Consider the following 57,671-nt stretch of genomic DNA (forward strand, 5'->3'; position numbering starts at 1 on the left):
CATTACCCATTCTTGTTCCTTTGCCGCCTGCTAATATTTGTGCATAAATCATTCAGTTTATCCCCCTAGAATTCAAAATTACGCAAAAAAAGGAGAGTGAATACCCCCAGGTGAAATATATTTTTATACTAATTTCAACAATTAATTACTAAATACGTTTTCTAATCTATATCCTTAGAATAGAGGGCTACTCTACAATACTATAAAAAATAATTTTATTTGCTCTGGAACATGAGAATGTTAAAAAAATAGATAATAATTACGTAGTTACAGTTTAAACATTGTAATGTTGTTACTCTAAACATCCATGTATTTACAATTCAGAACTAATTTATAAATAAAAACAAGGGAGGGAACCTTTAGCTCTCTCCCAAAAATATATTATAATATCACTTTTGCCTTGGCATTATTAAAATGACTTATGACTTCCTCCCATTTATAAAACAAACGAATAAAGTCTTCCTCACTAATGCCCTTTCCAGTTTGTACTTCAACAAATTCTAGTTCTGTAAAAGCTTTAATTCCGTGTTTCTTTCCTGATGGGATGTGGACTATATCTCCAGCTTTTACACGTGTAATATAATCGTCCAATGCTAATTCGCCTTCGCCCCGAACAATTGTCCATACCTCATCACGCAATTTATGGTAATGATAACTTGAATTTTTTCCTTCGTAAATACAAATTCGTTTAGTAACCATTTCATTTCCATCATCATACTTTGCATAGTCAAGCACCCGTGACCACCCCCATATACGTTCTTCATACATTGGAGGTTGAGTAATATTACTAATCAATTCTTTAACTTTAGGACTCATTGCTTTATCAGCAACTAAAATACCGTCAGGACTTGCAGCCACCACTATATCCTTTAAACCAAGTACAGTTACAGGAATATCAAGTTCGTTTATCAGATGAGAGTTCACCGTATCTTCACTGACTATCCCTTTTCCTATTAAAGATGTGGCCATCTCTTCTGTTAAGGTATTCCATGTTCCAAGATCCTTCCAGTAACCATTATAAGGAAGTGTTACAATGTAACTTGCATTCTCTACTACTTCATAATCAAAACTAATCTTTGGAAGAGTATCATATTGAGATACTAATTTATCATATTGAGTTTCTAGTCCTTTTTTATTCAAAATATCAATCAAATACTTTAATTTAAACGCAAATACTCCACAATTCCAAAGAGCATTCATATCTATTAAAGATTGAGCCTTTACTTCATTTGGCTTCTCTATAAAATGATCTACTCTAAAGTATGAATCTCCTTCAGCGTTTTCTTTAGGCACAATATAACCATATTTAGATGAAGGATATGTTGGTCTTACACCAACTAGTGCCAAATCTGCACCAGAATCTAGTAATATACTTTCTAAATGCTTTACTTTCTCAAAAAAACCGTCCTCAACATAAGGATCAACCGGTAATATAACAACAACTTCATCCTCTGAAATATTCTGACTAGAATAAAGATAGGAAGCAGCTAATGCAATTGCAGGAAAAGTATCACGTCGTTCCGGTTCAATAATAATAGGTACATCCATACTAATTTGACTATGAATCATATCTCTTTGCATCTTAGAAGTAGCTATTATGGAATCTTTAGATAATCCAACTCTTGTCAATTGGCTCCAAACACGCTGAACCATTGATTCCAAGTTTCCATTTTTATTTTCTAATACTTTTAGGAATTGTTTTGAGCGTGTATCATTCGAAAGCGGCCATAACCTTTTCCCTGAGCCACCTGATAATAGTACTAGTTTCAATTTATGCCCTCCCTACTTACTTTATAATCAACTACTGTTAGATACATTTCATTTTTTATTATTAGAAATCGTATAATTCTTATTTTTTTTATAAGTTTGTAAAAATCTATAAACATAAACTGGGTTATTGTAAGCATACCTTTTCCATAGCCTTTTCGGTTCAGAAATTAATCTAAATAACCATTCCAATCCTAATTTTTGAAAAATAATAGGTGGTCTTTTAATATTTCCTATAATAAATTCAAATGCAGCTCCAACACCTAGCATAATCCCATTAATACTATTTCTATGTTTATACATCCAAGTTTCCTGTTTAGGACATCCTAAACTGACAAAAACTAAATCAGGGTTTGTAGAATTTATCATGTCAATAATTTCATCATCTTCTTGCTTACTTAACTCCCGGAAAGGTGGTGAATATTTTCCAACAATATTTATACCTTTAAAGCGATTTTTTAAATCTTTTTCTAATTTATTTAAATTATCATTTGTACCACCATACAAATATACTCGATAACCATTTAATAATGCTAATTCACATAGTTTAAGCATTAAATTAGGTCCATCAACACGATCTTGATTTATATATCCATATTTCTTTAATGCCCATACTAAAGGCATGCCATCTGGTGTACATATTCCTGCATTATTTAAAACTTCTTCAAACTCTTCATCTTCATCCGCAGTGACAAGAGAATGAGTATTACAAACACAAACATAGTCATTTTTTTTATTTTTTATCCAACCCTCAATTACATCTATTGTTTGATTAAATGTTAAAGCAGTTATATTAGTCTTTATAATTTTCCCAAATTTATTTTCTTGATAAGATTGCATCTTTATTCTCCTTAATCACATCCATATATATACCTTTAAGTTGCTTATAATTTATCTCTGCAGTATAATTTTCATTAAACTTCTGAAAAACTTTATTACACATTTGGTCATATCTCTCATAACTAAGGGCTTTCTCTATAACCTTCCCCAGTTGAAATGAATTATTATTTTCAAAATGGAACCCAGTTATCCCATCTTCAACAACTTCTTTTAGTGAACCAATGCTACTACATATTACCGGTGTACCAAACGAATATGCTTCAACAATTGTCATTGGAAATCCTTCATACCATATAGAAGGCACAACTAAATATCTAGCATTTTTCATATATTGTAAAACCACTTCTTCATTTTGTTTACCTAAAAATATTACATCCTCCATAGAATATCTACTCGCCAGTTGTTGTTTTTCTGGACCATCTCCAATAATAATTAATTTTATATTTTTTTTGTCTTGAATACTTCTCCAAGCCTCTAAAAGATGATGGACTCCTTTCTCTATAGAAATTCTTCCTACAAATAATATATAATTCTCATCTTTATTTTTTTGCTTTATTTCCTTACGCTGAATAAAGTTAGGTTTTATTACAACTTTATCACTAGAAATACCACTTTCTACAAATTTACTTTTAGCAAAATTAGTTAACGCAATATATCTATTAACTTTACTATTCCATGTTCCGATGAATTTGTTGACTGATATCATTGACGATACAGGAAGTGTTTGGACATTTGAATCATGATAACAACCATGTCTAATTGAATTAACTATTGAACCTGTTAAACATAATTCACAAATTTTATTATCTCTCAAAAATGTGGCGGCCGGACAAATTATTCTATAGTTGTGTAAGGTTTGAACCACAGGTATTTTTAAAGATGTACATGCATAATAAATAGAAGGTGATATGAGTGGAAAGAAATTATGAATATGGACTACATCAGGTTTCATGTCTATTAAAAATCTTTTTATTTTTTTGTATTCAGTAAAGGACCATGTAGTTTCTATTGCTGCTCTCATTTTACCTAAAGGACCTAGTCCTTTAATGCTATCATTGTGAACAGAATATAGATGTACATCAATACCTCTTGATGACAATAAGTTCATTTCTTGTTCTACTACTTTATCTTCACCACCGCTTTGCTGATAATAGTTATGAACAAATAATATTTTAATTTTAATCACCTACTAATTAAATATTGCTACAGATAAATAAAAATATTGACAATTGATATTTTCTAACATATTAATCGCCTTTTTTAGCTATTAAGACTCTTATTTTTTTATTAAAAACTTTAAAGCAAGTATATGACTCTTCCTTATAAAATATAATGATAAATATTATTGAACAAGATAAACCCAGAATAGTAGATAAAATTTTATCTATATCCACAATATTTAAAACTATAAAAAACACAATGTTAAGAATAATATAAGATATTTCTTTAATACTTATTGCTAAGTCACTAAAATGACTTGAAGAATATAAATACCATATTATAAAAGATACTAAAGTTGCAATTGAGATCGAATATACTGTATTAAATATATTAATTACAATTATATTTAATACAATAGAAAAAAATAGCATTATTACTACAGTTATTAAATATAATTTAACTTTTTTCTGTGCTTTATATAAATTTGAATATACTACATTAATAACTCCTAAAAATGGTAAGGTTAAAAATAATATATATAAATAGTTTAATGAAGGAATATAGTCGGGAATATAAATTTCAATAAAAGCTGATATTATATAATAGATATTTATAAATAAAAATGAAAACATTAAAATGTAATTCTTTAATTTATGATTAATATCTTCTATTTCATTTTCTTTTGCCCTAGCTAGAAAAGGATATGCAATATTAGTAAAGGATGCTATTAAATATGAAAATAAACTTAGTAATGATACTGCAAATGAATAATAGGCAAAGTCAGCATTAGTAAATGATATCTTTATTAACCATCTGTCAATAGAAAAAAATACTGTAGAACATAAATTAGCAATCATTACTGTAAATCCTGTAGAAATTATCCCTAGCAAAACTTTATACTCTATTTTATTATTTTTTATTATTGATTTTTCTTTTTTTAACAAATAAAGATTTAGTAGTAATGATACTGCTATAATTCCCACTAATTGCATTACAATTAAATAATTTGCCCCTTTAGATGAAATTATTAAAAATATTAATAAAGGAACAAAATTGAAAACTGACTGAATGCCTTGTAACAATGAATACCTATCAAATTCTCCTATCGCTCTATAGAATAATTTATAAAAATGTATTAAATTAAACGGTAGAATATACAAAGCAAAATATCTTAATATAATATCTTCGATATAAAATGAAATAGCTAACATTACAATAGATATCACTGTAACAAAAATTGCCAATCTATTATAATATCCTCTTATTTCTCTATTATTAACTTCATTTTTATTTTTGCCACCATATCTAATATAAATTCCATCAGAAAATCCTAGATGAAAAACTCCAGAATACGCAATATATAACCCAAAAGTTCTATATATAGAGTATTGTTCTACACTCATAATCTTTGGTAAAAAGAAGATGCTGAATATTCCAGAAAGCAATGAAAATAAATCAACAAAAACTACTTTAATTATTTTATGATAATACATATATTAGAACTCCCATTGTATCATGTTATAAATATTTCAGAACCACCTATTAAATCTACTGTAAGAATATAAATAATTCATTATTTATATTCTTTCCATGTATTCTATTCCAAAAATTAGATACTAAAAAAATCAATACTACTATTTATTAAGAAATTGAAAGTTATTTTTATATTCTCTCTTCAAAGAATAAAGTATTTCCTAATTATATAAGCAAAGAGATTATCACCTAAAATATTTTAATCCGATAAATAAGATTAACCAGTGCTATTCTTAAATATTTCTAAACACTCCTAAATGCACATTTGCAATTTTATTTCAGCGTTTTCTAATAGCTTGTAATCCGAAAAATTCGGATTATTTCTATATAATTGTTTAATTTTATAACATAATTTTCAACAACAAGAATTATAAAAGAAACTAATATTATCCAATTTTAACTTTAACAATTAATGATTACAATTCTTCCTTTTCCAAAATATTTTTTTATAATATTATATCTTTATTTAAAAAATTATTATTAACTATGAAAAGTAATCAACTAAAATTCAAACTAATTATAAATTTTGAAATTCTCTTTTAATAAACTTTGAAATTCTTTCTGTGGCTCTATCATCCGTATATTTATGGAAAAAGTGCTTTGAAGCTTTAAGATCATATTGAGATAAAGATAATTCATTAATTAAAAATAAATCTTTTAATTTCTTAATTTTTGGCCCAGGGGTGTGTAATAAGTTTTCATAATCGATCACAAGACCTCTAAAATTAGAGTATTCTTCCAAATCAGGAACGTGAAAAATAATAGGTTTATTAATTAAAAGATAATCTACAAAAATAGAACTATAATCTGTGATAAGTAAATCAGATAAAAGCATTAAAGGCCGAACATCTTTATATTTATCAAATCCTACATATAATATATTATTAAATTTTTCTATCTCTTTTTGAATATCAGGTGAATAATAATGCGGTCGAAATAAGATTATATAATTCTTCTTTTCTAATTCTTTATCAATTTGATTAAACTGAATTAAAAGCTCATTTAAGAACTCTTTACTTCTTATTTTATCATCCCTGTGAGTTGGTGAATAAAGAAAAATCTTTTTCCCTGTTTTATTAATTTTAAGTTCCTTCTCAATATTTTGAATCAAAGTATTATTATTAATATTTCTTACTAAATAATCATTCCTAGGCGAACCTAATGGAATAAAAGTCGGTTTACTAGAGCTATTTAACTTCTCGTTATTTAGATAATAGGTACTATCAAAAGAACTTAAACAGATAATATACTTTAAATTAGCTAAAGTATTCTCATAATTTTTCATTATATCTGGATTATTTAGTTCGTTTTTACCTGGAGTACTTTTAGTCCCCCAACCATGGTTAAGAAGTATTATGTTATTTGATAGATTTTTTTGATATGCTCCTGAACTACCAGAAATAATAATTGTTTTTTTGGTAATAAAATAACTTATTGTATTTACAATCCCAATTTTTAATATTTTATTGATCTTATCATAAATTCTATACCATTTAGATTTATAGAACTTTGACGGATTAGAATCTAAATAAATTAAATTTCCCTTCAATTCTAAATTCTTCTCAACCATGTAATTATATATTTCCTGTCCATTATTAAGATTTTCAAAAAATATTATAGATTTCCCCATAAACTCACCCTACTAAATAACTTTCTCTTTTTTATTTTTAATACGCAATCCAAATATTACAATTAAGTAAATTTGCAATCATATCATCAAAAACACCGTTAAAAATACTATTAATATTTTTAAAGAAAATACATAAGTTTATATTTCTACTTTATGCAAAGGCTTATTGAAAAAACATATAAAAATAGTAACATTTAAGATATTTCAAGGTCTCAATATTATCAACAATTCCTAAAGAAAGGAAATCAAAAATTATTTTATATATTATTCTTTTTCTGAAAATCTTATTATTAAAGCACTAAACTCCTGTCCTGAGGTAATTTGAATTCTTCTCATTTTGCTTATAGTAGTATTCTTCAATTGTCGAAATAACTTTACATGGATTTCCAGCCGCAACTACATTACTGCCTATATGCCCTTTTACTACGCTCCCTGCACCAATAATTGTATTATCACCTATAACAGTACCCGGTAAGATAATTGTTCCAGCACCTATAAAACAGTTTTTTCCAATTTCAACTTCTTTAACTAAGGATAGTTCATCTTCGACCTCTTCACCACAGGCAATCATTGCTCTAGTAATAGAATAATCATGAATAAGTATTGTTACATTTATACTAATCACTACATTTTCTTGAATTATTATCTTTGACAAATCAGCTGTGTCAAAATTTACATCTCTGGAAATAAAGACAGGTGGTCCCTCTATTTTTAATCCCATAGATTTTAGAAACCTATAAAAAAGCTTTTGAAAGAGATCTCGATTAACTAAATATATTAAGTTCAACAAGTAACGAATTAATTTATAAAAAATATTCTTAATACGTTTTTTACTCATACATACAACCTCCTCCTAATCATTTATAAAAACTAAAATAATAAGCACTAGTTAATATTCTTAATAGACAAGAAACAAATAGTGCTTATAAATATAATTATTAAATCATCCTTAATCAAACATCTTCTTAACTTTATCTTCTTTCTCAACTTTCTTCATATCCGCTTTAACCATAAGGCTCACCAATTCTTCAAATGATGTTTTTGTTGGATTCCAACCTAATAACGTTTTTGACTTAGTAGGATCTCCCAATAACTGATCTACTTCTGTAGGACGAAAGAATTTAGGATCAACTTCTACAATAACTTCACCAGTTGATTTATCGATGCCTTTCTCCTCTACTCCTTGTCCAGTCCATTCAATTTCAACATTGACATGTTTAAATGCAAGCTCAACAAATTCACGAACTGTATGCATCTCTCCAGTCGCAATAACAAAGTCTTCAGGCTGTTCATGTTGAAGGATTAACCACATACACTCAACGTAATCTTTAGCATAACCCCAATCACGTAATGAATCTAAGTTTCCTAATGTAAGTTTCTTTTGCTTTCCTTGAGCAATACGAGCAGCAGCAAGTGAAATCTTCCGAGTAACAAATGTTTCTCCACGGCGTTCTGATTCATGGTTAAACAATATTCCATTAACTGCAAACATACTATAAGATTCACGATAGTTCTTTGTAATCCAGAAACCATATATTTTTGCAACACCGTATGGAGAACGTGGATAAAATGGCGTTGTTTCTTTTTGAGGTACTTCTTGAACTTTTCCATATAGTTCAGATGTAGAAGCTTGGTAGATTCTTGTTTTTTCAGTTAATCCCAAAATTCGTACAGATTCTAAAATATTTAACGTTCCTTTTGCATCAACATCTAATGTATATCCAGGCATGTCAAAAGAAACACGTACATGAGACTGTGCAGCTAGATTATAAATTTCATCCGGCTGTATCTCACCAATTATACGAGTAATATTTAATGCATCCGTTACATCTCCATAATGCAAGTGAAAATTAGAATTACTTAATAATGCATTTGCTTCTTCGTCCGTCAAAAGGTCCTCTAGACGCTCCTGATTATAAGATGAACTGCGTCGAATAATTCCATGAACTTCATAATCTTTTTCTAATAAAAATTCTGCTAAATATGAACCATCTTGTCCTGTTACACCCGTAATTAATGCCTTTTTCATCATAATCCCCCGAAGTTTAAAGTTTATTATTTCTACTTAATTTTGTTACTTCTAGTTCATTTTCTAGAAACCAATTATATGCTTTTTGTAGTCCATCTTCTAAGGATGTTGATGCCTTCCATCCTAAAGAGTTAATTTTCGTTACATCTACTAATTTTCTAGGAGTTCCATCTGGTTTAGTAGTATCAAACTTCAATTCACCTTCAAACCCTGTTACCTTTTTAACTAAATATGCAAGATCTTTAATAGGCAAATCTTCACCAACACCAATATTGACGATTTCATTTCCTTCATAATTATTCATTAAGAATAAGCAAGCATCCGCTAAATCATCAGAATATAAGAATTCTCTTTTTGGCGTTCCAGTTCCCCAAACTTCTACATACTCACTATTATTTACTTTTGCCTCATGAAATTTTCTGATTAAAGCTGGTAACACGTGAGAAGAGTGTAAATCAAAATTATCATTTTCACCATATAAATTAGTTGGCATAGCTGATATATATTTTGTTCCATATTGTCTGTTATAAGATTCACACATTTTAATACCTGCAATTTTAGCAATTGCATATGGCTCATTTGTAGGTTCTAATTTACCTGTAAGTAAATATTCCTCTTTTAATGGCTGGGGTGCCATTTTAGGAAAAATACAGGTACTTCCTAAAAACAATAATTTTTTAACACTTGTTCTGTAAGAAGCATCAATCACATTTGTTTGTATCATTAAATTATCTCGTATAAAATCCGCTGGATATGCATTATTAGCAACAATCCCACCAACTTTAGCCGCAGCTAAAAATACGTATTCAATTTCCTCTTCTTTAAAAAATCTATCTACTTCTAAAGGATTCCTTAAATCTAATTCACTACTAGTTCTATATACTAAATTAGTGTATCCTTCGGATTCTAGTTTTCTTAAAATTGCTGAACCTACTAATCCACGATGTCCGGCAACATATATTTTAGAAGTTTTATTCATGATTATTACTCTCCTTAAAAAGCATTTTTAGAACCAAATAAAACTAAAACAGTTCTTAATATTATCTTCATATCAAAGAAAATAGTTCTTTCTCTAATATATTGAAGGTCTAGCTCTACCATTTCTGAAAAACCTATATTACTTCTTCCGCTAACTTGCCACAGACCAGTACATCCTGGAAGTACTAATAATCTCTGTTTGTCATAATTACTATATTCAGCTACTTCTCTTGGAAGAGGTGGTCTTGGTCCTACTAAGCTCATTTCTCCTTTTAAAACATTAAATAATTGGGGCAATTCATCAATACTTGTTTTCCGTATAAATTTCCCGACTTTAGTTATTCTAGGATCATCCTTCATTTTAAACATAGCACCAGTAACCTCATTTAATGCTAGTAATTCTTTTAGTCTCTCTTCTGCATCAGAAGCCATCGATCGAAATTTATAAATATAAAATTCTTTCCCATCTTTACCTACTCTTAACTGCTTAAAAAATACTTTTCCCCTTGGGTCTTCTATTTTAATTAATACTGCTACAACAAAAAAAACAATGCTGAGTATTACTAACCCAATTAGAGAACAAACCATATCAATACATCTTTTGGTCAACAGGTAACTTTTGGTAGTAGTAACCGAAATCTTATTTCCTTTAGCTAATTTTAGAGATTCTTCTTTCACAAGGTTTGACATTATTTCACCACCTATGTATAAAATTAAATAGTTTTTATTATTCATTAGTAATGATGTTTCAGTATTGAACCCTTGCCTTTCGGATTCTAAAACAAAATTAATACCATAATTCCCTTCAGCAGCCCAACCTTAAAATTGTTATCTTAACTAACTTAGATTCTAATATTGTATTAGAACTAATTAATATATTTATAGTTTTATTTGATCAATAATAATAATTAGTTGAGAGACATTTTCTAAAACGCTATTTACTTTTTATAAAAAATTTTAGAAAATGCCAAATATTAATTCTTACATATATATTTCTTTATTTCTTTCCTATAGCTTTCTCTATAAAAATCCTTTTTTCTACAAATGAAAGATTTCATTTACTCTGTTTTGATTACCTATTAATTTGTTCCATAATAGTAATAATTGTTATGCTTATCTTGTTTCTTATTATTCAAGACAACGCCTAAAATTTTACCGTTAGATGCTGATAACAATTCCTTTGTTTTGATTAAAGAGTCCTTTTCAGTAGAACCACTGCTCACAACTAATACACTGCCTTGACATATATTCGCCAAAATTTGTGCATCTGTTACCGCAAGTACGGGAGGAGTATCAAAAAGGATAACGTCAAATTCTTCAAGTGCTTGCTCCATAAAATGTTTCATTGCCCGTGAACTTAATAGCTCAGACGGATTAGGAGGAACTGGTCCACTCGACAGGATAAATAAATTTTTTTCATCATGTGCCTGAACAGCTTCCATCAATGGCATTTGATTAGTTAACACTGATGTTAAACCTGATGTGTTAAGGGTATTAAACGTATAATGTACAGTAGGTTTTCTTAAATCTGCATCCACTAACAAAACTGATTTACCTTGCTGTGCAAATACTACTGCTAAATTTGCCGTGGTTGTCGATTTCCCTTCACCTGGACCTGATGATGTTACCATGATAGTCCGTATTTCTTCATCAACACTAGAAAATAAAATATTTGTACGAATAGTTCTATATTGCTCAGAAATTGGCGATTTTGGATCATATTTTGTAATAAGTTTTCTTTTACTATCCAACAATCTTTTTTTGCTGATTTTATTACTTGCTGTCAACTAAATCACCTCTATTTGTTCCTTGACGGCCTCTTAATTTAGCCTCTTTACTTTCATCTATTGTTGTAATTGCTCCTAAAACTGGCAATTCTAACAATTTTTCAATATCTTGTTCTGTTTTCACTGTATTATCTAAATACTCTAATAAAAAGGCGAGACCGATACCAACGATTAATCCTACTACTGCTGCAATTACAATATTTAACGGTGGATTTGGACTAACCGGTGATTGATTCTCTTGATCATCTGCTAGTGGAAGAATATTTACATTATCAACTTTCATTAATTTCTTTATTTGCTTTTCAAAAACCTCTGCTGTTTTGTTTGCAATTTCTAATGCTAATGCAGGATCAGGATCAGCAACAGATACTGTCATAATTTGAGAATTTTGGGCACTTTCCACTGAAATTTTATTATTTAATTCTGCTACACTCATATCTAATTTTAAATCGTTGCGTACATTATTTAATATAGCTGCACTTTTAATAATGACACTATACGTATTAATTAGTTGAATATTTGTTTGTACTTCATTTTGGCTATAAATACTTTCGCTATCTTTCGCTTGGTTTACGAGAATTTGTGTTGAAGATTTGTATTCTGGTGTTATTAAGAAGTAACTTACTACTCCACTTATGATCATGGCGATTAATGTAATGGAGACTATTAATGCGATTCTTTTTTTCAATGTTTGAAATAATTCTTTTAAGCTGATTGTTTCTTCCATGATTTCCTCCTAAAAAAAAATAAAAACATGATAATTATATCATATACCATTGCAAAAATTGTCTTTTCTTGTAATACTTTTACTATTAATGTACTTTTGTATCTCCGAAATCTACTTTACCAAGTAATTTACATTTTTAATAGTCCTTTTTTATTTTAGGGAATAATTCCCTAACTATCTATCTACTTTTTATAATTATTAAGTCTTAATTTTCAATCATATTGTTTATGGAGGTTATAATGAAAGCCACTATTATTGCTTTTTTATCTATTTTGCTAGCTGCTGTTCTAGTAGTTGGAAATATTCATTGGGGGAATAGTCAAACTAGTTCACCTAGTAATCTAAAGAATTCCTCTTCTAATTTAGAGAAAAGTATTGATTTAGATTACTATTTAAGCTTTGCTGAAGCATGGCCAGAAGATTCACAAAAACAATTCGAAACGACATTAAGCAATAATGCATCTTATCATATTGTATTATTAGGATCACAATCAATTGGTGACTCAAAAGTTGGTTTATTGCCTAACTTAAAAGAAGCATTAACAAACACTTACGATAAATATGTATCAATAGAAAATATTGTATATGATGAAACTTCAAGCAATTATGTATTGAATGGTGAAACAAAAAATTTAATTAAACAAAAACCAGATATGATTATTTTTGAACCATTTCTTCTTGCAGATAATAATGTTTTAAATATTAATACTACGCTTAAAAATATCTCTACCATTATAAAAGAGACAAAAGAAGAACTGCCTAATGTGACATTTTTCTTACAACCAGCGAATCAAATCTATAATGCTAGTCTTTATCCAACTCAAGTGGCTGCATTAAAGAAATATGCAGCATCAGAAAATATTACATATCTAAATCATTGGGAGAATTGGCCAGAAGGCGATAGTAAAGAAGTCTTAGATTATATTAATCAAGATGGTACTCCTAATGAAAAAGGATATGAAGTCTGGAGCAATTATATAACTGATTTTTTAGTAAATAAATAATACGAGCAAATTTGCTCGTATTATTTATTTGTTCTTTATAAAGTACATTTATCATAGCATCGTCCTTTATTTGCGTAAATAGGGAAACTTGGGTTTTTTTGTCGTTTTCCAATTGTAAACGATACCAGTTTCTTCTATATATATTTTGTTTGTTAAAAAACATTCAACTTTACTTACAAAATATGGTGAATAACTTGAATAAAGGTACATTAGAAATGTTTTAAATATTGACGAAACATATTCTAGAGTGAAATTCATCAATAGAGATTTCGCTAATAGATAATTTAGATGTAAAACAAATCCTTCAGGATTATCATTAAAGTGTCCCTAGAAAATTCTTTCTTTTAATTGACCGTGACATTTCTTTATAAATATTTTGGTCTTTTATTATCTTTTTCTTGCTGGATAGACAATTATGCAATAACGCCTTTTATTTGCATATTATATAATAATTTTTTCTACAATCTTGGCACAGATGAAAACAAAAATTCTACAAACAACTAATTGGTATAATTCAACATTAGACTTTTCTTTTTTGATGGTCTTTTAACGTTTCCCCGTATATTCTTACTTGTGATCTTAGCAGAATGAATAATCGCACCTCTTCTTCTGTAAAACTTTATTTAACTCTGTAATATATCTATCGGTATCGTATTTAGTATTACAGTGATGAGAGGTAGCTTAATAATTATTTTCTTCTACTACCTTTTTTGCTATCTTCTAAACTATTTTCTATTGAACTTAGGCCATCATCAATTCTAGGCAATATATGAAAATGAAATATCTATCAAATTTTCAGCTTCTTTGTTTATTCATCCATCATTATATTTATCTCAAAAAACCTTTTTATAAAAAGGAATAACATTACTCTCATAGTTAATCAGAGACACAATGACATCGTTATATAATTCAAACAAAATCTTCCTCTTTTATTTTTTTAAATTCAACTTTATGATGACAATATAATATAAACATATTATTATAACAATGGTAATTGATATTTTAAGGGGGAATATTTTGATTAACTTTTTATTTTTCTTGAAACCTATATTTGATATGTTATGGCAATATAAAGTACTTGATTTGCTCCTAATATGTTTGCTATTTTTGTTTCTTTTACAGAGAATGCACAATATAAAACTTAATATCACTTCTTTTATTATGCTCACTTTTTCATTATTTATTCTTAGGTCCTTCTTTGCTAAAGTGGATTATTCAACATTGTCAATATTATTAAAAATTGGTTCGGCATTACTAATATTTTTTGCTGCACAGTTTAATAAAACTCCCAATAAAACAACAAAGTTAATAGAAAGTTCATACATTATTCCAGTTATAACAATAATATTATTAGCTTTATTTGGAAAAGGTTATGTTTTATGGGGAAATGCGCTAACATTTGTAGGTCCATACTTTTATAAAACTGATTTAGCAATTGCAATTGTATTATCCATAATCTTTTTTAGAAACACTTTATTTCATGCTCAATCAAAAATTCTAAAATTTCTTGTTGGAATATATATTTTTGGTTTAGCTCCATTTTTAATATTAGAAGCCAATTCTCGAATGTTTTTAATTATTCTAGGTATTTTTTATATCATGATTATTATAGAGCTTACCAAGTACACTAGGAGAAAATTGAATAAAAGTTTAACACGCATATTAATTGGGCTTTCTGTAGTCGGACTTATTTCTGGTTATTCTATTTATGATAACTATTTTAAACCAGATGATGCTCTCGAAATAAAATTATCTACCCAGGATATTTTTTCACTAAGTAATACACAAGGCAGAAGTGGAATCTGGGAAGCTGAGATAACGCATTTTAAGGAGGCCGAGCACCCATTTTTTGTTCTGTTTGGCTTTTATATTGATAAAGATGTAGAATTTAATACTTATTCTGCTAATGGCTTCGATGCCCACAATTCTTATTTAAAAGTCTTAATAAATTTTGGTGTTTTTGGCCTTTGCACATATTTACTTTTCTTAGTTTTAATTTATATACGATTAAGTAAGCTGATTAAGGAAAACGTCTCAGATAAGGAAAAATATAACCATTTAATGACAATTCAAATGGTTTTTATATTTTTCCTTATCTCGGGATTAACACAATCTAATCTTGTTTATACTCAATCTTCTTGGTATGCTTTTTATTTTATGGGATTATTGTTTAATCCATATTTATTTAACTTAAAAAACAAAGTCAATACAATAACAACCAAAAGTGCAGGTTTATAAGAAAAGCCTGCACTTTTTATAATCATTAAAACTAATTATTAATCCTTATAGACTAAAACTGGCATATTTGTTAAATAAATTTCTCCACCTGAGTAAGTATTTATTTCACCTATAGTGGAGAAATAATTTCCTTCTGAAAAACCCGGTGGAAGCTTAATTTTCTTTTCTGATTTTTCCGCCCATGCAATTATTCCTTTTTTTCCATCTTTTAGTTTAATATTAAGTAAATAATACCCTTCTTTATGTGAAAAATTTCTTATCGATGCACCAATTAACCAAGAACTAACATTTCTATAGGCAACTCCAGGTAATTTTATCGATTTTTGATTTAATAAATCAACTAACTGAATTTTTGATGTGGAGTAATCTAGACCATAAAAGTAATTTCTTTCAATCTCCATACCAATCCCAATTAATAATGCTCTTGCTAAATATGAAGATGCTAGTTCATCTGGCATTATAGTCGAATTGTTTATTTCCTTATCCATAGTAAAATTTACCCAAGTAAATTCCGTATTCCAAATTGGCATTTGTTTTGAAGATGTTTCATCAACTACTTGTCTATAATTTTTTATTAAAGGAATCATTTCTTCAGGTGGATATGGATTTACATACAGATGTACAGAGATAGCATCTACAAATTGTATTCCACCCGCTTTTAAATATGCCTCTAAAAAATGTACTCCTTCCATTCCATTAGCCATCCCCGGACTAACTATTATAATATTAGGATCAATTTTTTTTAATATATAATTAGCTTCTTTTGTTAAAGTAACCAACTCTTCAATGGAGCCTGAATAAAACCCTTTTATATTAACCTCATTCCAAATTTCATAAGCAGTAATCTTCCCTTTATAACGTTCCCCTACAGTTTTTACATACTTCCTCCAATCCTCTATATTCGCAGGAGGTATTGAATTATAATTATCTCCATATTCCGAAATAGATTTGTTTCCTGTAGCCCAGCTTGGTGGTTGCCCTAAGGTTAATAAGATTTCCTGATTATTATCTAACGCTGCAGATACTAGCTGATCTAACTTTTTAAAATCGTATTTCCCTTTTTGCGGCTCTAAATTTAACCATTTAGTACCTGTGTCCCAAAAACGTACTGAACCATATCCTAAATTACCCATAGTATTTGAATGCAATGAATAGTTATTAGGGTTTTGTATATGCATACCAAAATAGGTACTGCTAATTTGATGTTGCTTCTTATTTTGGCATCCTGTAGATAAAAGTAAAATCATTAAAAAAATTAGAAATATTTTTTTAAGATAAGAAATTTTAACACTCAAAAGAAGAATTCACCTCCTAACCTTTTCCTTTTTATAAGTATAATTGATATCAGTTTGATTTGTTATCTTATTTAATTATATATTCTAATAACTATCATACTCTAGTTATATTATTTTGAATACATATGTATATGAGTTTTAACTCTTTCAAACTTCCCCTTGAAAAAAGAACTAGCCATTTGTAGCATTTATGTATACCAAAATGAAATTTTAAGCTATATCCCAAATTCGCTTAATACTATGATTATTCATCGGTTGTTCCATCCCCCTTAGACCCGTCTATTTTTTCCAAGTTCTAAGAAATTATTATATCTATCACTATTTGTATTACATAATAAAATTTCTTGATTTTCAAGACGATCTCTTTCATATTTTATTTATTATTTTCAAAGAAAATAATATCCCTAGGATGGAGGAAGCTCAAGACCTATTGATATATTGGATATATTCTATAGAATTTTTTAGTAAACATCACTGTGTTTTTCTAACTAAGAGCGAAAAATTAATTTTATTGTTTCCTTGTATTCTCTCTAATTACAAAAAGCCAAAAGATAACTTCTTAATATACTACCCCTGCTAATTTGCTAACAACTCCCTTACCTTTGCCATGATACAACCATCAGCAACTATCAAATAAAGCTTTGCCACTATATAAAATCATGATTCCTCTTTAATCTCCTATTTATTTCAAATATTCTTGTACTTTCTCTAGAAAATACCTATTTATTTTATTATTGTAGGATTTTGAATAAAATACTACAACGCAAATAAAATCAAAGCTATTTTTGATTTTTCCTATGAGAAAATTCTTACCCCATGTGAAAAAACACAAAAACAGTGATTACGTGCATTTTGCGGGTTTCGTATATTCAAGGGGAAAAGAATAGGCTACTATTAAAACGTGAAAGCGTTAGCAATTAATAAGTATATTATTTTTAGTAGATTAATGAGGAGGTTTTTTAGCGATGATGCAAAAAGTTCAACGTTTTGGCGGGGCCTTATATGTGCCTGTACTGCTTTTTCCTTTTGCTGGGGTGGTTATTGGGTTAACTATTCTTTTTAAAAATCCATTGATTATGGGTTCGCTGGCAGATCCAGAAAGTCTGTGGTATCAATGCTGGTTTATTATTGGTGAAGGTGCATGGGCGGTTTTAAGGCAGATGCCATTGCTGTTTGCGATTGGTATACCGATTGCACTGGCAAAGAAGGCGCATGCGCGAGCTTGTATGGAAGCATTGATCACGTATTTAACGTTTAATTATTTTATTAATGCTATTTTAACTGTATGGGGAGGCCCATTCGGTGTAGACTTTTCGGCAGAGGTTGGATCTGGCACAGGTTTGACTATGATAGCGGGAATTAAAACACTTGATACGAATATTATTGGTGCCATTGTTATTTCTTCTATTGTTGTATTTATTCATAATCGCTATTTTGATAAAAAACTGCCGGAATGGCTGGGCATTTTCCAAGGTACTTCTTATGTTGTTATTATCAGCTTTTTTCTGATGATTCCTTTAGCCATCGCCACTTCCTATTTTTGGCCAATGGTCCAAAATGGCATCTCGTCTTTGCAGGCGTTTTTAGGGGGTGCAGGTGTTGTAGGTGTTTGGTTGTATACATTCTTGGAGCGTATTTTATTGCCTACTGGCTTGCATCATTTTATCTGGACTCCTTTCCTTTATGGACCTGCCATTATTGAAGGTGGCATTAAAATTTACTGGATTGAGCATTTGACACAATTCGCAGCTTCCACCCAATCCTTAAGGGCGCTGTTCCCTGAAGGTGGCTTTGCAATGTATGGAAATGCCAAAATATTCGCAATGCCGGGAATTGCATGGGCACTTTATGCAACAGCAAGACCGGAAAAGAAAAAATTGGTGGCGTCTCTATTAATACCAGCAACGTTAACCGCTGTTGTCGCAGGCATTACAGAGCCTCTTGAATTTACGTTCTTATTTATTTCTCCATTATTATTTGGGGTGCATGCTTTGCTCGCTGCTACTATGTCAGCTACCATGTATGCATTTGGCGTTACTGGATTAATGACAGGCGGATTCATTGAAATGGCAAGCAATAACTGGATACCGTTATTCTCCTCACATGGATCGACTTACCTCATTCAATGGGGAATTGGTTTAACTTTTACTTTTATCTATTTTATGGTTTTCCGAACATTGATTCTAAAATTAAACATCGGTACTCCTGGTCGGGAGCTGGAAAGCGGATCGGAAACAAAATTATATACGAAAAAGGACTTTAAAGAGAAACAAGGAGAGAAAAAAGTTTCTTCTAGCAAAGACTCTGCTTTTTCTGACAAAGCAATGAGCTTTTTAGAGGCTTTAGGCGGATCGGAAAATATTGAGGATGTTATGAATTGTGCAACAAGATTGAGGGTCAGCGTAAAAGATGAAAGCAAACTTCATCCTGATAGTGCGTTTCAGTTGGCTGGTGCACACGGAGTAGTCCGCAATGGAAAAGCGGTGCAGATTATTGTAGGTTTATCTGTTCCTCAAGTAAAAGAACAGTTTGAAATATTGCTTAAACAAGCTAATTAATCGTATATAACAAAGAGGCGGAGAGCAATTGCTTTCCGCCTTTTTGCCTATGGCTGTTTTCGTAAGGTTTGTTGCTTTTTGACATGAAACGAAGTTTAACATCCTGAGTTGATTGGAGCGGAGGACACTTGACTCCTGCGGGAAGTGAGGGAAGTGGGAGACCCCACAGGCAAAGCCGAGGAGGCTCCCATTCCTCCCCGCGGAAAGCAAGTGTCTGTAGCGGAAATCAACGGGCTTCATTCATAAGCAAAAACAACAATCTTTGAGAAAAGAGCCTTGCCTATAGATTTCTTTAAGAATCGAAAGAAAATGCTGCCTGGGAAAAATCTTATGCTATGTGAAAAAGAACAAAAACTGCGATTAGGGGCAAACGCTTCCAAACTCATTGAGGAGGTATAGTTGCTATGTTATAAATGAGGTATCACATAATAGGGAGGAAAAAATAATGAAAAAGTTTTCTGTTGTTATTGCAGGTGGAGGCAGTACATTTACACCGGGGATTGTATTAATGCTGCTGGATAATCTAGATAAATTTCCCCTTAGAACATTAAAGTTTTATGACAATGATAAAGATAGACAGGAAAAGATTGCTGGTGCCTGTGAAATTATCGTAAAGGAAAGAGCACCGGAAATTGAATTTGTGGCAACAGTGGATCCTGAAGAAGCATTTACCGATGTAGACTTTGTTATGGCCCACATTCGAGTTGGAAAATATGCCATGCGTGCTTTGGATGAAAAGATTCCATTAAAATACGGAGTGGTTGGTCAAGAAACATGTGGACCAGGCGGCATGGCATATGGAATGCGTTCTATCGGCGGTGTTTTTGAGATTATCGACTATATGGAAAAATATTCGCCAGACGCATGGATGCTGAATTATTCTAATCCAGCTGCCATTGTGGCAGAAGCATGCAGAAAACTGCGCCCTAACTCTAAAGTGCTGAATATTTGTGATATGCCTGTCAGTATTGAAAGAAGAATGGCAGAAACACTTGGATTAGCCTCTCGCAAAGAATTAGTGGTTCGCTATTATGGATTAAATCATTTTGGCTGGTGGACAGATATTCGGGATAAAGCAGGAAATGACCTTATGCCAAAAATTAAAGAACATGTAGTCAAAAACGGATATGTTGTGACAAGCGGCGACAGACAGCATACAGAAGCAACTTGGAATGACACCTTTACAAAAGCTAGAGATGTATTCGCCCTAGATCCTAACACCTTGCCAAACACCTATTTGCAATATTATCTGTTCCCAGATTATATCGTAGGGCATTCTAACAAAGAATATACTCGCGCCAATGAAGTAATGGATGGAAGAGAAAAATTTGTTTTTGGAGAATGTGAAAAAATCGTTGTCAACCAATCAACAGAAGGCAGTGCACTTCATGTAGATATGCATGCTTCCTATATAGTCGACCTTGCAAGAGCTATTGCCTATAACACACATGAACGAATGCTGTTAATTGTAGAAAACAACGGAGCCATTGAGAATTTTGATCCGACAGGAATGGTTGAAATTCCTTGTATTGTAGGATCAAATGGACCTGAACCTTTATCCATAGGAAAAATCCCTCAATTCCAAAAAGGATTGATGGAACAGCAAGTATCGGTTGAAAAGCTAGTTGTAGAAGCTTGGGAAGAAGGATCTTACCAAAAATTATGGCAAGCGATGACCCTTTCTAAAACCGTTCCAAGTGCTTCTGTAGCTAAGTCTATATTAGACGATTTAATCGAAGCGAATAAAGACTTCTGGCCAACACTAAAAAAAGAACAACAGGAATTAGAACAAGTTTTAAATTAAAAGACTTCTATTCCAATTGATAGGGTCGCCTGAAAAACTTACTATTTTTTATATTTGCAGGCAATGGAAATAAACATTAAAGAAAACCATCTATTGTTTGAGGAGGTGTCCATTCGACTCCTGGGGGATTAGCGAGACAGGCGAGACCCTGCAGGAGCAAAGCGACGAAGCGGCTCGGCGCTCGCCCCCCGGAAAGCGAATGGTAAGCCTCCGAAAATTGACTATTTTATTCATCAAAAGCCATCTTTCAAATAGTCCTATCCATTAATTTAGCTTTTTCAGTACCTTCAAATTCATATAGTAGAATCTAACTTCTCATCTTTAGATGGATGTATGTATATTTACTTTTTCCTCCTTCCATTTTTATATTAAAATAAAGAAATAGACATTGGGGAGGAAAAAGATGTGAAGTTAGAAGAGTTAATTAATAAAAACTACAATCAATTTCATGAAAATGACTTTCATATTTTAAAATACATATTAAATAACCGCAGTACTTGCTATAAGCTCAATATAAATGACCTAGCAAAAAAATGTAATGTTTCACGCTCCTCTGTTCTGCGCTTAGCACAAAAGTTAAATTTTAGCGGCTATAGTGAATTCCGTGTTTTCCTAAAATGGGAGGATGAAGAGGAAGAAGTAAATCAAAGCTATATAGGCACACTATCCAATGATTTAGAAGCCACGTTAAAACATTTGCAGGATAAAAATTTTAATGAAATGTGCGAGTTGATTGATCGTTCAGAAAGAATCTTTGTCTACGGCACTGGATCTGCCCAATTAAATGCGGCTCATGAACTGCAAAGAGCCTTTATTGTGCAGCATCGCTATTTAACGATTATTCACGATGAAACAAAATTCGAAGTTATTCTTCCTGATCTGAAACCTAATGATTTACTGATCATCATTTCTTTATCTGGAGATACTCCTACATTAGTGCCAAAAACACAAAAACTTGTGGCAAAAGGAGTTCCATTTATATCGATTACTAATATGAAAAATAATACATTAGCACAAATGACTCCATATAATTTATATGCCACTACTACTTCCGTACCTACAAGCAGTGGAGTAGATTATACTTCCTTGGCTTCTTTTTTTATTGTAGGAGAAGTATTGGCTAGTCAGTATTTAGAATATAAGGAGCGTAAAAGAAAGGAATAACGAGGTTCCGCTAGCTAAAGCAAGGATACAAATAGCCTTTTACATATACAGGGGATTACTTTATTAAATAGGCAAAATAATAAAGTGAAACTTCAATCAGTGGGGGTTTTCTCCATCCCCACTGATTGTTAGTTGAACCAATCGGGTCTTTACGGACTAGTTTCTACCCACCTAGATTTCTCGTTTCTTCTCATCCTCTTGAGGTGAGGGTTTTACTGCCCGTTAATACCGGATAAATTTAGATAACGTGAAGTTTCGCAGACTTTGTTAATACCTGCTATGAGGAAAAGACAAATCATGATAACCACCTGTCAGAGTTCAAACAAATAGCCATGCATCAATCCAGAATTAGATCGATGCATGGACGTCTTTTTCTCTTGTTTCAATTAGGCATCAATTGGTTTTACCTTGCCTAACAAGAATAAATAGTTGAATATTCCTAAAACAATCAACCCTGCGGAGAATAAAAGGGCAGGAACAAAAGAACCTGTAGCTCCTACGATAAATCCTGTAATAATTGGTCCTACCACTCCACCCATGTTAGAGACAGTATTTTGCATACCTGCTACAACAGAAGTCATATTTTTAGGTGCCACATCAGAAGGAAGCGCCCAGACTTGTGAAGCAGCAACCGTTGTTCCTGATTTAGCTACACATAATAATATAACAGCTAAAACAGCTGACTCTGCGAATGCGGCAAAACCAATGCAAGAAGCCATTAATAATCCAATAATTAAAAATAGCTTTCTAGTTGCTGTCAACGAGAGTTTGCCACTAGAGACAACTTTATCAGATGACCACCCTGCAATCACTTCCACTACCATTGCAACGAGAAGTGGCAAGGATGCAATAAAGCCCATTTCGATTAGGTTCATCCCTCTTTCTTGAACTAAATAGGTCGGCAGCCATGTAATAAAGAAATAAGAATTATAATTAATAAAGAAAAATCCTAAACACATTGCCCAAATATTACGATATTTTAGAAGTTGGTACCATTTCATAGGCTGAACATTGGTAAGGCCATCTTTTCTTGTTTGACCTGAGCGAATATAGTGAAGCTCTTCCTTGTTTACTCCTTTATGATCTTCTGGATTGTCTCTATAAAATAAAAACCACACAATGCCCCAGGCTACCCCTAATAATCCAATAATAGCAAATGTCCATTTCCATCCAAATGCTGCCATCAACCAGACAATCAGCGGCATCGCAATAGCTCCTCCAAATTTGGAACCGCTGTCAAAAATACTTGAAACAGTTGCTCTTTCTTTATCTGGGAACCATTTAGAAGCTATCCCTGCATTACTTGGATAAGCTGCTGCTTCCCCTACTCCTAATGCTACACGAAAACCTAATAATGACTTGAATCCAGTTGCCAGCCCTGTAACTGCTGTGGCCAATGACCACCAGAGAACCGCAATTCCCAAAGCCTTCTTCTGGCCAAATTTATCTGCAAACCATCCTGCAGGTATTTGCAATAATGCATAGGACCAGAAGAAACCGGACATTATAATCCCCATTTGTCCTGCCGATAAGTTAAACTCTTTTGTTATAAAGGGAGCAGCGGCAGAAAGCACTGTACGATCAATATAATTTATGGCGATTGCTAACCACATCAAAAAGACAACTACCCAACGCACTTTCGATCTTTTTCGTACTGGTTTTATTTCTCCATTAATAGCTACCTGTTTATTTTCTATCATGTATTATTCACCTAATTTCTTTCATTATAGTTTAAGCAGTTTTTTTCATACTCAAAAATAGGCCTTTTAGCATTTAATAACATGATTCGGTGTCTTGTTATTTATTAAAACATCGACAATATTCTCTACACACACCATTCCTAGAGTGTTAATAGCGCCACTTGTATATCCAGCTATATGTGGTAGTGCAATAAAATTCGAAAGTTCAAATAATTTATGTTCGTATGCGGGTTCATTTTCAAAAACATCTAATGCAGCTCCTGCAATATCATTATTTTTCAAGGCAGTATATAAAGCATCTTCTGACACAATACCTCCCCGTGAAGCGTTTACAAGAAAAGCCTCTTTTTTCATGTTCGATAATTCTTTTTCATCTATTAAATTTCTTGTTTGCTCCGTTAACGGCATATGTAGTGTAATAAAGTCGCTAAGCTTTAATAGATCCTCTAATTCTACATATTCAATTCCATACTCTTGTGCAAAGGCATCATTTGGATAAGGATCATAAGCGACTATTTGCATATCAAATCCTTTTGCTCTTCTTGCCACTTCTCTTCCTATCATTCCAAGGCCTACAATGCCTAGTGTCTTTCCATATACATCGGAACCAAAGATTCTTGGCCACTCCCCTTTTTTTGTCCGTTCATTCGATTCTGGGATTTTCCTCGCCAAAGAAAGCATTAGGGCAAAGGCGAAATCTGCTACTGCATGCTTATTAGCATTAGGAACATTTGTTACAATAACCCCTCTATCTTGTGCAGCTTTTACATCAATATTATCTACACCCACACCATGCTTGCATACAATCTTTAAATCTGGCAAACTATCTAATACTTTTGCGCTGATTGTATTAAACGCAACAATCGCAGCATCTACCCCTTGCATATGTTGAATAAAGTCTTCTTCCGTTATATCTGCTGGCAAGTATTCAAATTCTATTTGGTGCTTTTTCAGAATTTCTATTGGTTCGTTTGAGTATTTAGCAAACGAAGGTGAAGTAGAAACGACTTTCATCTTCATTCTCCTTTTCCACATTATTAGTAATAAACAATATAAATGAATTTAGTAGTGCAGGGAAAGAGTAAAATCATTTCTTTCTTCCCCTTTTCTCCTGCTTAATTATTCTTGACTTCCTTTGGCGCAAGTTCAGTGGCAGATATTAAAGCGGCAACCATACTTCTTTCATCAGCAATGCCTTTGCCAGCAATATCAAAGGCGGTTCCGTGGTCAACTGACGTTCGGATAATTCCACCATTTAATCCTACTGTAATATTCACTCCTTCTTCTAAACCTAATACTTTTATAGGCACATGTCCTTGGTCATGATAACAAGCAACAACTATATCGAAATCTCCTCTTACTGCACGAAAAAACACAGTATCTGCAGGGTGTGGACCTGTTACATTGATGCCTTGATCCACCGCTTTTTCAATAGCAGGCTGCAACTTTTCTTCTTCTTCTCCCATTCCAAATAAACCGTTTTCTCCTGCATGCGGATTTATCCCGCATACTGCTATTCTTGGATTGGCATAACCAGCATTGCTGAGTGTTAGATGCGCTAATTCTATTACCTTATAAGTTCTTTCAGGGTTTATTAAATCAATAGCTTTTCTAAGGCCCACATGTGTAGTTAAATGTATTACCTTCAGTTTTGGAGAAGATAACATCATAGAATAATCTTTGGTTTCTGTTAGTTCTGCCAAAATCTCCGTATGACCTGGATATTTATACCCACCTTTATGCAAAGCCTCTTTATTTAATGGAGCAGTACAAATGGCATCAATTTCTTTTTCTTTTGCTAAATGAACCGCTTTTTCCAAAAATTTAAAAGCTGCTGCACCAGCTTTTGCAGAAACCTTGCCAAATTCAACTTCTGCATCTAATAAGCCTAAATCAACCAGATCAATGATACCGTGTTGAAAAGATGCTTCTTTAACAGAATTAATTTTATTCAGTATAAAAGATTCTTCTAATATATTCATTGCGCGCTCTATTATAAAAGAATCGCCAATCACTACTGGTCTACACATTTTATATATTTCGGGCTTTGATAAGGCCTTTAGGATAATTTCTGGTCCTACACCAGCTGCATCTCCCATTGTAATCCCTATAACTGGCTTCATTTTAATCTTCCCCTCGATTTATTGCCTCTAATAGACTTGAGGTATTCGTTTTCATTTCTCTACAATCAATTGTTGTGGAATTTTCCCATTTAATCTATTTAAAGCGTTAATCATCGTATATTCACTTCCGAAATTTCCAGCTTTTGTGACTGCTATTATGTCACTGTCGTCTAGTTTTCCAATAGGAATTCCAGCTTCTACTTCATCTATTAAATGAAAATACTTAATGGCAAGCTGCTCCAATACTTGCTGTGCTGTATCTCCTCCTGTAAGGAAAAGACGCTTCACTTTACATTCCTTTATTATATGGACCGCTATTTCACCGATTGTTTGAGAAATAAGATTGCTAATTTCTACGATGGCCAACCCTTTTGATTTGCCTATCTTTTGTGTTTCCTCCACTAAATCAGAGGAAAATAAAACGACATTCTTCTTTTTTCTCACAGCTGCGATTGCTCGATTTTTTACTCCCCTGATTTCATCTTCTGCATTCTTTTCTCCTAAAAACAAGTTAACAGAGTTAAATTCAATTCCCTCTATCATTGGATCTTTTAGTAAATGGCTTAATTGCTTGCGGCCAATCTTGCTGACACTTCCCACTACAAATAATGCTGGGAATTTATGTTGAGGCAATAAAACATGATGATATGCTTCTACTTGTAAACCAAACATTTTTGGAATATGAGAGATTAAGCCTGATGAACCGCACCAGATAATTTTATCCTCCAGCAAATGTAAAGCTTCGACTAAAAGGTCAAAATCTTGCTCCTCTACGGAATCAACAGTAATATACTTAATCCCTTGTCGTTTATACTTGCGAAGAGTTTCACAAATTACATTGGTTCCATGAAGCAATATATCTCTATTTATATGCCCTACGTTTTTATTTGACTGCTTCTCTATTAATAAGGAAATATTTGATTCTTCTACAGGTGTTTTAGGATCTTTTGCTACTTCGGTTTCATGAAGTAATCTTCCATTTAAATAATGCATCCCCTCTAAAACTTTCCTGTCATTTTGAGGATATCCTGGTGCAATGATGATAAAGTCAGGCAGCAAAGCATCATATAGAGCATTCATTTCTGCTCCTATATTTCCACGCATGGTGCTGTCGATTTTTTTATAAATCACATCAAAATCCCCATCTACTAGCAGAGATGAAAGATGATGCACCTTTTTATAAGCGTCTTCTTTAGATAAAGAACGACTATCCGTATTAAAAATAACTGTTTCTTCCCCAATAAATTTTTTTTCGTTATTTTCAACAGAAACCGCCACTTTTAATCCATATTTAATTAGTTGGGCTCCACAATCACTAGCACCTGTTAAATCATCAGAAATCACTGCTAACTTCATGTCTTCAACACCTTTTTCTAACTGAGTAACTTTCGATATATTGTTTCCATTTCACTAATGCTTACTTCTTTTGGATTATTATTTAAAAGTCTTGTTACTTGAGATGCAGATACGGCTAATTCAGCAATATCTTGATCTTTTACACCATATGCTTCTAAGTTTTGTGGGATTTCTAATGTTTTTGTCCATTCAGAAATTTTATCAATTACTTTTTTTGCCTTTTCTTCATCAGATAGTTCACGTACTTCGAGGCCCATTGGTTCTGCGACTAAAGCTAATCTTTCTGTACAAGCATCTAAATTAAATTCCATAACATGCGGCAGCAGCATAGAGTTTGCTACACCATGGGGAATTTTAAATTTGCCGCCAAGAGGATACGCTAAGGCATGTACCGCAGCAGTCCCAGCACTTGTTAATGCCATTCCTCCGTACATCGATCCTATCAACATCTTCTCTCTTGCTTCCACAGATGAACCATTCTCATATGCTTCTACAATACTAGAAGAGATTAAACGAATAGACTCTAATGCAAACATATCGCTCAATGGATTGGCTTTATTGGAAATAAAAGATTCTAAAGAATGTGTAAATGCGTCCATGCCAGTTGCTGCAGTGATTGGTTTTGGCAAGCCTACAGTAAGAAGCGGATCTAATAGAACGATTGCAGGCAATAAATATCTGCTCACTATGCCAACCTTCAGTTCTTCTTCCGGGATTGTTACAATAGCATTTGGCGTTACTTCAGCACCTGTTCCAGATGTAGTAGGAATTAATATGGTTGGCACTCCAGCCTTTTCTACCATATTTGTTCCCAACAGGTCACGGACTTCTTTATCATTTGTCATTAACACGGAAAGAATTTTAGTAGTATCTAATACACTGCCGCCGCCAATTCCGATTAACACATCATATTGTGTTTCTGATGTTTTTTGAAACACTTCTTCAATATTTTCAACAGTTGGTTCTGGTAAGATATCCAAATTCACCGTCACATGGATTTCTTTTTGTTCCAGCTGATTTTTAATTGTTTCAACAAATCCTAATTCGCTAATAGAAGGTTGAGAGATAATTAGAGCGGACTTCACTTCTTGTCCAATTACATATAAATGATCAGTAAGTTTTTGTATAGAATCTTTTCCTGCGATAATTTGTCCTGCTGTTTGAAAGCTATATACATTTTGCATATTCATTTCCTCCTAGCCTATTAAGCTATTAAATATGTAATTTTTTATAATCTAAAACCATTTTTTTCACTATTTCTAGACCTTCTCCTGCCAATTCCTTAACTGGTAGTTTAGGAGGGCCCACATCTATTCCTGAGAGAACCACTGCTTTTTTTAAAGCAGATGGAAGTGTTCCATATTTAAACGTATCTCTTAATGGCTGCAAATGGCTTTGGGCTTTTTCTGCTTCTGCTAATTCTCCATTTTTCCAATGGTTATATATCGATACAACAGTATCTGGCAATAAATTAGCAGTTGCGGCTACCGCTCCTGCACCACCAGCTTTTAACGTTTCTAGTATTAAAGAATCTGTGCCTGCAAATACAGAGAAATCTTTTCCTTTTGTTTGTTCAATATATTGCTGAATATTGTCAAAATTGCCGCTGCTATCTTTAATACCTGCTATATTAGATACATCAGCAAGATCTTTTACTATTTCTGGCTCAATATTCATGCCTGTTCTTGCCGGAATATTATAAAGAAGTACTGGCAAAGATGTGGACTCTGCAATTCTTGTAAAATGCTCCTTTAACTCCTCTTGTGTAGGATTAATAAAGAATGGTGTAATGATGGATAATGCATCAGCACCCAATGATTCCATTATTTGCGACATTTCAATTGATTCTTCTGTACTATTGCCGCCAGTACCTATAATAACTGGCACTCTTCCATTTACTTCTTCGATTATTGTTTTAGCAATCTTTATCTTGTCTTCCTTATTAAATAAATGAAATTCTCCATTGGTACCAAGTGCAAATATTCCATGTACTCCATTATCTATAAGATGATTTACAAATTGGCGTAAAACCTCTTCATTTACTGTTTGATTTTGATGTATAGGCGTTAATATTGCTGGAATAATTCCTTTGATTTCCATTATACCCCTCCTGAATGTTTCTTTTTGAAACATTAACTTTTATATACCGCTTACATTTTTCATTATAGAACTAAAAGTTTAAAAATACAACAGTTATTTGTTGAATTTTTAAACTTTATGAAAATCGTTGCATTTTGAAACACTTTAACCTATTTTAATTTTCTCCAAAGGGTCGTCCTATTGATTCCGAGCCTTTCAGCAGTTCTGGTTTGATTTTTTCCTTCTTCTAGCCAAACCTGCTGGATAATTCTCTTTTCTATTTCTTCTAACGTACCAAAAAGAGGAAAGCTATTCCCAGCATCACTAATAGAATCTTCTTGTTCTATCTCTACGATATCTCCGAGTTCAAGATAATAGCCATCGGCGAGTAAAACACTGCTATTAATCATTTGTTTCAGTTGATTTATATTCCCCGTCCAAGCTCTATTTTCTAAATATTCCTTTACGTCCTTGCGAAGGCCCACTATTTGTTTCCCATATTTCAAATTCATTTCATTGATAAAAATAGATGCTAGCCCTTCTATATCTTCCTTTCGCTCTCTTAATGGAGGCAAGGCAAAACTTGTCTCTGATAAAAGATTGTACAAACTTTCATAAAAATCGCCAGAAAGAATCTGATTATATATATTTGTATTACAAGAAACAATCAGTTGAAAATCTTTTTGACATTCTTCTAAATAAACATATAGCTCCTTTTGAATATCCATTGATAAAAATTCTATATTTTTTATAAAAATGGTGCCTATTTGATCATCTTTATTATTATTTTCCTTCGAAAGTAGACGAAGCAGCCATTCATTCCACATGCTCTTCTCCATTGCTTCACAGTCAAATGTAATAAAAGGAGCTTTGTTGATATTATTTCGATTAACATGAATATAATACGCTAAATGCTCCTTGCCAGTTCCCCGCTCTCCATTTATCCAAATCATCGAATCTTTATCTGGATATTGTTTCACATAATTAAAGATTTTTTGGGTCTTTTCATTTTTAGAAATAAATGTATTGATATTATTTCTATTTGTCACACCAATAGACGAAAAAGCACCATTATCCTTATTCTTATTGAGCTTTTCTATTTTCTCCAATTTAAAAAGAAGGTTTTTAGAATCACCTATACTAATTTCTTCTCCATTTATTTTCCAATCGTATTCCTCTTCTTTTACTATCGATAAACTTTTCTTATTTTTTTTTATTTTAGGCACTAAATTGTCTAAATGTAATTCTAGCGCTTCTGTTACATGATGGATAAAATACTTATTGCTGTAGATACAGTTTTTAGCATCATCATAAATCGTTATCCCTATATGCTCCGCTTCCAATATTTGATGGGGCAAGGAATAGTTATTTTTTATTTTTTTATATAGTTCATATGCTTTCTCGGCATTTCGAAAAGCTCTTATTACACTTTCTTTTCCAGACGTAAGAAGAATTCCGTTTAACCCTAAGCTTTCTGCCTTTTTAACGGTTATAACATCTCCAATGATATTTTGATAGCCATTTAACTTTAAGCTTTCTAATATAGCCTTGATATCTTTTTCTTGATTTACCTTAAAAGAAGACATACTTATATTTAAAATTTCACAAACAGCAGCTGCCCCTTCTGCTATTTGTGCAAATCCTACAATTGCTGTTTTTCCAGGGTATTTTTTTACTAGTGTTAAAACTCGCAGCATATCATAGCCAGATACTTCAATCTCAATAACTGGTATATTCAGCTCTCGTTGTATTAATTCTGCTGTCCCCCCTCTACTAATGATTATGTCTATCCCCTCATTTTTTGCTGCTCTAGCAAGGGTTAGCCCTTTATCCAAATCCCCTATTTCAGTAATAATATCAAGCTTTTCCTTTTTAGCCAGCTGTGTAACTAATTCCTTTAAGCCCTCATATGGGGCAATAGCTAATACTTTCATTCGCTCACCCTCTGTTGCATATTTAAACATATTCATACTATATCAGAAAATATGATTGATGAAAAATGAAACCCTTTTAGAATATACTGCTAATAGAGTCTTTTATTATTTTCCTTACTGTAAGACAGACTTTGACCCCGAAGGAGCAAACCGCAAGCCTCAAAAAACTGATTCATTGATTAATTAAAAGCCAACTTCAAAATAGTCTTATCCACCAATCCAGCTTTTTTTAGTGGCCAATTTTTTCTAGGGGGAATTTAAAGCATTCTTTAAACAGTTTGTTAAAAGAAGACAAGTAACAAAAAAGTCGTTGACCAAGGAAATAATAGAACGAAGATTTTTATCCAAATGAGGCGGTCGTTCGAATAAATAGCAAAGATACTAAATAAAAAAAGCCTCCAGGAATATGATTAAAATATCCCTAGAAACTTCTTTTTCTTTCTAATCGGCTGTGGCATTTCTTTATAAACATTTTTATCTTCTATAAGAAGTTCTGCATTTTCTGTAAATAAGTAGACATAATCGGAACCAAAATTCGCTTCGATTTCATCCAGCGCCTGGCTCATTTTAAATGTGCGAGTTGTGGTATTATGGGCATCTGATGCGATGAAATGAGTTAGGTTTGCTTCGATTAGCTGTTCGGAAAATTGTTTTACCTTTTTGCCAAAGTATCCACAGACACTTGCTCCTGTGACTTGTGTTAGTGCCCCGTTTTGGACAAGTTTGTACATTAAATCAGGCTTTTCTTGCAGTTCTTTATTTCGTTCTGGATGGACAATAATTGGAATGATTCCTTGTGTCTGGATATCATATAATAATCTTTCTGCATATCTCGGTACAGAAGAGGAAGGAAATTCAATAAAAAGATATTTAGTATGATTTAGTGTCAGTATTTCCCCTTTTTCGTAGTCTTCCAACACTTCCCCAAATATGCGCACTTCTTGTCCTGGCAGGATATTAATCGGCATATTTTTTTGTTTTAGCACCTTATTTAAATCTTCCACATGTTGCAGAATATCTTCTTTTTTGTTGGTGAATTGATTGTTTCTGTGATGAGGTGTTGCAATAATTGTTTTAATGCCTTCTTCAGATGCCACTCTTGCCATTTCTAAACTATCTTCAATTGAACTTGCGCCATCATCTATTCCAGGCAGTATATGACAATGAATATCGATCATCGGCTCATCTCCCCTTTTTATTTATTATTCTATTATACTATCTATCTAAAAAAATTTATTATCTATTTATAAAAGTTTGATTTTATATAAGTTTGAGATTTTTCGCTGCATCACTACTGTATCAATTTTTTTTGTGCATGGAAAGTGATTTCTAGTGGATGGAAGAAATTCCTTAAAGGTGGGATATCTTTATATAAAGTAAAGACTGTTTTTATATAGCTTGTTGCTAGTTAACCCGCAGGCTGCATACACTTCGCTTTACGCGGGGCGAGCGTCGAGCCTCCTCGTCGCATACGCTTCTGCGGGGTCTCGCCTGTCTCGCTAATCCCGCAGGAGTCTACGTGTATGCAGCCTGCTCAGTAATTCTAAAATTTTTTTCATCTTATTCAAAAAGCAACAAACTTTTAGAAAAGAGCCAAAGCAAAAAAGGCCAACAATTTGTCAGCCCTTCTAATTTTTTATTATAAATGATTATTTTGATAAGCCGCCACAATGGATTGTGCTTGTTGATATTCTTGTTGTGCTGTTTGAACGTCCTGCTGTTCTTGTTTCAGTGTTTGCTGTGCTTGTTTCACTTGCTGCTGTGCTTGGTATAAATGCTGATTTTCTGTTTGTACAAGCTGCTGTGCTTGCAGGAGTTGTTGATTTTCTAGCTGCAGCTGGTCGTATGCCGTTTGAACATCTTGCTGCAGCTGCTGTAATTGCTGCAATTCTTGAAGATCAGAAGTTTGAATGCTTTGCAGCTGTTGTTGTGCTTGTTGTACTGCTTGTTTTGCCTGCTGCATTGCTTGGTTTGCTTGCTGCATTTGCTGTTGGTTTGATGCTTGCCCTGTTGCCTGTTGTCCTTGCTGGCTTAATGCTTGTTGTACTGCTTGTTGGACTTGCAGTACAGATTGAACAGCTTGTGGCAGTTGCGACGGTTGATTTTGTTGTGTCATAAAACAAAAGCCTCCAATAATTATGATATATTGCTTCAAATAGCTATAATTATTGTGTACTTAATGGCTTTCTTTATACGATAGCTTCACTTGAAATTGGAGCAAATCTCACTTGCTATAATTAAGCTCCCATGTCACTCCATATTTATCGACTACTACCGCATATTTTGAATTCCAAAAGGTATCCTGCAGCTCCATTTTAATATGTCCATTTTCTGCTATCTTTTGATACAAGCTATTTAATTCCTCTTCTGTTTCAGCATCCATCATCAGCCACATATTGTTGCCTTTTTGTGTTTCTCCAAATACATCCGCAAAATAAATAATGCAGGATTCGTTTATATGAAGCTCGGCATGAATATATTTGCCCTCATGTCCTTTAAACATTTCCATTCCATCTGCAAGCTGAACATTTTTAATCTCTCCACCAAAAGTTTGCTGATAATATTCTATTGCTTCTTTACAATTTTCCAAGTAAATATGCGGCAATATTCTTTTCATTTTATTCTTCCCCTTTATTTCTTATCTTTCATCTAGCTTAAGCAAAATATTAATCCTAAACCTTTTGATCCATCATTATACAATGGAATTTACAAATCTTATGGAATATAGCTTTCCAAAAGCAGCTTCGTAGTCTGCGTCATATGAGCAGGAAGGCTGTTTGGAGGAAAATACTGAAACTTGCTGAGTTCCTCATAATCCACTTTGAAATCTTTTTCCAATATTTCTGCTTCAAATAAGGCAATCACACTGTATACTTGATCTCCATTTGGGTATTCATGGTACAATTCTGCCCCAGAGAAAATGCCGCACCATTTGAGACATGGACTAGCTACATGAAGCTCTTCTCTTATTTCCCGCTGCATTGTTTCTTCAAAGGTTTCTCCTAATTCCATATATCCACCGCATAATCCCCAATTATTTGTATCCTTGCGAAAAACTAATAATAGCTCGTCTTTTTTATTCTTTATGATCGCTGCAGATGAATTTAGAATTAGCGGCCTGCTTCCAGTGAGGCTTCTTATTTCTTCAATATAGCCCATATGCATCCCTCTTTTTTGTGTTCGTTATTCTTATCCTTTCCGTTTACTCAAAAATTATGGAGAAATTTGCTGCTGACAAAGGTTCTTATTCCTAGATTAGTGACTGAATGCTTTATCTTATCGTTTTGCAGCATCTATATTTTTTTGCCTTTATATAGGTAATGGATAGAAATTTTTAGAGGCACAATGCAAATCAAGTGACTTTTCAGATAAACATGTCATAATAAAAAACCAAGGACTTTTTTCACATTTTAATGTTTACCCCATTCTAAATATGGGTATTTAGATGTAGAAAAAGTGATTTTTTAACCATATATTTCAAATTCAAGTAGTTTGAATTAAATCTATTTTTTTTACAGTTTCCAAGGAGGAAAAAGGAATGAGTATTAGACAGAAATTTATTGCTGGCTTTGGAGTCATCATTTTATTTATAGCGGCTATTGCTTCACTTGGATTTTATGGAAATGAGTATACCGATCAACAGCTTGAGGGAATGATGGAGGAAGATTATACTTTGGTGTCCCTTGCAACAAAGATGGAGGTTAATGTATCGAAGCGGGTAATTTTGGCTCGCGGTTATGTATTATACGGGGATGATACGTATAAAGAGCGCTTTTTGAAGGAAACGGAAAAGGCAGCCGATTTAACAGAACAGATAAATGAGGTAATGGGGAATTCTAAAGAATATCAAGAAGCTGTCGCCAAAAGCATCAAATGGGAGAATTTAATCATTGATCAAGTTATTCCTGCATATGAAGAGGGCGGTTTTAATGCGGCTATTCCGTTAATGGAACAGTATTGTCAAACATGGTCGGAGGAAGCGATGAATGCTTGGATCGGCATTCAGGAAACAGCTGATAAAGATTTGATACATACTAATAATACCATTCAGGAAGACAATTCCTTTCAGCAGCAGCTTTTTATTGGTCTCGCGATTTTAACAACGATTATTGCGTTGACTGTGGCTTTTTGGATGTCTCGTTCCATTGTGCGTCCAATACTTGCAGTGGCAAAACAGCTGACGCTAATTGGGAAAGGCGATTTATCTGTCGCTCCTCTTCACTTTAAGCGCAAAGATGAGTTCCATACACTTGCTGCCACATTAAATGATATGGTGAAAAATTTAAGTGATATGGTTTCCCGCATTACGATGATTGAAAATAATCTGTATACTACTTCTAGCGATTTGCTTAACAATAGGGAAGGGCTAAAAGATAAAGCGACTGCTGTAAAAGATGCGATTGATGCAGTAGCAACTGGCTCTGCGATACAAATGGAAGGGGCAGTGGAAACGTCTCTTGCAATGGCTGCCGTCTCAACAAGCATGGAGCATATTGCTAATGCTTCTTCTCAAGTCTCTGATTATTCTGTTCGCGTTAATCAGTATGCATCAGAAGGAAATACAATTGTACAAGGAACCATTAAGGAGTTAACGGAACTGGATGTATCTGTTAAAGAAACATCTGATACAATCACCAGTCTCCATGATAAAACCGATCGAATTGGCGAAATCTCGGCACTTATCCATGATATTTCGGAGCAGACAAACTTGCTTTCCCTAAATGCAGCGATTGAAGCAGCTCGTGCCGGCGAACATGGAAGAGGATTTGAAGTGGTTGCCAATGAAGTAAGAAATCTTGCCAGACGCACGAAAGAGTCATCTGGAGAAATTGTTGCTTTAATCACAGCCATAAAAAAAGAGACCAATGGAGCCCTTTCTTCTACGTTAAAAAGCCAAAAAGAAATGGAAGCAAGTCTTCATGCAGCAAACAATGCTGGACTGGCTTTTAAAAATATTGCAAAAGCTGTTCAAACCATATCTGCCCAAATCCAAGAAGTATCGGCATCATCTGAAGAAGTTTCTGCAAGTGTAGAGGAAATTACCGCCTCGGTTGAGCAGTTATCCGGCATTGCCAAAGAAAATGTAGACTATGTTCATCATGTAACTTCTTCTACGGAAAGCCAGATGCAGTCGATGTATAAAGTTGGCGTTTCTATTGAGGAATTAAATAAAATGGCACGTGAACTAAAAGGGATTATGGAGCGTTTTGAGGTGTAGGAAGTTAGTTGGATAAGAGGCTTTCTAATAAGTCCTAAAAATAAAATCAGTTGAAGAAATACAGAGTACTTTTCTTTACTTGATAATTTGTTGATGGAAGCGGAAATCAACAGAACAGTTTAACAGAGTTAAAAAAGGAGGGGGCTGTATCCAAAAGTGATTTTTAATGACTTTTGGGGCAGCTCTTCTTTTTTATAGGCTGTTTTCGTAAACTTTGTTGCTTTTGGTTGATTTCCGTTTCAGGATGCTCGCTTTCCGTGGGGCGGGTGATGAGCATCCTCATGCTGCGCCCTGCGGGGTCTCACCTGTCCCGCTAATCCCACAGGAGTCTCGCACCTTTCACTCCAATCAACCTGTCTTAAAAATGGATTTATTCATGGAAACTATCTGAAAAACAGCAATCTTTTAGAAAACAACCTTTTTATATACAAATATAATTTAATTTCTAATTATATCTGGAAGGAAAAGTGGCTAGAGCGCTGTATTTATAAAGCCTTTTCTAAGAAAAAAAGAAAGATGATTGTGCTAAAATTATTTTTGTTTTTCAATACCCTGTTGACTTATCGGAATAGTTATATTATAACTATTAAATACATAAGAAAAGAATCTACAGGGGGAAATATTTATGCATCATTTTTTAGTACTGATTAATATTGTTATCTTAGCTGCATTTATTGCAGGATTATATATCATGCAGCGTAAGCATGTATCCTTTTCCAAACGAGTATTTACTGCATTAGGATTAGGAATTATCTTTGGTTTTGCGCTTCAATTCATTTATGGACCAACCAATGAGGTTACTTTAAATACATCTGATTGGTTTAGCATTGTCGGAAGCGGTTATGTGAAGTTTCTGCAGATGATTGTGATGCCTCTTGTCTTTATTTCAATCGTTGCATCCTTTACACGATTGAAACTAACGAAAAACATTGGAAAGATCAGCATCTTAACAATTGGTATCTTGCTTGCAACAACGGCGGTTGCGGCGGGAATTGCCATTGTCACAACAACTAGCTTTAATTTAGAGTCTGTGCAAATCAGTCAAGGAGATGCGGAAGCACAGCGAGGAGCATATCTAGAAGATAATTTAACCAATTTAGAGGCAAAAACGATTCCACAGCAAATCGTAGCATTATTTCCAGCAAATCCATTTCTTGATTTAACTGGAGCTCGTTCTACTTCTACAATTGGCGTTGTTATTTTCGCTGCATTTGTCGGGATTGCTTATTTAGGCATAAAACGCAAAAAGCCAGAAGAAGCGGCCTTTTTCTCGAAAATTATTGATACTATTTATGCCATTGTGATGCGTATTGTGACATTAATCCTGCGCTTAACGCCATATGGTATTCTAGCGATTATGACAAAAACAGTGGCAACAAGTGATATGGATGCCATCGTCAAATTAGGAAAGTTCGTAGTTGCTTCTTATGTTGCTTTAATCGCGATGTTTCTTGTTCACTTACTTCTATTATTTATAATGGGTGCAAATCCTATTACTTATGTAAAAAAAGCCTTTCCAGTATTAGCGTTTGCTTTTACTTCTCGCACAAGTGCTGGAGCGCTTCCGTTAAATATTAATACACAGACAAAACAATTAGGTGTGCCAGAAAGTATTGCGAATTTCGCTGGCTCATTCGGTCTTACCATTGGCCAAAATGGCTGTGCAGGCATTTATCCTGCGATGCTTGCGGTTATGATTGCACCAACAGTGGGCATTGATCCATTAACGCCTTCCTTTATCTTTACCTTGATTGCCATTGTTGTCATTAGTTCTTTTGGTGTGGCAGGAGTTGGCGGCGGTGCGACATTTGCGGCAATTCTAGTTTTATCTTCTTTAAATTTACCTGTCGCTTTAGCAGGATTGCTTATTTCTGTAGAACCATTAATTGATATGGGACGCACTGCTTTAAATGTTAGCGGCAGTATGACCGCTGGGGTAGTCACTAGTAAACTGACAAAAGACTTGGATACAAAAGTATACAATACCCCTGCTGTTGCCGATACAGTGGATGCTTAAGTTTTGTACAGATAAATAATTTAACTTAAAATAATGGAAGGCTCCCAGATTGCAGCAATCTAGGAGCCTTTTCGCATATATAAAAAAGCCAACACATAGTTGACTTTCGTTCCTACCATATTTATCCTAAGCATTGCGAAGCGGCTTTAATGCTTTGCTCCAAGCAATTACTTGATCGAGCATAAGATTGACATTATTAAAATGCAAATCAGCTGGTTTGAAGGTGCTGTAATTTTCAAAATCGGTGAATAACGATAATGTTGGATGTGTTCGAACATCTGCAATTTGCAGTTCTCCTAATATTCCTCGCAAATGTTCAGCCGCTCTTGCTCCTCCTGCTGAACCATAACTTACAATGCCAGCAGCTTTATTGTTCCACTCATCTCTTGCTAGATCGAGGGCATTTTTTAAGACTCCTGTAATACTATGATTATATTCTGCCACGATAAACACAAATCCATCTAAACTTGTTAGCTTAGAGGACCAAGCTTTCACCTGTTCTTCCCCTGACGGATCACCTAAAAAGGGCAGTTTAAATTCTGCAATATCTACTATTTCATAATGGGCATCCCCGCGTTTTTCCGCAATTTCCTTTACCCAATTTCCCACTTGCGGGCTCACTCGTCCTGGCCGTGTACTTCCTAAAATAATCCCGATATTTACATTTTCTTTAGTCATTGTTTCCTCCTAGCTATTCCAATAATACGAATCATTTTCATAATGACCAGACAACCTGCTCTTTAAACATCTTAAGTAGCTATAAAAACCTTGCCTTTTTGCACTTATTTCAAGTCCCTAAACATCTTGCCAAAACACAATCAGGCACCCCTTTTAAGTAGGAAGAAACATGAACAAATCACACCTTTCTTATCACCTATAGGAAAGATATGTTTAGAAACTCGTATCTATTCTAAATTTAGAGGATGCTTTTCCCACTTAAAAAGCACTCGATTATTTCGAGTGCTTCTGTTTGCAATATTCTTTTTCCTTTAGAAAGCCTATCCATCATTTATAAGATATGAAACAAACATTTACTTAATAGTTTTTTAATTAGAGATGCTTTTAACGATTTGAGTCAGTCCTTCGCTAATTGGTGTAGCTGGACGGCCAAGAAGTTTTTCGAAGTCGTTGCTCTCTACTTCTAGTGTACCTTCTCGAATGTCTTTTTGAATGCTAACAAGCATAGGAATAAGGAAATCTGGCACGCCAGCACCTTTGATGATATCAGTATAAGCAGCATCATCTACATTGTGTACAGGCACTTCTTTTCCCAACACGGCTCCAAGTTCTTCTGCCAATTCTTTCTGAGTCAATAATTTGCCGGAAAGCTCGTAGATTGTGTTTTCATGCCCGCTTCCAGCTAATACAGCAGCTGCAGCTTCTGCATAATCTTGCTGCAATGCCCAGCCTACTTTTCCATTTTCTGCAGATGTCACCCACGGAGCTCCTGCTAGTACGCCTTGAATGCTTGAGCTTTCATTTTCTAAATACCAATTGTTGCGTAAAAAAGAATAAGGAATGCCTGTTTTTAAAATAGCTTCTTCTGTTGCCTTATGAGTAGGAGCAAGGAAGTTTTTGTTTTCTTGTGCATTAGCTAGACTAGTATAAGCAATAAATTTAACTCCAGCACGCTCTGCCGCAGCTACCGCATCATTATGCTGTCTAATTCTTGTTTCATTGTCGCCATCTGCAGAAATAATTAAAAGTCTGTCAATGCCTGCAAAAGCAGCTTCTAACGTTTCAGGACGGTCAAAATCTCCTTGGCGAACTTCTACTCCAAGATTCTTTAATCCTTCCGCTTTCTCTGGATTGCGCACACTCACAGCCAGTTCATTTGCTGATACAGTTTTTAATAAAGCTTCTACTACTTTTGTTCCCAATTTCCCTGTTGCTCCTGTTACTAACATTTTCATGATTTAAATCCTCCTATACATGTATTATTAAAATTTCCCTCTGAAATATTTTCTGTCCGGTTAGTTGTAACCATCTTTGTTACATGTAATAATAATAGTTACAATTAGTATTTTTGTCAATTCATTTAACTAACATTTTTTTATAATCTCCTTAAATTTAACGTATAATGAAATTGTAATCACTTTGATTACATACTAAGAAAATAAATGGTACAGACATGCAAGGAAGGTGATCAATATGTCCATCAGCAGCCGATTTGCTGTAGGAATTCATATATTATCTCTTATTGAGTTTAATAAAGATGGGGTAAGCTCATCAGAGTATTTAGCAGCAAGTGTAAATACAAATCCTGCTCTTATTAGAAAAATTATCGGGATGCTAAAAAAAGCTGGGTTAGTGGAAGTGCATCCAGGCATTGCCGGAACGAAGCTTGCTAAGGAACTATCTGATATTACATTGCTGGACGTATATAAGGCGGTTAATGTTGTTGGGGACAACGAGTTGTTTAGTGTTCACGAAAACCCAAATCCAAAATGTGTAGTAGGCAGAAACATTCAAGATACTATCATTCCGATATTGGCCACTGCCCAATTAGCATTGGAAAAAGTGTTGGGCAATGTAACGATTGAGGATGTTGTGAAAGGTATTGATGACAAAGAGAATTTAAAATAAAGCGGCTATCCATTGGATGCTTTTTTTCAGGTTCAAGAATGCTTTTATATCAGCATTCTTGAACCTAATTCTAATTACGCTGTCATCTTTGCATGATGGAATGAAGATCTAGTGGAAACCACCAATATACCTCCATTTTTTAAAACAGCTATTTTTTCCCTTGTATTTTTGAACTGCTTGGCGGCAGTTGATGGAGCTTTAGTTATAATAAGGCGCCAACAGCTCTCCTAATCTCCGAATGCCCTCCACCATATCCTGTTCTTCTGCATAACTAAAAGAAAACCGCAGATATTCTATTCCTTCCTTTTGATGCAAGAAAAAGTATTTTCCCGGTACATAGGCAACACCTATCGCAAGTGCTTGTTCTAGTAGTTGTTGGGTATCGATACCCGGAGTTTTCACCCAGATAAAGTATCCGCCTTCTGGAACATTCCATGTGATTGGTGCAGGCAAATATTCCTTAAGCGCCTTCAGCATTGTTTGACATCTAGCTTGATAGACTTCTCTTAGCAAGTGAAGTCTGTCTTCCAATGAATTTCCTTCTAAGTATGCCGCTATAGTTGCATGAGAAAATGGGTGTCCTAAATCCTTTTTAAACCAGTCAAACACAGAGATAAGTTCTTGTGCTCCGACAATCCAGCCAATTCTCATTCCTGGTGCAATCACTTTCGATAAGGACCCAACATATAAGACCCTTCCCTCGTCATCAATTGCTTTGCATGGAGTCACACTTTCGTAAAAAGACAGTTCTCCATACGCATCATCCTCTACAATCAGAAAGTCATATTTGTCAGCAAGTTTCAGCATATGTTTCCGCCGCTTTAAAGGCATAGTCGTTCCTGTAGGATTATGAAAAGTGGGAATCGTATAAAGAAAACGGGGCATGGGCAGACGAGCCTGTTTCCGTTCCTCCAGCATTTCTTCTAATTGATCAGTATTCAAACCATATTCATCGACTGGTATATCAATTATATGATTAGTATAATTTTTGAAAATTTCCAGTGCTTCCATATAAGTAGGAGCTTCTACTGCAATGACCGCCTCTTCATCCAGCAAAGAGCGAGCAATAAGATCAATGCCCTGGCATGCTCCTGATGTAATAAGCAGTTCTTCTTCGCAAACATTTATACCGCGACTTTCCAACCTTTTTTGGATTTGTTGTGGCAAACTTGCCGTATGGGAACTTCCAATATAATGAAAAGGAAGGTCCTGCTCTTCTTTAATAAGAGTACCTACTGCAGCCTTGATTTGTTGTGCAGGCACAAGGTTTGGCGCTGGGTACCCGGAGTTTAATCGAATGCATCCTTCTGGCAGAACAGACATCCATGCCCCAGGTGGATCATTCTGAAGAGCTTTTTTCACATTTTCAGGAAAAAACAATGAATAATTCATAAAGTTTCTATTCCTTTCTGGCCTATAAACAGCAGCATCACAAAAACGAGACTATGCATCGTCTCGTTTTTGCTTATTTATTTCCATTATAAATAATAGTTAAAAAAACTCATACGGCTTTTTTATCCACTTCTCTGCTTTTTATCGATTTCGTGGCTTTTTTTATCGATTTCGCAGCTTTTTTTATCAATTCCCCTGCTTTTTATCGACTTCTCTGCCTTTTTATCAATTTCTCAGCTTTTTTTATCAATTTCTCAGCTTTTTTTATCGATTCCCCTGCTTTTTATCGATTTCTCAGCTTTTTTTATCGATTTCTCAGCTCTTTTTATCAATTTCCCTGCCTTTTTATCGATTTCACTGTTTTTTACAACTCAGCGCTCATTTCATATAAAATAAGACAGCTCGTCTACTTGCAGAGCTGCCTTCTCGCTTTATTTCCTTGGTGACTTTTTGAATTTACTTACTGAAAAACAAGTCTCAAGCGAGTTTTTCACTATTTTGCAGATAAAGAAATAGGTTAACATGTATTGAATATAATAAGATAAATAGGAACACTCGATGCGTCTAAAGAAAGGCGTGGAAGAAACGGAAGAAGTTGGTATGGATAGCTCCACACTCTATAGCAGATTCCCAATACATCGATATACGAAGATAAAAGGTTGTTGGCAAAACCAAAAAAGCCGATCAGCAATATATTCTTTCGATCAATAACAAAGTATAAAAGGACAAGAGGAACAACTAAAATAAGAAGAACCACCCAGAATTGCCATGTACCCATATGTGAATATAGCTGCCAATAATGCAGCCCTGTTTTTGTTATATTATCTTGCAGGGAAGCTAATTTATCCAGTAATTTCTACTGCTGATGACCCAACTTCTTATCTTGCTTTTCCTCTATTTTTGCAAGCGTACAGGATTTATGTCTGAAATCTGAAAAAATGATAAAGCAGCTGCTTCTTCCCTGTGTACCATGTATAATCTGCTTTAAGATGCAGCCTTTGCTTTTAGTCTAATAATCAATTTAGTGAACCAATAAGCAATATAGGCGATCCCTATATCAATAAGAACTAAGTAAAAATGAGTCATGCCTTTTCTTAGAGTTAACAAGCCGATAAATTCTTCTAGTTGTGCAAAAACAAAGGCAAATGCAACGCTTAACAACACACTATATAGATAGAAGTTTTTATTTCTATTTGTACAATATTGATATAAAAGCAAAAATCCTACTGGCAGTACGGAGGCTGTAATATTCATTGCATTCGGAAGAATCGGCAGCAAAAAATACTTATGAACAGCATAACCGCTTCTTCCAAGGGCGATATCGGTATAACTCCAAAGTACATGTACCGTATATCCAAAGAAAAACAGCTCAAAAATTCTTCTTCTATCTACTAAAAAGTATAACAATGCTACTGGTACAACTAAGGAGGCTAACACTACCCAGAACTGCCATGCCCCTATCCCAGTATATTGATTCCAATACGAAGAATACAAAGAATTTAATTGATCATTGTTTTTATATATTTCATTCCAAAATTCATTCCGAGTCATTTTTCCACCTCACTGTAGTAGTGTTTGTAAAAAAATAGCTATTATTCAAAAAAGTCCATACCCTTTCTCTATTTCATATCACTTATTCGAACATCAAAGATAATTAGGAATGATAGGATAATAATAACGGAGAATAGCCAACCTAACAGAGGGTTTTTATGATGGATGGGCAAAATAAAAAAATGATGCCGGTAAATATAACAGACCACCACATATTCCAGCCATTATGGTAGGAAATAAAACCAAATTTACTGTTTATGTATTCAAAGCATAAAAATATACTTGACCATAATAAAAACCATAAAAAGCGTTTTCCCCAGCTATCAGGAAATCTGCCTAAATAGATTAATACCGTTACCGTATAAGAAATAGTCATCGACAAAAGGGTAATCATCGTATGATTAGGCAAAGTGATGTCTTGAAATAGCCACATTGGTTTCTTATAGAGCAGAAAATTATATAAAAGATCTCTCACAATCAAAAAAAGGATGGTAGGATAATATTTTTTCCAATTTTGCCAATCTCCCCATATCATCCCTGCTATTAAATAGAGGGCATTCATCAGAGTATACATATTGTTATCCTCCCAAAAGATTACTACTATAATCCCAAAAAATAAAACAATTATGAGAAGCTAAAGATATATCCTTTTGGCAAATAGCACTTCCACTTTACGAAAAAGTTTTATCGTACTTTAGAGAAGTTTCATTTTTCTATAGCTTGTTGCCATTACTTTTTTAGAATCTGCTTTTTTGGTAATCGACTTGACGAGAGACTCTCTTTTTTGAGGTGAGGTACGTGGTTCGCTTCCAATGAAAATTCATTGGAAGCTACTTTTTTATCAGCATTTTTATCTATATAATTGACTATAGATCTGCAATCTGAGCTTTATGAGAGATAGCATAAAGGAGGGGAATACAATGAGTGTACAGGAGCATAAACAAAAAGCAACTCAAGCTGTTCGCTGTAAAATTATTACGGTTTCAGATACACGAACAAAAGAAACCGATAAAAGCGGGGCATTAATGATTGAACTTCTGAAACAGCATGATATGCAAATTGCCAGTTATGAAATAGTGAAAGATGACCTAGTATTGATTCAACAATCTATCCTTAATGGCTGCGGCCAAAGTGACATAGATATTGTGCTGTTAAATGGAGGAACAGGCATTACTAAACGAGATGTCACCATTGAAGCAGTGCACGCTTTAATACATAAAGAAATTGTTGGATTTGGGGAACTATTCCGCATGCTTAGCTATACAGAAGACATTGGCAGTGCCGCGCTGATGAGCAGAGCCATTGCTGGCACCATTCATAATAAAGCTGTATTTTCTACGCCAGGCTCAAGCGGCGCTGTTCGTTTGGCAATGACTAAGCTTATTTTGCCAGAACTTCGCCATATCGTTTGGGAATTGAATCGTCAAAAGTAAAGACTCTTTTCTAAACGATTTTCAAGAGCATCCATAAAATAAGGAGTCTTCAGCTAAAAAAATGAGGTTGGGACACAACTAATTAGATAATCTGTAAAGACGAATAATCTCTAATTTAGCTTTAAAATAAAGGCTGGTTTCGCAATCTTGGTTACTTGTTAGTCCAGTATAAAAACTAATTTGTTCCATTGCGCTACAGACACTCCCTTTCCGCGGGGAGGAAGCTGAGCCTCCTCGGCACGCCTGCGGGGTCTCAGCCTTTCCTCTACTTCCCGCAGGAGTGGAGTGTCCTCCGCTCCATTCCACTTCGTTTTTAAAGGGTGTTATCTAAAAAAAATAGAAAAAATTAATTTTTTAGAAAAACAGAGCAGCCTGAATACACGTAGACTCCTGTGGGATTAGCGAGACAGCTTAGACCCTGCAGGCAAAGCCGAAGCGGCTCAGCGCGAGCCCCACGGAAAGCGAAGTGTATTCAGGCTGCGGGTAATAACAACAAATTTTACTGAAACCGCCCTTTTAAAAGCTTAAAAAACCCGAACGATTATACAAAAATTACGTATAATCGTTCGGGTTTAACTTCAACTGGAATATCTATATCCTAGCCTTATTTCTTTCACATACTACTTTTCTAATTATAGTTTCAAAGCTTCTTCATTTAATTTCGCAAGTTCTTGAATATAACGAAGCATTTCTTCTCTAATTTCTTCATTTTGCAAGGCAAATTCGACTGTTGTTTTAACAAATCCTAGCTTTTCGCCAACATCGTAGCGTTTGCCTTCGAAGTCGTAGGCAAATACACGTTGAATTTCATTTAACTGCTGGATTGCATCTGTTAATTGAATTTCGCCGCCTGCGCCTACTTGTTGGTTCTCTAGGAAACGAAAAATTTCTGGTGTAAACACATAACGACCCATGATAGCTAAATTAGAAGGTGCTGTACCTAATTTTGGCTTTTCAACAAAATTATTTACTTGGTAGCGTCTTCCTTCTGCCTCTCCTGGATCCACAATTCCGTAGCGGTCTGTTTCATTTTCCGGGACTGTTTGTACACCAATTACAGAAGCATGTGTATCTTCGTATTGATCGATTAATTGTTTTAAACACGGAGTATCGCCTTGGACAATATCGTCTCCCAAAAGAACAGCAAATGGCTCATCGCCAATAAAGCTTTTTGCGCACCATACAGCATGGCCTAATCCTTTTGGTTCTTTTTGGCGAATATAGTGGATATCTGCTAGATTAGAAGAGTATTGAACTTTCTCAAGAAGGTCCATTTTTCCTTTTTCCAACAAGTTATTTTCTAATTCGTGGGCATAATCGAAATGGTCTTCAATTGCTCTTTTCCCTTTTCCTGTTACAATAATAATGTCTTCAATTCCTGATGCAATCGCTTCTTCGACAATATATTGAATAGTTGGTTTATCCACAATTGGCAGCATTTCTTTTGGCATGGCTTTCGTTGCAGGCAAGAATCTCGTTCCAAGTCCTGCTGCTGGTATAATCGCTTTTCTGACTTTCTTCACGTTCCCATATCCCCCTCTGATTATCTTCTTCTATTTTTTCAAATATGTGTAAATCAGTACATTAAAAGTAAAATCATCATAACATTTTTCCTTTTCCTTGAAAATACTTTTTATTATGGGGATTAAAGGAAAATAAACTCTTATTCTATTATTATTTTACTATATATTTTAATTTACGCAAAGGGATACAGGGATTTCACAGGATAATAGTAACGGATTAGAGGAATAAATAGGGAAAAAATTATTTTCTTCCTATACTAAACATCTTTAAGAATTAGCTTATTTTTCACATGCAATCCAATTCCGATGCAGAGGCAAATAGTAATAATAGACAATAAAGTAAATCGGAATACTAAAAAGAAGATTCCAATGGTTTTGTTTCATATAGCCAATAGCAGTGACCGTTCCTTCCACTGTCAAGGACAGCAGTATAAAAAGAAGGACTAGCCCCCATTTTCTATCGTTTTTCAAATAATTTAAATAAATGACAGCTAGAGAAGATGGGATAAATGTATAGGTAATCATCTCTCCTAAACCAGATATTGTACTGTCACCAAAATCCACTAAATCTAAAAAGTCTGCAAAGATGTTATCTGCCACCCAAGTCATAAGCCCTACAACCCCGATAGTGATATATATTTCTCTCCATTTCATTGCTTTTTTCTCCATAAACACTATATACAATAACAGAATGCATGCAATCACGATTGGGAGCCAAATACCTTTTGCTCCTAAATCTAGATTTTTGATGATTTTATCCATGTTTATCACCTACAAAATGATTAGTTTGTTTGTAGTATGGACAAAAACTTATATATTATTCGACAAGTTCCGACGAGAGCTTTCTATTGTGAGCATAAAAAAACACCCCATAAGGATGTTTTTAATGATAACTTCTTTTATCTTCCATCTCTATATTAACACATTGGTCTAATTCTTTATTCCATAACTCTTCTTCAATATCCTCTTCAACAAATAGTGGCTTTTCTGTAAGTTCTGTAAAATAATTGAACAGTTTTTCTAACATCTAAAGCACCCCATTTCATCTTGATATTAATCTATACCCTCATTTTAGAAAAGTATTATTAATATTGTAGGGACTTTTTATGAATAATTTGTTAAGATATTAAATTTTATTTGTAATGAAAACCGCTTTTTATCATTTTGACCACCCAGATATTTAACCAAGACTTTATTGCCAGACCAATAATCGAATGATACCACTTCCAGCCATTTTTCCACTTTATTAATTTTGTATTTTTGGTAGCCCAAATCTCTACTCCAAAAATGCAAAGAATCATGCCTAACACCTTAACAAAAGTCATCCTCTTTCCGTCTTTTTCCGTTATATTATTTAAAAACACGGATACTGTTGGATACAATAAATAATCAAACGCCACATTTTTTTTAAATAGCTTGGGCATAAACCGAATCGGATATTCCAATTTTTTATGATAAACAAGGTATTGGTCCATCCACCCATTTGTTATTGCATTTAATAAAAAAGCAAGGAGTCCATATTTTAAAGAATTTTTTTTAAAAAGAAACGGAAGGAGAATTATTGCAACTAAGGAGACACCTCTTAAAAAATTTTTATCAAATATATTTCTTTTCATATTCATTACCTTCGTTTTATTTTCGACATAATCTTCTTTCTGGCAACAGAAAAAAACTGGATTTTTAATCATTTCTTTTTAAAGTAGTATGTCTCACTGCAAAAAATGTATACACCATGGGGAAATTTGCAGAATATTGTCAAATGAAAATTCTGAAAAAAATAATATTTTCTTGTAAAATATGATTAAAACCTTTATTCTAGGAGGCTTTATGGATAGCCACAATGCTAGCGGAGAACACTTAGATCAAGAATGGATAGAGCTCCTATTAGTCGCCCGTGAAATAGGATTATCTATAAAAGAGATACGGGATTTCCTACAGAAAAAAAGTGCATAGAAAGAATGCCATCCTTTTTTCTATGCAGCTTATATTGAGCTTCTTCCTTGGTTTATAGAAAATCCGCCGTTTTTCGCCGAATAATAGATAAATCGTAAAAAATGAAAATAAATTGGTCCAAAAAATACATAAATAAGCTTAAATAGAAGATACTATTAAAAAAATGAAAATAACCTCAAAAAGAGGAGCATAAATGTTTCTTGATCCCTTCTATTCGTCTCCTTTCATTGATTAAAATTCGTTAATCTTGCATAAAACTCTGTTAGAAAATTGTAAAATAGTTTTTCTGTCGGAAGCAATTCCCGTTGCGTTGGGGAAATAACGCCAACTGTCCGGGTAATTTCCGGTTCGATTAATGGGACTTTCACTGTAGACCTTGGAATAGTATCGACTAAAGTCACTTCTGGCATTAAAGCAACACCGAGTCCTGCTGATACTAATCCCTTTAATGCATCAATATCTTGCCCTTCAAAGGAGATGTCTGGTGAAAATCCTTCTTCTTGGCATGCATGGTCAACAATTTCACGAAAAACAAATCCTTTTGGCAGAACAACAAAGGAATCATTCATCAATTCTCTTAAGCGAATCGATTCTTTTTTTGCAAGTGGATGGTGAATCGGCAGCAATGCAACAATATTTTCCGTAAATAATGTTTTGCGTTTTATTTTTTTCTGTTCATTTGGCATTGGGGCAATCATTGCCAGATTATATTCCCCTTTAATAACACCTTCGATTAAATCCCGATTAAGCGCCTGCACCATCTGAAACTTCACCTCTGGATAAAGTTTGCGAAAGGCAAAGATCACAGATGGCAATGTATGTGCAGCTAAACTTATTTGAAAGGCGATGCGAATCGTCCCCTTTTCCGGCGCCAAATATTCTTTCACTTCTCGTGCAGCTTCGTCAATTAGATTCATGCCATGTTTGATGCGCTCCAAGAATATTTTTCCAATCGGCGTTAATTTTACTCTTCTGCCGTCGCGAATAAATAAATCTACTCCAAGTTCGCTTTCCAAATTAAAAATCTGCCTGCTTACAGATGACTGGGCAACATGCAGAGCGTCCGCTGCTTTTGTCACATGTTCTCTTTGTGCCACTTCCATAAAATAACGAATTTGTCTGATTTCCATCGTACTTATTCTCCTTTCTCTTCATGCATAAAACGCATCAACTATATCGTTTCTTAATATTGAAGCGATTACTACCTAAAGTATAGAATTAAATCAAAACCAAATGAAGTTTTTTAAATTTTAAAAAAACACAGTAAAATAAATACGGATGGAGATTGATGATACATGAAAACATTAAATAAGCAGCTGCCAAAAACACAGTATGTCCATGAATATGTGAATCAAGTGTTTGAAACTGTAAAAAAGCGAAACCCAAATGAAGTGGAATTCCAGCAGGCGGTTAAAGAAGTTTTTTACTCCTTAGTGCCTGTTCTCGAGAACAATCCTCAGTACATTAAACAAGCTATTTTAGAAAGAATCGTGGAGCCAGATCGAATCATTTCCTTTAAAGTGTCATGGGTCGATGATCATGGCAATGTGAAAGTAAACCGTGGATTCCGTGTTCAGTTCAGCAACCATATCGGTCCATATAAAGGCGGCTTGCGTTTCCATCCATCTGTTAATGCAAGTATTATTAAATTTTTAGGATTTGAACAAATTTTCAAAAACTCTTTAACTGGCCAGCCAATCGGCGGAGGAAAAGGTGGTTCTGACTTTGATCCTAAAGGCAAATCAGATGCTGAAATTATGCGCTTTTGCCAAGCTTTTATGACAGAACTTAGCAAATATATCGGTCCAGATGTGGATGTTCCTGCAGGAGATATCGGCGTTGGAGCAAGAGAAATTGGTTATATGTTTGGTCAATATAAAAAACTGCGCGGTGCATACGAAGCTGGCGTCCTGACAGGAAAAGGGATTGGCTATGGAGGAAGTCTTGGCCGCAAAGAAGCAACAGGATATGGCACGGTCTACTTTGTGGAAGAAATGCTCAAAGACGCAGGCGCAAGCTTTAATGGCAGCACTGTTGTTGTATCTGGTTCTGGAAATGTATCCATTTATGCGATGGAAAAAGCTATGCAGCTTGGGGCAAAGGTTGTAGCATGCAGCGACTCCAACGGCTATATTTATGATAAAGATGGCATCAATCTTGCGACAGTTAAACGTTTAAAAGAAGTCGAGCATAAACGAATCAGCGAATATGTAAACGAATATCCTGATGCTATTTATATGGAAGGATATACTGGAATTTGGTCCATTCCTTGTGATATCGCCTTGCCATGTGCGACGCAAAATGAAATTGATGAAAATTCTGCCGCTCTGTTAGTTTCAAATGGCGTGAAAGCAGTTGGGGAAGGCGCTAATATGCCATCTACACTAGAAGCAATCGATATCTTTTTAGACAATAACGTGTTGTTTGCACCAGCGAAAGCAGCAAATGCAGGGGGCGTTGCTGTATCAGCATTAGAAATGGCGCAAAACAGTGCAAGACAGTATTGGACATTAGAAGAAGTGGACGGCAAACTCCACGATATTATGAAAAATATTTACACAAAAAGCAAACAAGCAGCACAAGAGTACGGTGCAGCAGGCAATCTAGTTATTGGCGCAAACATCGCAGGATTTGTTAAAGTTGCCGATGCCATGATTGAGCAAGGAATTTGATTTTTGACTGTCTAATATCGTCGTTTTTTTTCGAATAATCGATAAATCGGGAAAAGTGAAAATAAATTATGCAAAAAAGTAGATAAAACGGCAAAACTGATTAAAAATGGTACAAAAAAGAAGAAAAATTACCTAACTGATTATCAAATGTACCAATAGCAAATATATGCCACAACTTATTTATTAAATGAAGAAAAAAGAATGATTCTCTCACACATTCCTGAGAGAATCGTTCTTTTTTCCATTCACAACACTTTATTTTTATTATAAATATCAAACGCGACGGCAAAAAGGAGCACGAGACCTTTGATTGCTTGCTGCCAGTCAATGCCAAGGCCGATGATGCTCATGCCATTGTTCATCACGCCCATAACGAGTCCGCCGACAATGGCGCCGCCGACTGTACCGATGCCGCCATAAGCACTAGCCCCCCCAATAAAACAAGCAGCAATGGCATCGAGTTCAAAAAGATTGCCGGCTTTTGGAGTGGCAGCATTTAACCTTGCCGCAAAGATCAATCCGGAAAGAGCAGAAAGAACCCCCATATTGACAAATACCCAAAAGGTTACTTTTTTCGTTTTGATTCCTGACAGACTTGCCGCTTTCTCATTGCCCCCAATCGCATATACATGGCGGCCGAGGATGGTTTTTTTCATCACAAAACTGTACAGCAAAATCAGCGCAAATAATATAATTAAGATCGTTGGAATTCCTTCATAGGTCGCGAGGATATACATAAAAACATTCAGCAGAATAACCATTGCGATAAGCTTAACGGCAAATAAACCTTTCGAAGACACGGCGAACTGATAACGAAGCTGAGTTTTGCGCAGGCGCATTTCGCTGATGATATAAATAATCGAAAATAAAATGCCAATTGCAATTGTCATTAGATGAAGTGTGCTCCCCCCAAACAGATCGGGGATAAAGCCGGAGCTCATATCTTGAAAGCTTTTCGGATAGGGTGCAACAGATTGTCCTTTTAAGACAAGCATCGTTAACCCTCGAAACAAAAGCATGCCAGCGAGTGTCACGATAAAAGCGGGAATTTTCACATAAGCAATCCAGAAGCCTTGCCATGCCCCAATTAATCCCCCAAGCAGCAATGACAATAAAATAGCAAAAGGTACGCTCATCCCATGATTAATGATCAGAATTCCTGATATTGCTCCAACAAACGCAGCAACAGAACCGACCGACAAATCAATATGACCCGTAATAATTACAAGCACCATGCCAATCGCAAGAATTAGAATATAACTATTTTGCAAAATTAAGTTGGTGATATTTAAAGGCCTAAGCAGAATTCCTTCTGTTAAAAACTGAAACAGCAGCATAATCAAGACTAACGATGTAAACATGCCATATTGACGAAGATTATGTGTAAGCAAATATAAAATTTGTGCGACTTTACCTTTTGGTTGTTCTTGCAGTGGCAAACCTGGTTTCACCTTCTTCTCCCCCTAATCTCTAGTCATATATTTCATTAGATTTTCTTGCGTTGCCTCGTTCTTGGAAAGTTCGCCAGTGATTTTGCCTTCGCTCATCACATATACTCTATCGCACATGCCTAACAGCTCAGGCAATTCTGATGAAATAAACAAGATTCCTTTTCCTTCCGCAGCTAAAGTATGAATAATCGTATAAATTTCGTATTTGGCGCCAACATCAATGCCTCTTGTTGGCTCATCAAGCATAAGAATATCTGGATCTGTTAATATCCATTTGCTGAGCACAACCTTTTGCTGATTGCCGCCGCTTAAATTGCCTGTTTTCTGCAAGATGCTTGGACTTTTTATATTCATTTTGCTCCGGAAGTTCTCCGCTTCTGCCACTTCCTTCTGCTCATTAATGACAAACCTTTTCGATAATTTTTTTAAGTTGGATAAGGAGATATTTGTTTTAACATCTTCTATTAATATCAATCCGTCATTTTTGCGGTCTTCTGTTACATAAGCGAGCCCTTTGAAAATAGCATCGGCCACGTTTTTTATGGCTAGTTCTTTGCCGTTTTTGTACAGTGCCCCTGTAATTTTTGTTCCAAAGGACCTGCCGAAAATGCTGCGCGCAAGCTCTGTTCTTCCAGAGCCCATTAATCCAGCAATGCCGACAATTTCTCCTTTTTTCACTTGAAGATTAATAGATTTTAAGATTTCTCGTTCCCCTTGGAAAACATGCCAATCCCTTACTTCCAATATCGTGTCTCCAATTGTTGGCACACGGGTAGGATAACGATTCGTCAAATCTCTCCCTACCATTCCTTTAATGATTCGATCTTCTGAGATTCCGCCTTTCACCTCTAATGTTTCGATTGTTTTGCCGTCACGGATAATCGTAATATGATCGGCGACTTTGGCAATCTCATTGAGCTTGTGGGAAATCATAATGCTTGTCATCCCCTGCTTTTTAAACTCAAGAAGCAGATTTAAGAGATTGCTAGAATCCTCTTCATTAAGTGCTGCCGTTGGTTCGTCCAGTATCAACAGCTTCACCTTTTTTGCTAGTGCTTTAGCAATTTCCACCAGCTGCTGTTTGCCGACTCCAATAGAGGAAATCCGTGTATTTGGATCTTCTTCTAACCCCACCAGCTTTAGAAGCTCTCGCGTTTTCAGCACGGTTTCATTCCAGTTGATGACCCCATGCTTTTTAATTTCATTGCCTAAAAAAATATTTTCTGCAATCGACAAGTCAGGAATTAATGCTAATTCTTGATGGATAATCACTATTCCTTTCGATTCGCTGTCTCGGATATCTTTAAACTTGCATTCCTCTTCATTAAAATAAATAGCTCCATTATAAGTACCATGTCCATACACACCACTTAACACTTTCATTAATGTCGATTTTCCTGCACCATTTTCCCCACATAATGCATGGATTTCTCCCTCTTGTACGGATAAATTAACATCATCCAATGCTTTAACACCGGGAAACTCTTTTGTAATATGTTTCATTTCCAATATCGCTGCCATTGTCACCGCCCCTTAAAAATAGAGAAGGGCCTCTGTTTGACAGCTTCATACGAAACCACTTACCAAACAGAAGCTATTTCTTTATTTACTTAACTCTGATTCACTATAATAGCCGCTATCAATGACAATTTCTTGGTAATTGGTTTTATCGACAGAAACCGGCTCTAAAAGATAAGCAGGCACCACTTTTACACCATTGTCATATGTTTTTGTATCATTTACTTCCGCTTCTTCCCCTTGAAGAACAGCTTGTGTCATTTCCACTGCTTTTTTGGCCAGCTCTCTCGTATCTTTAAACACTGTTTGGGTCTGCTCATCGTTCATTATCGATTTCACACTCGCAAGTTCTGCATCTTGCCCTGTTACCACTGGCAGAGGCTTGTCAGTTGTCCCATAGCCTACACCTTTTAGGGAAGACAAAATGCCAATGCTGATGCCATCATATGGAGAAAGAACCGCATCAACGCGATCTTTTGTATAATGTGCGCTTAATAAGTTATCCATGCGCGCTTGTGCAGTGGCTCCGTCCCAACGCAATGTAGCGCCTTGCTTAAACTCTGTCTGTCCGCTTTTTACTATTAATTTGCCAGAATCCATATAAGGCTCTAATACACTGATTGCCCCGTCAAAAAAGAAATAGGCATTGTTATCATCAGGTGAACCGCCAAACAGTTCCATATTAAATGGCCCTTTTCCGTCCTTTAATCCTAATTTATCGACAATATAGCTTCCTTGCAGCACACCCACTTGGAAGTTATCAAATGTAGCATAATAGTCGACATATTCGCTTTTTTTGATTAAGCGGTCATAGGCAATAACTTTAATATCTTGTTTATGGGCTTTGTCTAACACATTTGTCAGCGCCTCCCCGTCAATGGCGGCAATTACGAGTACATCCACACCTTTTGTAATCATATTTTCAATTTGAGACACTTGGTTTTCCACCACATCTTCTGCATATTGAAGATCCACTTTATAGTCTTGCTTTTCAAATTCCTGTTTCATATATTTGCCGTCACTGATCCACCGCTCCGAAGATTTTGTCGGCATGCTGATGCCTACATATCCTTCCTCTTTGCCCCCACTTCCACCACCGCTTGAACAAGCAGCCATGGAAAAAACTAATACAAGTACAAATAGTAATGCGAAAAACTTTTTCATCCTTTCCCCCAACCCTTCTTGTTTAGTTAGCTAAAGTATACGCTTACATTTTTTAAAAAATAAGTTTGTCATGGTGGCAAGCCCCATTATTAACTGTATGTACATCTATTTTTGATTATGCTGAAAATTTGTACGTACAAAATTGATTTTTAGGAATGGAGATGGATTTAGAAGAGTGTTTCGTTTTCTAGTAGATTTGTATGCATTTTGCTTATGAACTTAGTAGAGAGAGGAAGGGGAGGTATTCCTAGAGGATTATTTTTTATAATAGGGGGTAAGAGCTTTCCCTCACTTGATATCGCCTGTTTTCTTGAGGGTGCAGGCGTCAAATCCTGCTGTCAGCAACTCTTCGTTTTGGGGATAGCCTTCTTCACCGAGGTTTTCTTCTGTAATATAGGCTGCTAAGTATTCTGGACTTTCTAGCACTTTATGAAAAGTTTCTTCTCCCTGGATGATGAGCCATCCGCAAAAATAGTCAAAAGTATCGTCAGAACAGCCGTCCATCAATAAATAAGCTGCAGCCCATAAGCGAGATTGGTAGCTTTCCTGTTGGAATGTTTGAAAATAATACTCAAGATCGACAATCTCGGCTACTTCTTTTTGTGCTAATGTTTCAGTCAGCCACTCTATTGGCTCTTCCTGCTTATTTGATTGTTCTATTAGCTGCCAAAATTGTTGTTTATTCATTTATTTTTCCTCCTCGTATGAGTTTGCGGTGAAATTATTGCTGCCTCTATTTTATTTTCCACATTGCTGAAGATTATCCTATAAAAAGCCCCTATTTCCTTTTTGAATGGAGATAGGGGCTGCTTTTTATTAACTTTTCATTTTTTATTATCGACTTTTTAGATTTTTTATCAACTTTTGCTCTTTTTTTATCAACTCACTATGTGAAGCTCTCTTTTTTATTAACTTCTGCTCTCTTTTTATCAACTTTTGCTCTTTTTTTATCGAATTTCCGATTTTTTTATCGACTCACTATGGGGAGCTCTCTTTTTTATTAACTTCTGCTCTTTTTTTATCAACTCACTATGTGAAGCTCCCTTTTTTTATCGGCTAGGGGTCCAACTCTTATAAATAAAGGCAGCTCGTCTACTTGCAGAGCTGCCTTTTCTCTTTATTTTGCTTTTATTTCTTCTTCTGTTACCCACTTGTGATTGGTGACTTTTTTCCCGCCGTTTGTTGGAGTGTAATCCACCATATAGACAGTCGTTTTTTCGGATGATTCTATTTCAGCAGTTGCGCCTTTCATGCCTTCCATATGATCTGCAAGTAAGGTTACTTTTGTTCCAGGGGCCAATGTTTTATGGCCGGCATCTTCCATTTCTTCTTGGATGACCCATTTATGATTATCGACTCTTTTTCCGCCATTTGTTGGAGTATAACTTACAACATACGCGGTTGTATCGAAAGAACTTAAAACTGTTGCTTCTGCTCCCTTCATGCCTTCCATATGATCCGCTTCAATGATGATGCTGCTTCCATC

The 57,671-nt window shown here is 34.4% G+C and carries 49 protein-coding genes (1 of these 49 running past the window's edge); 11 read left to right on the forward strand and 38 right to left on the reverse strand.

Annotated elements, in window-relative coordinates; all coding sequences use genetic code 11:
* Positions 1–381: 381 nt before the first annotated feature.
* From CWS01_RS10190 to CWS01_RS10240, 11 genes are all read right to left on the reverse strand, one after another.
* Entirely contained in the window at positions 382–1,770 is a 1,389-nt protein-coding gene (locus CWS01_RS10190) for a sugar phosphate nucleotidyltransferase (RefSeq protein WP_101177094.1), read from the reverse strand.
* A gap of 48 nt (positions 1,771–1,818) precedes the next feature.
* Positions 1,819–2,607 (reverse strand): WecB/TagA/CpsF family glycosyltransferase, encoded by a 789-nt coding sequence (locus CWS01_RS10195; RefSeq protein WP_101177095.1) that lies wholly within the window; start codon positions 2,605–2,607, stop codon positions 1,819–1,821.
* Positions 2,585–3,793 carry a glycosyltransferase family 4 protein gene (locus CWS01_RS10200; protein WP_235852024.1) on the reverse strand — a complete coding sequence of 403 codons (1,209 nt, stop codon included), beginning with the start codon at positions 3,791–3,793 and terminating at the stop codon, positions 2,585–2,587. The genes CWS01_RS10195 and CWS01_RS10200 overlap by 23 nt, the downstream gene beginning before the upstream one ends.
* 61 nt (positions 3,794–3,854) lie before the next feature.
* Positions 3,855–5,261 carry an MATE family efflux transporter gene (locus CWS01_RS10205; RefSeq protein WP_101177096.1) on the reverse strand — a complete coding sequence of 469 codons (1,407 nt, stop codon included), beginning with the start codon at positions 5,259–5,261 and terminating at the stop codon, positions 3,855–3,857.
* A gap of 557 nt (positions 5,262–5,818) precedes the next feature.
* Positions 5,819–6,931: a CDP-glycerol glycerophosphotransferase family protein gene (locus CWS01_RS10210; protein WP_101177097.1), complete on the reverse strand. Its 1,113-nt coding sequence runs from the start codon at positions 6,929–6,931 to the stop codon at positions 5,819–5,821.
* A 298-nt stretch (positions 6,932–7,229) separates the two neighbouring features.
* Positions 7,230–7,769 (reverse strand): acyltransferase, encoded by a 540-nt coding sequence (locus tag CWS01_RS10215; protein ID WP_101177098.1) that lies wholly within the window; start codon positions 7,767–7,769, stop codon positions 7,230–7,232.
* A 111-nt stretch (positions 7,770–7,880) separates the two neighbouring features.
* A complete protein-coding gene (gene gmd, locus CWS01_RS10220; RefSeq protein ID WP_101177099.1) occupies positions 7,881–8,960 on the reverse strand; it encodes a GDP-mannose 4,6-dehydratase in 1,080 nt (359 codons plus the stop codon).
* 16 nt (positions 8,961–8,976) lie between these two features.
* On the reverse strand, positions 8,977–9,939 hold the full coding sequence (gene fcl / locus CWS01_RS10225; RefSeq protein ID WP_101177100.1) for a GDP-L-fucose synthase: 963 nt from the start codon (positions 9,937–9,939) through the stop codon (positions 8,977–8,979).
* Between the two features lie 14 nt (positions 9,940–9,953).
* Positions 9,954–10,628: a sugar transferase gene (locus CWS01_RS10230; RefSeq protein WP_101177101.1), complete on the reverse strand. Its 675-nt coding sequence runs from the start codon at positions 10,626–10,628 to the stop codon at positions 9,954–9,956.
* Between the two features lie 389 nt (positions 10,629–11,017).
* A complete protein-coding gene (locus CWS01_RS10235; protein WP_101177102.1) occupies positions 11,018–11,725 on the reverse strand; it encodes a CpsD/CapB family tyrosine-protein kinase in 708 nt (235 codons plus the stop codon).
* A complete protein-coding gene (locus CWS01_RS10240) occupies positions 11,712–12,452 on the reverse strand; it encodes a YveK family protein (protein ID WP_101177103.1) in 741 nt (246 codons plus the stop codon). Before CWS01_RS10240 ends, CWS01_RS10235 begins: the two co-directional genes overlap by 14 nt.
* A gap of 239 nt (positions 12,453–12,691) precedes the next feature.
* Between CWS01_RS10240 and CWS01_RS10245 the strand changes: the two genes are divergently transcribed.
* Positions 12,692–13,456, forward strand: a complete 765-nt coding sequence (locus tag CWS01_RS10245; protein ID WP_101177104.1) for an SGNH/GDSL hydrolase family protein — start codon at positions 12,692–12,694, stop codon at positions 13,454–13,456.
* Between the two features lie 1,017 nt (positions 13,457–14,473).
* The gene (locus CWS01_RS10250) at positions 14,474–15,694 is read left to right on the forward strand and encodes an O-antigen ligase family protein (RefSeq protein ID WP_101177105.1); all 1,221 of its coding nucleotides are present in this window, start codon (positions 14,474–14,476) and stop codon (positions 15,692–15,694) included.
* A gap of 38 nt (positions 15,695–15,732) precedes the next feature.
* Here CWS01_RS10250 and CWS01_RS10255 read toward each other — a convergent pair whose 3' ends face one another.
* Positions 15,733–16,989, reverse strand: a complete 1,257-nt coding sequence (locus CWS01_RS10255) for a GH39 family glycosyl hydrolase (protein WP_101177106.1) — start codon at positions 16,987–16,989, stop codon at positions 15,733–15,735.
* Between the two features lie 965 nt (positions 16,990–17,954).
* Between CWS01_RS10255 and CWS01_RS10260 the strand changes: the two genes are divergently transcribed.
* The 3 genes from CWS01_RS10260 to CWS01_RS10270 all read left to right on the forward strand — a co-directional run bounded on the left by CWS01_RS10260 (position 17,955) and on the right by CWS01_RS10270 (position 22,515).
* Complete coding sequence (locus CWS01_RS10260; protein WP_101177107.1) at positions 17,955–19,547, forward strand: alpha-glucoside-specific PTS transporter subunit IIBC; 1,593 nt, start codon at positions 17,955–17,957, stop codon at positions 19,545–19,547.
* Between the two features lie 445 nt (positions 19,548–19,992).
* Complete coding sequence (locus CWS01_RS10265) at positions 19,993–21,351, forward strand: 6-phospho-alpha-glucosidase (RefSeq protein WP_101177108.1); 1,359 nt, start codon at positions 19,993–19,995, stop codon at positions 21,349–21,351.
* A 405-nt stretch (positions 21,352–21,756) separates the two neighbouring features.
* Positions 21,757–22,515 carry a MurR/RpiR family transcriptional regulator gene (locus CWS01_RS10270; RefSeq protein WP_101177109.1) on the forward strand — a complete coding sequence of 253 codons (759 nt, stop codon included), beginning with the start codon at positions 21,757–21,759 and terminating at the stop codon, positions 22,513–22,515.
* Positions 22,516–22,901: 386 nt separating this feature from the next.
* On the opposite strand, the gene CWS01_RS10280 is transcribed toward CWS01_RS10270, so the two are convergent.
* The 11 genes from CWS01_RS10280 to CWS01_RS10330 all read right to left on the reverse strand — a co-directional run bounded on the left by CWS01_RS10280 (position 22,902) and on the right by CWS01_RS10330 (position 34,866).
* Positions 22,902–24,215, reverse strand: a complete 1,314-nt coding sequence (locus CWS01_RS10280) for an MFS transporter (protein WP_157827623.1) — start codon at positions 24,213–24,215, stop codon at positions 22,902–22,904.
* A 66-nt stretch (positions 24,216–24,281) separates the two neighbouring features.
* Complete coding sequence (locus CWS01_RS10285; RefSeq protein WP_101177110.1) at positions 24,282–25,229, reverse strand: phosphoglycerate dehydrogenase; 948 nt, start codon at positions 25,227–25,229, stop codon at positions 24,282–24,284.
* 101 nt (positions 25,230–25,330) lie between these two features.
* Complete coding sequence (gene pdxA, locus CWS01_RS10290; protein WP_101177111.1) at positions 25,331–26,338, reverse strand: 4-hydroxythreonine-4-phosphate dehydrogenase PdxA; 1,008 nt, start codon at positions 26,336–26,338, stop codon at positions 25,331–25,333.
* Positions 26,339–26,389: 51 nt separating this feature from the next.
* Positions 26,390–27,694: a four-carbon acid sugar kinase family protein gene (locus tag CWS01_RS10295; protein WP_101177112.1), complete on the reverse strand. Its 1,305-nt coding sequence runs from the start codon at positions 27,692–27,694 to the stop codon at positions 26,390–26,392.
* 17 nt (positions 27,695–27,711) lie between these two features.
* Complete coding sequence (locus tag CWS01_RS10300) at positions 27,712–28,878, reverse strand: iron-containing alcohol dehydrogenase (protein WP_101177113.1); 1,167 nt, start codon at positions 28,876–28,878, stop codon at positions 27,712–27,714.
* A 28-nt stretch (positions 28,879–28,906) separates the two neighbouring features.
* Entirely contained in the window at positions 28,907–29,794 is an 888-nt protein-coding gene (gene dapA, locus CWS01_RS10305; protein ID WP_101177114.1) for a 4-hydroxy-tetrahydrodipicolinate synthase, read from the reverse strand.
* A gap of 149 nt (positions 29,795–29,943) precedes the next feature.
* Complete coding sequence (locus tag CWS01_RS10310) at positions 29,944–31,707, reverse strand: PrpR N-terminal domain-containing protein (RefSeq protein ID WP_168714385.1); 1,764 nt, start codon at positions 31,705–31,707, stop codon at positions 29,944–29,946.
* Positions 31,708–32,117: 410 nt separating this feature from the next.
* The gene (locus CWS01_RS10315) at positions 32,118–32,885 is read right to left on the reverse strand and encodes a tyrosine-protein phosphatase (RefSeq protein ID WP_101177116.1); all 768 of its coding nucleotides are present in this window, start codon (positions 32,883–32,885) and stop codon (positions 32,118–32,120) included.
* 461 nt (positions 32,886–33,346) lie between these two features.
* Positions 33,347–33,823 carry a hypothetical protein gene (locus CWS01_RS22775; protein WP_193603772.1) on the reverse strand — a complete coding sequence of 159 codons (477 nt, stop codon included), beginning with the start codon at positions 33,821–33,823 and terminating at the stop codon, positions 33,347–33,349.
* A gap of 108 nt (positions 33,824–33,931) precedes the next feature.
* Positions 33,932–34,324: a VOC family protein gene (locus CWS01_RS10325; RefSeq protein ID WP_101177117.1), complete on the reverse strand. Its 393-nt coding sequence runs from the start codon at positions 34,322–34,324 to the stop codon at positions 33,932–33,934.
* A gap of 98 nt (positions 34,325–34,422) precedes the next feature.
* Complete coding sequence (locus CWS01_RS10330; RefSeq protein WP_157827624.1) at positions 34,423–34,866, reverse strand: NUDIX hydrolase; 444 nt, start codon at positions 34,864–34,866, stop codon at positions 34,423–34,425.
* A gap of 379 nt (positions 34,867–35,245) precedes the next feature.
* Between CWS01_RS10330 and CWS01_RS10335 the strand changes: the two genes are divergently transcribed.
* Both CWS01_RS10335 and CWS01_RS10340 read left to right on the forward strand, forming a co-directional pair.
* Positions 35,246–36,925 carry a methyl-accepting chemotaxis protein gene (locus CWS01_RS10335; protein WP_101177119.1) on the forward strand — a complete coding sequence of 560 codons (1,680 nt, stop codon included), beginning with the start codon at positions 35,246–35,248 and terminating at the stop codon, positions 36,923–36,925.
* Positions 36,926–37,550: 625 nt separating this feature from the next.
* Entirely contained in the window at positions 37,551–38,942 is a 1,392-nt protein-coding gene (locus tag CWS01_RS10340; RefSeq protein WP_101177120.1) for an L-cystine transporter, read from the forward strand.
* A 126-nt stretch (positions 38,943–39,068) separates the two neighbouring features.
* Here CWS01_RS10340 and CWS01_RS10345 read toward each other — a convergent pair whose 3' ends face one another.
* A complete protein-coding gene (locus tag CWS01_RS10345; protein ID WP_101177121.1) occupies positions 39,069–39,620 on the reverse strand; it encodes an NADPH-dependent FMN reductase in 552 nt (183 codons plus the stop codon).
* A 368-nt stretch (positions 39,621–39,988) separates the two neighbouring features.
* Positions 39,989–40,855 carry an SDR family oxidoreductase gene (locus CWS01_RS10350; RefSeq protein ID WP_101177122.1) on the reverse strand — a complete coding sequence of 289 codons (867 nt, stop codon included), beginning with the start codon at positions 40,853–40,855 and terminating at the stop codon, positions 39,989–39,991.
* 238 nt (positions 40,856–41,093) lie between these two features.
* On the opposite strand from CWS01_RS10350, the gene CWS01_RS10355 reads away from it, so the two are divergent.
* Positions 41,094–41,528, forward strand: a complete 435-nt coding sequence (locus CWS01_RS10355) for an Rrf2 family transcriptional regulator (protein ID WP_101177123.1) — start codon at positions 41,094–41,096, stop codon at positions 41,526–41,528.
* 198 nt (positions 41,529–41,726) lie between these two features.
* Here CWS01_RS10355 and CWS01_RS10360 read toward each other — a convergent pair whose 3' ends face one another.
* The 3 genes from CWS01_RS10360 to CWS01_RS10370 all read right to left on the reverse strand — a co-directional run bounded on the left by CWS01_RS10360 (position 41,727) and on the right by CWS01_RS10370 (position 45,045).
* Positions 41,727–42,920, reverse strand: a complete 1,194-nt coding sequence (locus CWS01_RS10360; RefSeq protein ID WP_101177124.1) for an aminotransferase-like domain-containing protein — start codon at positions 42,918–42,920, stop codon at positions 41,727–41,729.
* A gap of 984 nt (positions 42,921–43,904) precedes the next feature.
* Positions 43,905–44,471 (reverse strand): hypothetical protein, encoded by a 567-nt coding sequence (locus tag CWS01_RS10365; protein WP_101177125.1) that lies wholly within the window; start codon positions 44,469–44,471, stop codon positions 43,905–43,907.
* Positions 44,472–44,613: 142 nt separating this feature from the next.
* A complete protein-coding gene (locus tag CWS01_RS10370; RefSeq protein WP_101177126.1) occupies positions 44,614–45,045 on the reverse strand; it encodes a CBO0543 family protein in 432 nt (143 codons plus the stop codon).
* A gap of 346 nt (positions 45,046–45,391) precedes the next feature.
* Between CWS01_RS10370 and CWS01_RS10375 the strand changes: the two genes are divergently transcribed.
* Entirely contained in the window at positions 45,392–45,904 is a 513-nt protein-coding gene (locus CWS01_RS10375; RefSeq protein WP_101177127.1) for a MogA/MoaB family molybdenum cofactor biosynthesis protein, read from the forward strand.
* Positions 45,905–46,536: 632 nt separating this feature from the next.
* Here the strand turns inward: CWS01_RS10375 and galU are convergent.
* The 4 genes from galU to CWS01_RS10390 form a co-directional block, all read right to left on the reverse strand.
* Positions 46,537–47,427, reverse strand: a complete 891-nt coding sequence (gene galU, locus CWS01_RS10380) for a UTP--glucose-1-phosphate uridylyltransferase GalU (protein WP_101177128.1) — start codon at positions 47,425–47,427, stop codon at positions 46,537–46,539.
* Positions 47,428–47,706: 279 nt separating this feature from the next.
* On the reverse strand, positions 47,707–48,189 hold the full coding sequence (locus CWS01_RS10385) for a hypothetical protein (RefSeq protein WP_101177129.1): 483 nt from the start codon (positions 48,187–48,189) through the stop codon (positions 47,707–47,709).
* A 121-nt stretch (positions 48,190–48,310) separates the two neighbouring features.
* Positions 48,311–48,454 carry a hypothetical protein gene (locus CWS01_RS22355; RefSeq protein ID WP_157827625.1) on the reverse strand — a complete coding sequence of 48 codons (144 nt, stop codon included), beginning with the start codon at positions 48,452–48,454 and terminating at the stop codon, positions 48,311–48,313.
* Between the two features lie 106 nt (positions 48,455–48,560).
* Entirely contained in the window at positions 48,561–49,043 is a 483-nt protein-coding gene (locus CWS01_RS10390; RefSeq protein WP_101177130.1) for a CBO0543 family protein, read from the reverse strand.
* 211 nt (positions 49,044–49,254) lie between these two features.
* Between CWS01_RS10390 and CWS01_RS10395 the strand changes: the two genes are divergently transcribed.
* Positions 49,255–49,380 (forward strand): anti-repressor SinI family protein, encoded by a 126-nt coding sequence (locus tag CWS01_RS10395; RefSeq protein WP_101177131.1) that lies wholly within the window; start codon positions 49,255–49,257, stop codon positions 49,378–49,380.
* Positions 49,381–49,604: 224 nt separating this feature from the next.
* On the opposite strand, the gene CWS01_RS10400 is transcribed toward CWS01_RS10395, so the two are convergent.
* Complete coding sequence (locus CWS01_RS10400; RefSeq protein WP_101177132.1) at positions 49,605–50,510, reverse strand: LysR family transcriptional regulator; 906 nt, start codon at positions 50,508–50,510, stop codon at positions 49,605–49,607.
* Between the two features lie 165 nt (positions 50,511–50,675).
* Here CWS01_RS10400 and gdhA point away from each other — a divergent pair, with 165 nt between their 5' ends.
* On the forward strand, positions 50,676–52,052 hold the full coding sequence (gene gdhA / locus CWS01_RS10405; RefSeq protein WP_101177133.1) for an NADP-specific glutamate dehydrogenase: 1,377 nt from the start codon (positions 50,676–50,678) through the stop codon (positions 52,050–52,052).
* A 245-nt stretch (positions 52,053–52,297) separates the two neighbouring features.
* Here the strand turns inward: gdhA and mmsB are convergent, their stop codons facing one another.
* The 5 genes from mmsB to CWS01_RS10430 all read right to left on the reverse strand — a co-directional run.
* On the reverse strand, positions 52,298–53,413 hold the full coding sequence (gene mmsB / locus CWS01_RS10410) for a multiple monosaccharide ABC transporter permease (protein WP_101177159.1): 1,116 nt from the start codon (positions 53,411–53,413) through the stop codon (positions 52,298–52,300).
* Positions 53,414–53,515: 102 nt separating this feature from the next.
* Positions 53,516–55,024 carry a multiple monosaccharide ABC transporter ATP-binding protein gene (gene mmsA / locus CWS01_RS10415; protein WP_101177134.1) on the reverse strand — a complete coding sequence of 503 codons (1,509 nt, stop codon included), beginning with the start codon at positions 55,022–55,024 and terminating at the stop codon, positions 53,516–53,518.
* Positions 55,025–55,105: 81 nt separating this feature from the next.
* A complete protein-coding gene (chvE, locus tag CWS01_RS10420) occupies positions 55,106–56,185 on the reverse strand; it encodes a multiple monosaccharide ABC transporter substrate-binding protein (RefSeq protein ID WP_101177135.1) in 1,080 nt (359 codons plus the stop codon).
* 288 nt (positions 56,186–56,473) lie between these two features.
* Positions 56,474–56,872: a DUF4240 domain-containing protein gene (locus CWS01_RS10425; protein WP_101177136.1), complete on the reverse strand. Its 399-nt coding sequence runs from the start codon at positions 56,870–56,872 to the stop codon at positions 56,474–56,476.
* 430 nt (positions 56,873–57,302) lie between these two features.
* On the reverse strand, positions 57,303–57,671 hold the 3' portion of the coding sequence (locus tag CWS01_RS10430) for a YdhK family protein (RefSeq protein ID WP_101177137.1). The gene runs 168 nt beyond the window's last position; only the last 369 of its 537 coding nucleotides appear in the window; its start codon lies beyond the right edge, outside the window — the gene reads right to left on this strand; its stop codon occupies positions 57,303–57,305.

The sequence above is a fragment of the Niallia nealsonii genome (assembly GCF_002835805.1).
Classification (GTDB): Bacteria; Bacillota; Bacilli; order Bacillales; family Cytobacillaceae; genus Niallia; species Niallia nealsonii.

Bases quoted from the DNA above. Each gene is read 5' to 3' on its own strand.
- CWS01_RS10195 (WP_101177095.1), bottom strand. From the start codon at position 2,607: ATGCAATCTTATCAAGAAAATAAATTTGGGAAAATTATAAAGACTAAT.
- CWS01_RS10205 (WP_101177096.1), bottom strand. From the start codon at position 5,261: ATGTATTATCATAAAATAATTAAAGTAGTTTTTGTTGATTTATTTTCA.
- CWS01_RS10210 (WP_101177097.1), bottom strand. From the start codon at position 6,931: ATGGGGAAATCTATAATATTTTTTGAAAATCTTAATAATGGACAGGAA.
- CWS01_RS10215 (WP_101177098.1), bottom strand. From the start codon at position 7,769: ATGAGTAAAAAACGTATTAAGAATATTTTTTATAAATTAATTCGTTAC.
- gmd (WP_101177099.1), bottom strand. From the start codon at position 8,960: ATGAAAAAGGCATTAATTACGGGTGTAACAGGACAAGATGGTTCATAT.
- fcl (WP_101177100.1), bottom strand. From the start codon at position 9,939: ATGAATAAAACTTCTAAAATATATGTTGCCGGACATCGTGGATTAGTA.
- CWS01_RS10230 (WP_101177101.1), bottom strand. From the start codon at position 10,628: ATGTCAAACCTTGTGAAAGAAGAATCTCTAAAATTAGCTAAAGGAAAT.
- CWS01_RS10240 (WP_101177103.1), bottom strand. From the start codon at position 12,452: ATGGAAGAAACAATCAGCTTAAAAGAATTATTTCAAACATTGAAAAAA.
- CWS01_RS10245 (WP_101177104.1), top strand. From the start codon at position 12,692: ATGAAAGCCACTATTATTGCTTTTTTATCTATTTTGCTAGCTGCTGTT.
- CWS01_RS10260 (WP_101177107.1), top strand. From the start codon at position 17,955: ATGATGCAAAAAGTTCAACGTTTTGGCGGGGCCTTATATGTGCCTGTA.
- CWS01_RS10265 (WP_101177108.1), top strand. From the start codon at position 19,993: ATGAAAAAGTTTTCTGTTGTTATTGCAGGTGGAGGCAGTACATTTACA.
- CWS01_RS10280 (WP_157827623.1), bottom strand. From the start codon at position 24,215: ATGATAGAAAATAAACAGGTAGCTATTAATGGAGAAATAAAACCAGTA.
- CWS01_RS10285 (WP_101177110.1), bottom strand. From the start codon at position 25,229: ATGAAAGTCGTTTCTACTTCACCTTCGTTTGCTAAATACTCAAACGAA.
- pdxA (WP_101177111.1), bottom strand. From the start codon at position 26,338: ATGAAGCCAGTTATAGGGATTACAATGGGAGATGCAGCTGGTGTAGGA.
- CWS01_RS10295 (WP_101177112.1), bottom strand. From the start codon at position 27,694: ATGAAGTTAGCAGTGATTTCTGATGATTTAACAGGTGCTAGTGATTGT.
- CWS01_RS10300 (WP_101177113.1), bottom strand. From the start codon at position 28,878: ATGCAAAATGTATATAGCTTTCAAACAGCAGGACAAATTATCGCAGGA.
- dapA (WP_101177114.1), bottom strand. From the start codon at position 29,794: ATGGAAATCAAAGGAATTATTCCAGCAATATTAACGCCTATACATCAA.
- CWS01_RS10310 (WP_168714385.1), bottom strand. From the start codon at position 31,707: ATGAAAGTATTAGCTATTGCCCCATATGAGGGCTTAAAGGAATTAGTT.
- CWS01_RS10315 (WP_101177116.1), bottom strand. From the start codon at position 32,885: ATGATCGATATTCATTGTCATATACTGCCTGGAATAGATGATGGCGCA.
- CWS01_RS22775 (WP_193603772.1), bottom strand. From the start codon at position 33,823: ATGACACAACAAAATCAACCGTCGCAACTGCCACAAGCTGTTCAATCT.
- CWS01_RS10325 (WP_101177117.1), bottom strand. From the start codon at position 34,324: ATGAAAAGAATATTGCCGCATATTTACTTGGAAAATTGTAAAGAAGCA.
- CWS01_RS10330 (WP_157827624.1), bottom strand. From the start codon at position 34,866: ATGGGCTATATTGAAGAAATAAGAAGCCTCACTGGAAGCAGGCCGCTA.
- CWS01_RS10335 (WP_101177119.1), top strand. From the start codon at position 35,246: ATGAGTATTAGACAGAAATTTATTGCTGGCTTTGGAGTCATCATTTTA.
- CWS01_RS10340 (WP_101177120.1), top strand. From the start codon at position 37,551: ATGCATCATTTTTTAGTACTGATTAATATTGTTATCTTAGCTGCATTT.
- CWS01_RS10345 (WP_101177121.1), bottom strand. From the start codon at position 39,620: ATGACTAAAGAAAATGTAAATATCGGGATTATTTTAGGAAGTACACGG.
- CWS01_RS10350 (WP_101177122.1), bottom strand. From the start codon at position 40,855: ATGAAAATGTTAGTAACAGGAGCAACAGGGAAATTGGGAACAAAAGTA.
- CWS01_RS10355 (WP_101177123.1), top strand. From the start codon at position 41,094: ATGTCCATCAGCAGCCGATTTGCTGTAGGAATTCATATATTATCTCTT.
- CWS01_RS10360 (WP_101177124.1), bottom strand. From the start codon at position 42,920: ATGAATTATTCATTGTTTTTTCCTGAAAATGTGAAAAAAGCTCTTCAG.
- CWS01_RS10365 (WP_101177125.1), bottom strand. From the start codon at position 44,471: ATGACTCGGAATGAATTTTGGAATGAAATATATAAAAACAATGATCAA.
- CWS01_RS10370 (WP_101177126.1), bottom strand. From the start codon at position 45,045: ATGTATACTCTGATGAATGCCCTCTATTTAATAGCAGGGATGATATGG.
- CWS01_RS10375 (WP_101177127.1), top strand. From the start codon at position 45,392: ATGAGTGTACAGGAGCATAAACAAAAAGCAACTCAAGCTGTTCGCTGT.
- CWS01_RS10385 (WP_101177129.1), bottom strand. From the start codon at position 48,189: ATGGATAAAATCATCAAAAATCTAGATTTAGGAGCAAAAGGTATTTGG.
- CWS01_RS22355 (WP_157827625.1), bottom strand. From the start codon at position 48,454: ATGTTAGAAAAACTGTTCAATTATTTTACAGAACTTACAGAAAAGCCA.
- CWS01_RS10390 (WP_101177130.1), bottom strand. From the start codon at position 49,043: ATGAAAAGAAATATATTTGATAAAAATTTTTTAAGAGGTGTCTCCTTA.
- CWS01_RS10395 (WP_101177131.1), top strand. From the start codon at position 49,255: ATGGATAGCCACAATGCTAGCGGAGAACACTTAGATCAAGAATGGATA.
- CWS01_RS10400 (WP_101177132.1), bottom strand. From the start codon at position 50,510: ATGGAAATCAGACAAATTCGTTATTTTATGGAAGTGGCACAAAGAGAA.
- gdhA (WP_101177133.1), top strand. From the start codon at position 50,676: ATGAAAACATTAAATAAGCAGCTGCCAAAAACACAGTATGTCCATGAA.
- mmsB (WP_101177159.1), bottom strand. From the start codon at position 53,413: ATGTTTACATCGTTAGTCTTGATTATGCTGCTGTTTCAGTTTTTAACA.
- mmsA (WP_101177134.1), bottom strand. From the start codon at position 55,024: ATGGCAGCGATATTGGAAATGAAACATATTACAAAAGAGTTTCCCGGT.
- chvE (WP_101177135.1), bottom strand. From the start codon at position 56,185: ATGAAAAAGTTTTTCGCATTACTATTTGTACTTGTATTAGTTTTTTCC.
- CWS01_RS10425 (WP_101177136.1), bottom strand. From the start codon at position 56,872: ATGAATAAACAACAATTTTGGCAGCTAATAGAACAATCAAATAAGCAG.